This is a genomic window from Mycoplasma sp. AC1221, assembly GCF_054353815.1.
Map to the genome: position 1 here is coordinate 1 of NZ_JBTHHH010000006.1, position 54,380 is coordinate 54,380.

At 26.7% G+C, this 54,380-nt stretch carries 40 protein-coding genes and 1 tRNA gene; 27 read left to right on the forward strand and 14 right to left on the reverse strand.

All coding sequences use genetic code 4. The features are described from left to right. Positions 1–417: 417 nt before the first annotated feature. From ACXYRK_RS01455 to ACXYRK_RS01470, 4 genes are read left to right on the forward strand one after another with little or no spacing between them, the layout of a single operon-like run. Entirely contained in the window at positions 418–4,113 is a 3,696-nt protein-coding gene (locus tag ACXYRK_RS01455) for an AAA domain-containing protein (protein WP_458617720.1), read from the forward strand. Next, positions 4,052–6,007, forward strand: a complete 1,956-nt coding sequence (locus ACXYRK_RS01460; RefSeq protein ID WP_458617721.1) for a hypothetical protein — start codon at positions 4,052–4,054, stop codon at positions 6,005–6,007. Before ACXYRK_RS01455 ends, ACXYRK_RS01460 begins: the two co-directional genes overlap by 62 nt. Then, positions 6,007–7,011 (forward strand): hypothetical protein, encoded by a 1,005-nt coding sequence (locus ACXYRK_RS01465; RefSeq protein WP_458617723.1) that lies wholly within the window; start codon positions 6,007–6,009, stop codon positions 7,009–7,011. Before ACXYRK_RS01460 ends, ACXYRK_RS01465 begins: the two co-directional genes overlap by 1 nt. Next, positions 7,011–8,828 carry an AAA family ATPase gene (locus ACXYRK_RS01470; RefSeq protein WP_458617725.1) on the forward strand — a complete coding sequence of 606 codons (1,818 nt, stop codon included), beginning with the start codon at positions 7,011–7,013 and terminating at the stop codon, positions 8,826–8,828. The genes ACXYRK_RS01465 and ACXYRK_RS01470 overlap by 1 nt, the downstream gene beginning before the upstream one ends. Positions 8,829–8,864: 36 nt before the next feature. Here the strand turns inward: ACXYRK_RS01470 and ACXYRK_RS01475 are convergent, their stop codons facing one another. Both ACXYRK_RS01475 and ACXYRK_RS01480 read right to left on the reverse strand, forming a co-directional pair. Beyond that, the gene (locus ACXYRK_RS01475) at positions 8,865–10,094 is read right to left on the reverse strand and encodes an Eco57I restriction-modification methylase domain-containing protein (RefSeq protein WP_458617726.1); all 1,230 of its coding nucleotides are present in this window, start codon (positions 10,092–10,094) and stop codon (positions 8,865–8,867) included. Between the two features lies 1 nt (position 10,095). After that, positions 10,096–10,782, reverse strand: a complete 687-nt coding sequence (locus ACXYRK_RS01480) for a hypothetical protein (protein WP_458617728.1) — start codon at positions 10,780–10,782, stop codon at positions 10,096–10,098. A 172-nt stretch (positions 10,783–10,954) separates the two neighbouring features. Here ACXYRK_RS01480 and ACXYRK_RS01485 point away from each other — a divergent pair, with 172 nt between their 5' ends. From ACXYRK_RS01485 to ACXYRK_RS01530, 10 genes are read left to right on the forward strand one after another with little or no spacing between them, the layout of a single operon-like run. Continuing rightward, positions 10,955–11,659: a DNA-methyltransferase gene (locus ACXYRK_RS01485; protein ID WP_458598037.1), complete on the forward strand. Its 705-nt coding sequence runs from the start codon at positions 10,955–10,957 to the stop codon at positions 11,657–11,659. Further along, on the forward strand, positions 11,649–12,524 hold the full coding sequence (locus ACXYRK_RS01490; RefSeq protein ID WP_458614227.1) for a DNA adenine methylase: 876 nt from the start codon (positions 11,649–11,651) through the stop codon (positions 12,522–12,524). Before ACXYRK_RS01485 ends, ACXYRK_RS01490 begins: the two co-directional genes overlap by 11 nt. Next, positions 12,514–14,370, forward strand: coding sequence for a hypothetical protein (locus ACXYRK_RS01495; RefSeq protein ID WP_458617730.1), 1,857 nt, complete (start codon positions 12,514–12,516; stop codon positions 14,368–14,370). Before ACXYRK_RS01490 ends, ACXYRK_RS01495 begins: the two co-directional genes overlap by 11 nt. A gap of 8 nt (positions 14,371–14,378) precedes the next feature. Beyond that, positions 14,379–14,918 (forward strand): tRNA (cytidine(34)-2'-O)-methyltransferase, encoded by a 540-nt coding sequence (locus ACXYRK_RS01500; protein WP_435128789.1) that lies wholly within the window; start codon positions 14,379–14,381, stop codon positions 14,916–14,918. Beyond that, complete coding sequence (locus ACXYRK_RS01505) at positions 14,905–15,621, forward strand: TrmH family RNA methyltransferase (RefSeq protein WP_458598043.1); 717 nt, start codon at positions 14,905–14,907, stop codon at positions 15,619–15,621. The genes ACXYRK_RS01500 and ACXYRK_RS01505 overlap by 14 nt, the downstream gene beginning before the upstream one ends. Further along, positions 15,621–15,908, forward strand: coding sequence for a hypothetical protein (locus ACXYRK_RS01510; protein ID WP_435128783.1), 288 nt, complete (start codon positions 15,621–15,623; stop codon positions 15,906–15,908). Before ACXYRK_RS01505 ends, ACXYRK_RS01510 begins: the two co-directional genes overlap by 1 nt. After that, positions 15,895–16,746, forward strand: a complete 852-nt coding sequence (ylqF, locus tag ACXYRK_RS01515) for a ribosome biogenesis GTPase YlqF (RefSeq protein WP_458617731.1) — start codon at positions 15,895–15,897, stop codon at positions 16,744–16,746. The genes ACXYRK_RS01510 and ylqF overlap by 14 nt, the downstream gene beginning before the upstream one ends. After that, positions 16,739–17,119 (forward strand): YigZ family protein, encoded by a 381-nt coding sequence (locus ACXYRK_RS01520; protein WP_458617732.1) that lies wholly within the window; start codon positions 16,739–16,741, stop codon positions 17,117–17,119. The genes ylqF and ACXYRK_RS01520 overlap by 8 nt, the downstream gene beginning before the upstream one ends. Beyond that, the gene (locus ACXYRK_RS01525) at positions 17,112–18,476 is read left to right on the forward strand and encodes a M17 family metallopeptidase (RefSeq protein WP_458617734.1); all 1,365 of its coding nucleotides are present in this window, start codon (positions 17,112–17,114) and stop codon (positions 18,474–18,476) included. The genes ACXYRK_RS01520 and ACXYRK_RS01525 overlap by 8 nt, the downstream gene beginning before the upstream one ends. 6 nt (positions 18,477–18,482) lie before the next feature. After that, positions 18,483–20,093: a hypothetical protein gene (locus ACXYRK_RS01530; protein ID WP_458617736.1), complete on the forward strand. Its 1,611-nt coding sequence runs from the start codon at positions 18,483–18,485 to the stop codon at positions 20,091–20,093. Between the two features lies 1 nt (position 20,094). On the opposite strand, the gene ACXYRK_RS01535 is transcribed toward ACXYRK_RS01530, so the two are convergent. From ACXYRK_RS01535 to ACXYRK_RS01555, 5 genes are read right to left on the reverse strand one after another with little or no spacing between them, the layout of a single operon-like run. Further along, positions 20,095–21,087: a DNA cytosine methyltransferase gene (locus ACXYRK_RS01535; RefSeq protein ID WP_458598056.1), complete on the reverse strand. Its 993-nt coding sequence runs from the start codon at positions 21,085–21,087 to the stop codon at positions 20,095–20,097. A 4-nt stretch (positions 21,088–21,091) separates the two neighbouring features. Further along, on the reverse strand, positions 21,092–22,180 hold the full coding sequence (dcm, locus tag ACXYRK_RS01540) for a DNA (cytosine-5-)-methyltransferase (protein WP_458617738.1): 1,089 nt from the start codon (positions 22,178–22,180) through the stop codon (positions 21,092–21,094). Positions 22,181–22,196: 16 nt separating this feature from the next. Beyond that, complete coding sequence (locus tag ACXYRK_RS01545; protein ID WP_458607394.1) at positions 22,197–24,344, reverse strand: helix-hairpin-helix domain-containing protein; 2,148 nt, start codon at positions 24,342–24,344, stop codon at positions 22,197–22,199. Further along, positions 24,325–25,023: an NERD domain-containing protein gene (locus ACXYRK_RS01550; RefSeq protein ID WP_458598062.1), complete on the reverse strand. Its 699-nt coding sequence runs from the start codon at positions 25,021–25,023 to the stop codon at positions 24,325–24,327. Before ACXYRK_RS01550 ends, ACXYRK_RS01545 begins: the two co-directional genes overlap by 20 nt. A 23-nt stretch (positions 25,024–25,046) precedes the next feature. Further along, entirely contained in the window at positions 25,047–26,123 is a 1,077-nt protein-coding gene (locus ACXYRK_RS01555; protein ID WP_458617740.1) for an aquaporin, read from the reverse strand. A gap of 242 nt (positions 26,124–26,365) precedes the next feature. Between ACXYRK_RS01555 and ACXYRK_RS01560 the strand changes: the two genes are divergently transcribed. After that, on the forward strand, positions 26,366–27,103 hold the full coding sequence (locus ACXYRK_RS01560) for a DNA-processing protein DprA (RefSeq protein ID WP_458598066.1): 738 nt from the start codon (positions 26,366–26,368) through the stop codon (positions 27,101–27,103). Positions 27,104–27,128: 25 nt separating this feature from the next. Here ACXYRK_RS01560 and rpmA read toward each other — a convergent pair whose 3' ends face one another. The 4 genes from rpmA to ACXYRK_RS01580 form a co-directional block, all read right to left on the reverse strand. Continuing rightward, positions 27,129–27,392 carry a 50S ribosomal protein L27 gene (gene rpmA / locus ACXYRK_RS01565; RefSeq protein ID WP_458615159.1) on the reverse strand — a complete coding sequence of 88 codons (264 nt, stop codon included), beginning with the start codon at positions 27,390–27,392 and terminating at the stop codon, positions 27,129–27,131. Between the two features lie 6 nt (positions 27,393–27,398). Further along, entirely contained in the window at positions 27,399–27,698 is a 300-nt protein-coding gene (gene rplU / locus ACXYRK_RS01570) for a 50S ribosomal protein L21 (RefSeq protein WP_435129922.1), read from the reverse strand. Positions 27,699–27,810: 112 nt separating this feature from the next. Beyond that, positions 27,811–28,056: a hypothetical protein gene (locus tag ACXYRK_RS01575; RefSeq protein ID WP_458617742.1), complete on the reverse strand. Its 246-nt coding sequence runs from the start codon at positions 28,054–28,056 to the stop codon at positions 27,811–27,813. A gap of 58 nt (positions 28,057–28,114) precedes the next feature. After that, complete coding sequence (locus tag ACXYRK_RS01580) at positions 28,115–29,422, reverse strand: YitT family protein (RefSeq protein WP_458617744.1); 1,308 nt, start codon at positions 29,420–29,422, stop codon at positions 28,115–28,117. A 672-nt stretch (positions 29,423–30,094) separates the two neighbouring features. Between ACXYRK_RS01580 and ACXYRK_RS01585 the strand changes: the two genes are divergently transcribed. Continuing rightward, the gene (locus ACXYRK_RS01585) at positions 30,095–33,970 is read left to right on the forward strand and encodes a hypothetical protein (protein WP_458617746.1); all 3,876 of its coding nucleotides are present in this window, start codon (positions 30,095–30,097) and stop codon (positions 33,968–33,970) included. Positions 33,971–34,033: 63 nt separating this feature from the next. Here ACXYRK_RS01585 and ACXYRK_RS01590 read toward each other — a convergent pair whose 3' ends face one another. Together ACXYRK_RS01590 and ACXYRK_RS01595 are read right to left on the reverse strand one after the other, a co-directional pair. Further along, positions 34,034–36,193, reverse strand: coding sequence for an HsdM family class I SAM-dependent methyltransferase (locus tag ACXYRK_RS01590; protein WP_458617748.1), 2,160 nt, complete (start codon positions 36,191–36,193; stop codon positions 34,034–34,036). 68 nt (positions 36,194–36,261) lie between these two features. Continuing rightward, complete coding sequence (locus ACXYRK_RS01595; RefSeq protein WP_458617750.1) at positions 36,262–36,729, reverse strand: hypothetical protein; 468 nt, start codon at positions 36,727–36,729, stop codon at positions 36,262–36,264. Between the two features lie 616 nt (positions 36,730–37,345). Here ACXYRK_RS01595 and ACXYRK_RS01600 point away from each other — a divergent pair. From ACXYRK_RS01600 to ACXYRK_RS01640, 9 genes are all read left to right on the forward strand, one after another. Further along, positions 37,346–41,155, forward strand: coding sequence for an Ig-like domain-containing protein (locus ACXYRK_RS01600; protein WP_458617752.1), 3,810 nt, complete (start codon positions 37,346–37,348; stop codon positions 41,153–41,155). A gap of 288 nt (positions 41,156–41,443) precedes the next feature. Further along, complete coding sequence (locus ACXYRK_RS01605; protein WP_458617754.1) at positions 41,444–45,352, forward strand: Ig-like domain-containing protein; 3,909 nt, start codon at positions 41,444–41,446, stop codon at positions 45,350–45,352. A gap of 60 nt (positions 45,353–45,412) precedes the next feature. Continuing rightward, a complete protein-coding gene (locus ACXYRK_RS01610) occupies positions 45,413–46,150 on the forward strand; it encodes a hypothetical protein (RefSeq protein WP_458617756.1) in 738 nt (245 codons plus the stop codon). Positions 46,151–46,329: 179 nt separating this feature from the next. After that, positions 46,330–46,467, forward strand: coding sequence for a hypothetical protein (locus ACXYRK_RS01615; protein ID WP_435129896.1), 138 nt, complete (start codon positions 46,330–46,332; stop codon positions 46,465–46,467). A 44-nt stretch (positions 46,468–46,511) separates the two neighbouring features. Next, a complete protein-coding gene (locus ACXYRK_RS01620; protein ID WP_458617758.1) occupies positions 46,512–48,383 on the forward strand; it encodes a class III lanthionine synthetase LanKC N-terminal domain-containing protein in 1,872 nt (623 codons plus the stop codon). Then, a complete protein-coding gene (locus tag ACXYRK_RS01625; RefSeq protein ID WP_458617760.1) occupies positions 48,367–49,929 on the forward strand; it encodes an ATP-binding cassette domain-containing protein in 1,563 nt (520 codons plus the stop codon). Before ACXYRK_RS01620 ends, ACXYRK_RS01625 begins: the two co-directional genes overlap by 17 nt. Continuing rightward, a complete protein-coding gene (locus tag ACXYRK_RS01630; RefSeq protein WP_458617762.1) occupies positions 49,929–51,527 on the forward strand; it encodes an ATP-binding cassette domain-containing protein in 1,599 nt (532 codons plus the stop codon). The genes ACXYRK_RS01625 and ACXYRK_RS01630 overlap by 1 nt, the downstream gene beginning before the upstream one ends. Positions 51,528–51,680: 153 nt before the next feature. Continuing rightward, entirely contained in the window at positions 51,681–51,902 is a 222-nt protein-coding gene (locus ACXYRK_RS01635; RefSeq protein ID WP_458617764.1) for a TM2 domain-containing protein, read from the forward strand. A 579-nt stretch (positions 51,903–52,481) separates the two neighbouring features. Then, positions 52,482–52,793: a thioredoxin family protein gene (locus tag ACXYRK_RS01640; RefSeq protein ID WP_458607379.1), complete on the forward strand. Its 312-nt coding sequence runs from the start codon at positions 52,482–52,484 to the stop codon at positions 52,791–52,793. Between the two features lie 12 nt (positions 52,794–52,805). Here ACXYRK_RS01640 and ACXYRK_RS01645 read toward each other — a convergent pair. Further along, positions 52,806–52,881 (reverse strand) — tRNA-Thr (locus ACXYRK_RS01645). Positions 52,882–53,200: 319 nt separating this feature from the next. Between ACXYRK_RS01645 and ACXYRK_RS01650 the strand changes: the two genes are divergently transcribed. Then, a complete protein-coding gene (locus ACXYRK_RS01650) occupies positions 53,201–53,503 on the forward strand; it encodes a deoxynucleoside kinase (RefSeq protein ID WP_458617767.1) in 303 nt (100 codons plus the stop codon). Positions 53,504–53,659: 156 nt separating this feature from the next. Then, positions 53,660–54,380: restriction endonuclease subunit S (locus ACXYRK_RS01655; RefSeq protein WP_458617765.1), on the forward strand; the 721-nt coding region annotated here is incomplete at its 3' end.

Genomic DNA, 54,380 nt, shown 5'->3' on the forward strand with positions numbered 1-54,380 from the left:
AGCTGACCATTACTAATAAATTGATAGGTTTAAAAGTAAATGTATTCAAGACATTTTAATGAATTATAATTACTATTCAGTTTTCAAAGGACTATGCCTAAGGGGCATTTTTTTAACTTGTGTAAGAACACAACCTAAAAAATATCAGTAAAAAGCAATAAATTGCCTATTTTTATAGTAAAATTTATGAATAAATAATTCATAATAAGAGAAATTGTGAGGTAAATTAAATATGGTTGTGGATAACTTGCTACACACACACACACACACACATCTACTATTAATATAGCTGTTAATTTTAATAGTAAGCTTTCGTATGGCGATTTAAGAATTCAAGCAGGACATATTTCTGAAAAACAAAAAGAGAAAACCCTGGAGAAGTTTCTTCAAGAAACATTTCGAAGGAATTTAAATTACTTGAATTCTAATGATATAAATCAGTATATTAATTATCTTAATGGAGTATTTAAGAATATAGATAATTATAACTTGGAAGTAATAAATCTTGATTTGCTATCAAGCAAAAAGAAGTTAGAAAAGGTTTTGTTAAATAATGATTGGAATGATTTAAAAACAGGTGGACCGTTGGTTTCAACTGTAGTTTTTATTGTAAAACTAAAGGATTCCTATATTAAAGAAAATAAGATTGACAGATTTAATAGCATTTGTCTTTTTACTAAATTAAAGAAACTGGAGAGTATTAAAGATTTATATTTTGAATTAAGTAGAATAGAGTTTTTGGACTTATCATTAGAAAAAGAATATCAAAATATTTCTAATCTTTGCATTCAGCTTATAAATATTAAATACGAAGAAAATTATTTTAGAATATACAATACTCTAAAAGAGAATCATAAAATAAGAAACATAATTCTTGAAAAAAGTAGTGAATTAATGTGAACAAAAAATACAAAAACTGAAAATGGATTAAAACTAAGGAATTCATTGGATTTTTTAATTTCTTTCCATATCTTTAATAAAGAAAGTGATAAAAAGACATACTCATATCCTGTTTTAAAATTCAAAGACAGAAGAGTTGATAATATAAATACATATCATAAGTATTGATGCTTGGTGAGCAGAGATAATAAAAAAGAAAAACTTGTTTCCGGTAAGAATATCAGTATATTTGCTGAAAATGATTATGATGATAAATATGAATTTACAAACAAAAACGAAAATGATGTTGATAAAACCGAGTATATAAAAAGTAAGTTAAATTCATTTATAAAATCATCAAATGAATCAATAAATATGCTTACACATCAGAATCAAAATCTGACAAATGAAATTAATGAAAAAGAAAAAGAGAAGAAACAATCTGAAAAACATAAACAAGATTTACAACAACAAATAAGCAATTTTAATAATAAAATTAATGAAGTATCAAATCAAATAAAAGAAATTAAAAAAATTAAAGAACAATCATGAGAAGATGATTATGATGTTGATAATTATAAAGATAAAATAAATTACTTAAATAATGAAAAATTATTACTAGAGCAGAAGATAAAAAAGATCGATGTAGAACTCAAAAATATAAGTGAAAATATAAGGATATCAAACACCAAATTATCTGATATACGAACTTTAATTAAATCAAATAAAGAAAGTATAGAAAAAGAAGAAAAAAAAGTAAAATATATTGAAAAACTAATAGCAGATAAGTTTTTTAAGATATATAAAATTATAGAGACTGAACTGAAGATAAAAAAAGACACAAAATCTGAGTCAATAGAGAATATAAATATAAAATCAATTAATGATTCTGAACACTCTCTATTAAATATAAAAGATCTTTTTAATAGCAATCATTATTATTTGTCGGATAAAGATGAAGGTTTAGTAATTAAATATAGAAGATTTTATAATTCGTTAAAAAACTTTAGTGATGGGATGTACAGAAATCCTTATTTAGCAAAATCAGTAGAAGAACCAAATTTCTTTCAGGTGAACATACCAGCAAATTTTAAAATAAACAGTCAGATAGCATTGAATTTAAATCAAAAACAAGAAGAATCAGTTAAAAAAGCACTAAATTCATCAAGTATTTCATACATTCAAGGACCGCCTGGGACTGGAAAAACACAGACTATTTGTGCAATTATAGAGCATGTAGTAAATGAAAATAAAAAGAACTGTTTAATAATGTCATCAACACATGAAGCAATTAATAATGCACTTGATCGCTTGTATGAAATTAATAAAAAGAATCCCAATTTTATATATTTTAAGTTATTAAGACGAGAAGATATAGATTACAGTAATCCTGAAATTCTAGAAAATGAAAAATTCAGCGATAAAGCGATGTTAAAGAATTTTACAAGTTCTTTATTCAATAATTTAATTACTGAAAAAAAGAATTTTCAACCTTTTTTAAATTGGTATAAAGATAATAAAGAAGAAAATTTACTAAAATATATTGATATAAAATTAAGTGTTGAATATTTAGAATCAAATAAAGACAAAGCACCAGATTTATATTTAAAAATAACTCAACACACAAAAGATGAAGTTATGAAAATAACTTTATCCCCTTATAAAGAAACTATAGATTATGACATATTGCACCAGATATTAGATTTTACAATCAAAACTAACCATGAATATAAAGGATTTGAAGAAAATAAATATTTTCAACAATTTAAAAATGTAGCAAGTAAATCACAAATTAGATTAGTCGAATTTTGAAATCTTGATGATATTCTAAAGAAAACACAAACTCAAATCCAGGATAAATGAAGTATATATTTTGATAAAATGAAAAATTATTATGCTGATAAATCAAACAACAGTATTGATGATATTAAAAATTTTGCTAGGAAAGCATTTGATGCAGATTTAATCAATGTTATAGGAATGACTACATCAGCCAGACAAGAAATATCGATTTTTAATGATAGCGATAATTCTAAAAGGTTATTTATAGATTATCCTATATATTTTCAAATTCTTGATGAAGTATCAAAATCAACAACATTAGAAGTGATTAATAGTATTTTAATGGCTAATAAGGTAGCATTAGTTGGAGATTATCGGCAACTGCCACCTAATGTTGAATTAACTGAAAACCTAAATGACAAAAAACTTAATCAATATGGAGAATCAGATAAAGGAATTTTGGATAATTGATGAAATTGGTTGAAACTTCAAAATAGCTCAAAATGACCAGCAACAGAAGAGTTTTGAAATAATCTTAAAAAGGAACTGGAATTTCCTTTCTTTAAAGAACATGCATTGCAAATAAAAAGAAGATATAATAATCATTCACCATATTCATTTTTAAAAACTCAACACCGTTTTGCTACCGAGATAATGAATATAGTTAACTTTGTTTATGATCATAATGAAAAACTCGAGATGCCGAGCATTTATCAAAGTCACGAATTTATTAATTATAATTTAAAAACGAATCAGAATAATAATTTTAATCATCATTTTAACATAGTTGATTCCACACATTATTCGACAGATTTTATGAAATTTCTTTCTTTAAATTCAGAACATTCAGAAAAAAACAAAATAATTAATGCTCTTAGCAATCTTTCTTACACTGCTGATCAAAAATCTTCTATGTTTAAAAACAAAGAATACAACGGAAGAATCAATGAATATAATGCATATATTATTATAAAAATACTTCATAATTTATTTAAAAATAACAATATAAACTCCAACCAAATTGGTGTAATCTGTATGAACCGTGATCAGAGTAATGTTGTTAGAAGCTTCATCAAAGAATACTCGCATATAAAGGCACTAAAAAATATCAAAGTAGATACAGTAGATAACTTTCAAGGTCGCGAAAAAGATATTGTTATAGTAGATTTAATCAGAGCACAAAATAGTTTCGATGAGAACGGTTTCGTTAGTCTTAATACCAGAAATTATGATTTTTATAAAAAAATAGAACGTTTAAATGTTGCAGTTTCGCGCGCAAAGGATAAATTAATTTTAGTTGGTGCATTCCGAAAACCTCTTAATGATATTGTTTCAGAAATAGATCTACCTACAGGAAGTAAATTCGAAAGCATTATCAGAAAATGATATGATGAAGCATCAAGCAAAGGAGCAATTGTTAATTATGATGAAGAACAATTCAATGAAGATTAAGATTAATGTTCCATATTTAGAATTAAAAATATTTAAAAAATACAGAAAACTCATTGATATGGATGAACTAAGTGCGATTTTTGTAGGAATTATTAAGTATTTAGAAAACCCAGACTTTCGAAGTAATTACGAAATTAAATCTACTGATTTATTTAAAGATGTTATTACAAAAGTATTAAATATTTGACAAAGATCATTTGTTTTAATAGAAGAAAAAATAGATAATTTATTTATAAATAATGTTTTATATACACTCACTAATGAATATAATAAAGGAGATTGAAAGAATTTGAGATTTCATTCTATTAAGATAAATAAAAAAATATTAGAATATTTTGATAATGATGAGTATAAAACACTTGAAGAACAAGAAAAGATAGTAAAAAATATAATTTATGTTAATTTAATAAATAAAGAACGCAGAATAGCTGTAAAGAAAATAGATATTAATTGAAAACCTAACTTTTCTGATTCAAATGATTTAAATAACATAATTAAACTGCGCGAAAATATAAAAACAAACGATGATAATGTTTCGCAATGGAAAGAATATAAATCAGGTGGATATGATGATAATAAGGATTATGTCTTTATTTCACATCAATTAGAGAAAGTTAATGTTCTTATAGAAGAAAATTGTGAATTTGAAGTAGATAATAACAAAATTAAATGAAACAAGACAAATTTTATATATTCATATAATCAATATATTCCTTCATTTTCATATATACTTAGACAAAAACTTCAAGAAAAATTTAATGAAGTTTTTGATGGGAGTGATTTTCAAGGGAATTTTTATCAAAAGGATAAAGAAGATCTAAAATATTCATTAGAAGAAAATCAAAACTTGATAGATAAATGTAATGAACAAAAGAGTTGAATCTGACCCATTTCAATTAAAATTATATATGCTGAAAATAAGCATTGACAAGTCTTTAAAGCACCAATAAAACTGCAATATTACCTTAATAACAATTTGGGAAATCCAAAAACTGACTTTGTTAATACCTATCAGTTATATAAAGAAGAAATAGATTTAAAACATTGGATTAAAAGTGAGTTTTCAAAAGAAAACACACAGGATATAAATCATCAGATAAAAGATGCTAAGGTTCTGGAATATGTTATGGAAATTATTGATTATAATTTCACAGTTAATTATTTTTATAATTTCTTTGTTAAAAATAAAGAACAAATATTAAATCATAAAATAACAGATATAAATAAATTAATGTATTTATACACAGAAAAATTAATTGAATATGATGAATTAATTAAATATTTAAAGAAGCAAAAAAATAACATTTATAAGAATATAGATAACGGTGAATTTATAAAATTAGTATCATCAAAATATAAATATGATATAACAAATTCAACATTGCTAAACATTTTCTATGAGACATTTCCTTGGTTTTATGATAATGGCGAAGTGTATTTTGACAACTGAATACCTGAAATAAATATTAAAAAAGCATTTGAGATTCTTAATTTATTGCTACTAAAATACAAATCAATGACAAAGAGCGAATTAGAATCACAATTAAATAAATTAACTGCAATAAATTACAGTCCTTTAAAAAGTCCATATATATCAAATAATATAAATAAAATTAAAATTTATCTAAAAGATGCTCCAACAATGTCTGAAGAAACATTTTTAGGCAGAACAGCAAAACTAAGACAAAGTTTAGAAACCTTAGTAAATTCAACAAAAAATGTTTCTAAATTATTAAAAGAAAAAGGATATCCTAATTTTTCCAAAACATATGAATGAACTTCTGAGCAAATACATAACAAAGAAAAAGAAAATTTTAGTTTTAATTTAACAAAAGAGAAGCAATTGTTAAGATTTGAATCAGAATTTGATAACAGTAAAAAAGGAGAAAAATAATGTCACATGCTGCAGTAATTACTCATAGCATCTGCATTGATGCAGAAAAACAAGAGTTAAATAAAATTAATGATGAAGTTACAGAACTTTATAACAATGCTTCATCTGAATTATTTCAAGAACAATGTAAAGAAATTTTAGAATCAGTAGCTGCATGTTTAAATACGCTCGAGTCGTTTTCCGAGACAAGACAAATATATGAAAATCAAGTTACTGCTAGAGAAACAGAATTTCAATACCAAAAACACAGAATTTTTAAACAACTAGAAAATCTTAAATTAAATTTAAACTATATCGATGATATTTTTGCTCAAATTAAACAAGATGAAAGTGAAATAAATCGACTAATTTTAAAAGAAGGTTATATTGCAAACATCGCTATAGAAGAACTAAAAGAAACTGGTACAGTTATTACAACGAATGCACTGCAAGCCAAAATTTCTCAGATAAGAAATAAAGAGATTACTAAGCAAACATTGGATAAAACTAAAAGACATATTGAGAACTTAATTGATGAATCTACATTAGATATAAAGATAAAATTCAAATTACTTGATGAGCTAGATACAAAGACTTCTCCGCAAGAAATAAGTGATTTATTAGCAGTAATACAAGAGTTAAATTATCGTAATAATTTAACCCAAAGAAAAATAAATACCTATAAAGAAGTTTTAAAAGAAAACGGGTATCATTTAAAAGGTACACCAGATGTTATTACAATTACTGATGACAAAGGTGAATTGCGAGTTTCATTTGCATATGTTCTAAATTTTAAAAATAATAAAGATAATAGATTTAAAATTATTTTCAATCTAGATGACAGTGTACAATATGATATAGGGGATTATGAGAAACATATGTGTGTTACATTATCAGAAAAGATTCAGCAAGCAGTCTCTAAAAAAGGATATTTATACAAAGATATTAAAATACTTCGTAATATTATCAATGCAAAACCATTATTAAAAGCAATGCAGCAAACCATAAAATCTGGAGTAAAATAATGTATAATTCTTTAAAGAAATTAGCAATTAAACTGCAAGAAAAGAATCTTGTAGTTATCTCAGGTAATGTATATGATACATATTATTATAAAGATGAACATGATAATAAAAAAGAACATAATTTAGATCAACATATAATTAATTTGTTTGAATCGTTAGGTTATCTAAGGATAACTAAATTTAGTCCTGGATATGGTGAATTCCAATTATATCCAGAAGTTATCACTTCTGAATATGAAACAGATGAAGAAGAAAACAGTATCGATTTGTTGACATATATGAGAAGATTGCTTGAAAGCATTGTTGAATTTAACAAGAACAAAGTTTCTAAAAAAGCGAATCCAAATGTATATATTATTGATTTTTCAGATATATTAATTTCTAATACAGCAACGAATTCGCCTGAGTTAATTGAAGTTATTAGTGGAATATTATCAGTTATTTTAACTAACATTAAATCTGAAAAACTGATTAATAATGCAGATATTAATAAACAAAATAAAGTGATTTTTATAGCAAAAAATGAGCAAAATATCTTTAGTGAATTAGTTAAGGATAATCCTGAGACTGCAGTAGTTCACATCAATAAACCAAATCAATACGAGCGATCATATATAATAGAAAATACATCTGAAAATTTCATTGTTTCTGATGTAAGTAAATTACAAGAAATAAAAAGCAAAGAGCACTCGCAGGCAGTAGGATTAACATCACAAAAAACATGCCGTGAAATAATGCAAATTGGTCGAGTTTGATGAACAGGAAGTAATAAATTCACATATACTGAAAAATATAACCTTATTCATTATAATAAAAAAGAATCAGAGTGACAGAAAATTAATCCTGTAAACCTCAAAAACTTTGAAATTGAGATAAGAAAAAGAGTATTAGGTCAAGATGGAGCAATTGCTAAAATAAAGCAAACATTAATTTCATCATTTATTGGTTTAAATGGTATCTTGCAATCGCAAAAGTTATCCAAACCAAAAGGAATTTTATTTTTTGCCGGACCCACAGGGACAGGTAAAACCGAAATATCAAAAGCATTAGCAGAATTTGTTTTTCACGATGAAAATAAATTGCTTCGTTTTGATATGTCAGAATATAATCATGAACATTCTGATCAAAGATTAATTGGTGCTCCACCAGGATATGTAGGATATGATTCAGGTGGAGAGTTAACTAATAAAGTGAAGGAAAATCCATTTTCTATTTTACTTTTCGATGAAATTGAAAAAGCACACCCGAAAATACTAGATAAATTCTTACAAATCTTAGAAGATGGTAGATTGACATCTTCTAAGGGAGAGTTAATAGACTTCTCGGAAACTTTTATTATTTTTACGTCCAACATTGGTGCAAATAAAGTATCTCCAGATGATTCAGTTATAAATGTTGAAAAGAATTTTAGAAAAGAAGTTGTAAATTATTTTAATAATCAACTACAAAGACCAGAATTATTAAATCGTATCGGCCATAGAAATATCATAGCATTTAACTTTATAACTGATGATAATATCATAAAACAAATAATTAAAATTAACCTTGTTAAACTACAAAAACAATTGAAGTCATTATATGAGTTAGAAATGAGAATAGCAGACTATGAAAATGTAATAAATGGTTTGTTAACCAAAACAAAAACAAAAATTGATAAAAAATTAGGGGCACGTGGAATTATTACAGGTTTAGATGAAATTTTAATTGATAAAGTTAGCGATTTTATTTTTGAAAACTTTACAAACATTCGAACAAGCAAACAAACAACATTAAATATAGAGTATAAAGAAGGTGAAATCTTTTTAAATTTGGAATAAATTTATTTTTTAACTGTGTCACAGTTAAAAAAGTTTTTAATATTTTATTAATTTGACTAATTGAGCAACTTTAGAAGTTATTTTATGATCAAAAGTATTAATATTATATTTGAGATGTTTAAGAACTTTTATATTATTGAAATTACCAAATCTGCTAATATGTACCAAAACTTTATATATATCTTGCTTTAGAATTTTTAAAAAATATTCTGCTTCTTTTTTATCATCAAATTGATAAAAACCCACAGATTGTGTAACATTAAAATTTGTAGTTATAAAAGGAAGGAAATAAGTAGAAAGCGGAACTATAATAAGATATTTATCAAAGATATCTTGTTTAATTTTTGCATATCTTATTTGTTTAATAGTATGAATTGTCGGATATTTAAATTCTTGATCTTGGTTATCACTAAGAAATATACTTTTAGTAAAGTTGTGTAAATCACAGCGATATTTAAATCCTGTAGGGTCATTATTGATTAATAATTGAACTAAATCTAATGTTTCTTGTGATATGTATAAAGGTATAAATGGTAAACTTGGATAAATTACTACATTTTCTTGAATGTCTTTTTTAAGAAAACTATTATATATGGTGGTTTTATGATCAAAAATACCTTTTTGTCATACAAAAACACAAAAAGAAGAACCGACTTTATTAAAATATCTTTTTACATCATTGTCAATCACAATAAAACTCCCATTTTTAAGAAGTTTTTTCAATGTAGTATTATGGTTGTTGAAAGACATTCAATTGTTCGGAGTTATAAAACATAAATATCCATTATCCTTTAATAAATCAATAGAATATTCAATAAATTTATTTGATAAACTTCTATTTTTGTTTCCACCACCTGAATATGGTGGATTTGCTAATATTAAATCATATTTTATATTAAATTCATCATTTAAATCAAAAGCATCACCACATCTTAGATGTGGTGGATTCAATAATTCCTTGCAATTATCAACTCTTAACTCGCTTATTTCATTAAAATAAATATTATTAAGTTGTGTTTTTGTAGCACAATATGCACCAAAATTACCATTTCCAGAGCACGGATCAAGAATTTTTAAGTCTTTCCTGCTTCATAACTCATTTGGGATATAATTTATCATTTTTTCAACACATTCCATTGGAGTACATATATCATCCCGAGATTTCATATGATTTTGATCTTCATTTAGTTTATTTAAGAACTCTTTTATTTTCTGGTATTCAAATTGATTGTTTACCTCTGTATTATTAATATTATTTTTTTTCATACTATTTCTTTCTAGTCATTTTGGATTGAATATTTGCTATTGGTTTTTGATGAAATTGATTTAAATATATGTTTAATAACCTATCTTCTACGAAAATGCTTGCAGGATAAGCAACAAAAGCGAATTCACCATAATATTCTACTTGCAGTGGTTTTTGAGGTTGATATAGATATAATTTGAATTCTAACCTTGTGCTTACAAAGGATTGTAAAATCTTTATATTAGTTGTAGATGCAGTTCTTCAGTTAACAACAGTACCACAATTATAAGATTGCAATCTATATATAAATGGTGTTCTAGTTTGACCAAACTTAATAATATATTCATTATTATCTATATATGCTGTTATCATATAAACAACACCCACTTCGTTTTCGAAAATTTCTTTTGCTTTTTCATTATGAAAATCAAAAGCTACTATTTTTTCATTATATCGTTTGTCATCCTTAATTATTAACGGTTTTGCTTTTAATTTACAAATAAATTGAAAATCTTTAATTCCTTCAAACTTGAAATCTGACAATTTAGGTTGAGTTATGACATCTTGATATAAAAACGGGGTGTCATTTTTGTTTTTCAAAGAAAACAAATTTTTCAATGCATTTATATAATCAACACCAATTTTTGATTCATATGTTGATTCATCTATTTTATTACAAAGTTGTTTTAGTTGCTCAATATCTCTCATTCATTATCCTTATATATAATATTCTATTATAAATTTTTAAAATAACTGATAAAAATTTTGGTTGTGAATTACCTTGTGACTAAAAATAAATTACAATATTAAACGAGACAAACATAAAGAATTCAGGAAGTTTTACATCCAATATGATAAAATTTTAATAAAAGGAAATAAAATGCAAATTAATAAAATTTACCACCTAGACTGTATCAATTTGTTCAAGCAAATGAAACAAAATCATATTAGTGTTGACTGCATTATTGCAGATCCACCTTATAATATAAGTCGTAAAAATAATTTTCATACTATTAATCGACAAGGAATTGACTTTGGTAATTGAGATAAAGATTTTGATCAAACTACCTGAATTAAAGAAGTTAAAGTGCTTTTAAAACCTGGTGGTAGTATTTTGATATTTAATGATTGAAAAAACCTTGGAGCAATTGCTGAAGCACTAAATCAAAGCGGTTTAATTGTTAAGGATTTAATTCGTTGAATTAAACCTAATCCGATGCCCCGAAATATTAATAGAAGGTATATAACAGACTTTGAATTTATTATTTGAGCCGTTAAACCTGGAAAAAAATGAATTTTTAATTTTGATAATAACAAAGATTATCCATATAAAAAACCTGAATATAATTTTGCAGTTGAAAATTCTAAAACCGTAAGGATTCATCCGACTCAAAAACCAGAAAAACTAATTATGGAATTAATTAAAACACATACGAATAAAGGTGATTTGATTCTTGATCCTTTTATGGGTAGTGGAAGCACAGCAATAGCAGCAATAAAATTAGGAAGAAATTTTATTGGTAGTGAAATAAGCGATGACTATTTTAAAAAATCACAGAAAAGAATATTAAAAAATGCAAAATAAACATATACGTTCTCCGCTTAATCATTTAGGTAATAAATATCGTATTTTAGACATTATTTTTACTAATTTACCTAGTATGCAGGCAAGTACGAAATTTGTTGATGTTTTTGGTGGTAGTTTTAATGTTGGTATAAATAGCCCATTTAAAAATGTTATTTATAATGAATATGATAAAGCACTTTTTGAAATATTAACATCTTTTTTATATACAGAATTTGACATAATAGATAAAAAAATCAACGAAAAACTAGAAGAATATCAACTAAGTTATAAAAAAAATTATAAAGAAAATAAAGAGAAGTATTTAGTTATAAGAAATGACTATAATGAAACTAAGGATATAATATTATTAATAATATTAGTATTTTTTAGTTTTAATTCAGAATTGCGCTTCAATAAAAAAGGTTTTTTTAATGTTCCAATAGGAAAAAGTGGTTATACCAAATATAGAAGAAGTAATTTAATAAAATTTATAGAATTATCCAAAACTAAATTAATTCAAACATATAATTTAGATTTTGAAGATTTAGTGCTTGATTTAATTTCAAAGTATAAAACAGATCAAATTATATTTTATTTTGATCCCCCATACCTTATTTCAAATGCTACATATAATAATAATTGAAGCATTGATGATGAAAAAAGGTTGATAAAAATCTTGCAAAAATTAAATGATAAAAAATATAAATTTATTTTATCTAACTTTATAAAAAATGGAGATGTTGAAAATAATATATTAAAAGAATTTTTAGAAAAAAATAAAAATTTTGTTATAAAAGAAGTTCCCACAAATTATAAAAGTAGCAATTATCAAAGAACCTCAAAAAATACAACGGAGATATTAGTAAAAAATTATGAAGCATAATGTCAAATTATGAAAGATAGGTGATACATCCTGGAGAAAAAATAATCAAATTGCTTTGTATAATTTTGTCATAGATTATATATATAAACAAAATATAATTTCTGATTTATTAGGCGAATATCAAAACTTTTGAAATGTTTGTGTAAAAGAAGGATTTAAACAAAAAAATACAAGTTATTTAGAAAAAGATATAAATTTACTGTTTAAGACTTTAAGAAACTTTAGCTTAATAAAAAAGAATGAAAAAAAAGAAAAAAATATAACACTTTTGAAAAATCGGGATGGTAGTTTTTTTTACAATATTCTTAGGGGAGCTAATGAAGATAGCGAAATTTTTAGATTATTAGATTTATTTGGACAATATTTTGGTATTTCATCAGACACCTTTATTTGAATCTGCTTATTTTTAAAATTTAATACAAAGGATATAAATGATAAATTTCAAAGTAAATACCCATTTCAAGAACTCTTTACTTCATTATGCAAAGAAAAATTTATGTCTAAATATGACTTAATAAATTTACATTTTGCTATTGAAGAACATCAAAGTGAAAAATGAAAGGAATTTAATTTTAGAAAGAAGATAAAAAATTGAAAATTTTATAATATTTTAAGTGAAAAAATTAAAGATAAAAATTATGATAAAGAATGAGAAATTAATTTTGAGAGAATTTTTTCATTAAAAAACTCAGAAAAAATTATAAAAATTTTAACTTTAATAGTAAAAAAAAGATTGCATCTTGAATGAAAAGTTCAAAATCAAAAACAAATTATTGATTTTTTTAAGAATATACCTTTTAATGAATTTAATGAACAAGTTAGTTATTATTCTGATATATTAACAGCAAAGGAAGAATATTTAAACCTAACTTTATATTGATTAAAAAACCTTGAAATTTTTACAATAGATTATAATGATAACGAAAAATATTTAACTTTTAGAAATGATGAGATAAGAAATTTTTTTAAATTTCTTATTCTTGAAGATAAACAAATACTTTTAAATAATTTGACTACAACATCGCTAGAAAACTTTGTTGAACAAATTTTAAAAATATTTAAAAACTATATTAATCAAACAAATATTCAAAAATATCAAAAAGCACTTATACCACCTTTTGATTTAGAAGAAGTAGTTAGCTTTATTAAAAATGGTATAAATATAAATACTTATCTACATAAGATAAAATTAGACCAATCTAAAGAAAAATGAGAACATTTAAATGGTATTTCTCGAGCAATTTTAACTGAATATTTTATTAATTTATATGTTTGATATATAACAAAAGAAAAATATTGATATGTTAATTTTCCAGAATTTCAAGACTTTGCTAACACATTACTAGATTATAATCTATATCCTAAAATGACAGCACCTGGTGGACAACCAGATGCATCTTTTGTTTCAAAAGAACTAAATATTATTGTAGAAACTACAATTTTAAATAACAAAAGTCAATTAATAAAAAATGAAATTGAACCTAATAAACGACATGCATTTGAAATATGGAAAAATAATAAAGTTAAAACAATAGTATTATTATTTAGCGAAACAATTTTCAAGAGTTTTTTGCAATATTTATATTTTGCTTTCGATGAAAGCAAAGATTTAATAAAAGAAAATAATACAAATTTATGGGTAAATACATCCAAAATGATTACTATAAAACCAATATTAATTCAAGAATATTTTCAAAACGTTAATAATTTCACTGACCATATAATAGAACTTTTAGAAAATATAGAAAAAACTAATAATCTTATTAAAGAACAAATTGTTAATAATGATAATTTTAATGATGATAATGTAACAGAATTAATGTTTATAGAAGCAATTACAAAATAAGGAGAAAAATGTTAAATATTGTTTTATACCAACCGGAAATATGTCCTAATACAGGAAATATTATCAGAACTTGTTATGCTATCGGGGCTAAATTGCATATTATTAAGCCGATATCCTTTGATTTGCACCCAAAATGACTCAGACGTTATGGTGCTGGTAGAATGCTTTCTGATATACCTCATGAAGTTCATTTTAGCTATAAAGATTTTGCTAAAAAATACACAGATAAAAAAATTTTTTATGTAACTAGATATGGTTTAAAAAGTTATACAGACATTGATTATAAAAGAGTTTATGATGAAGAAAATGAAGTTTGATTAATGTTTGGAAGAGAATCGACAGGCATTGATAAACATATTTTAGCATCCCATTTAGATGACTGCATACGTATTCCGATGGTTTCAGCAATGCGTTCGATAAATTTAGCAAATAGTGTTTGTATTTTAGGTTTTGAAGTAATGCGACAACTTAATTTTCAAAATTTATCAAGATACGAAGTAGAAAAGGGAAAGGATTTTTTATTACAATTTCAAGATGTTAACAAGTAGGGCAAACGAGAAAATCAAGTTCTTAAAGAAATTACAGTTAAAAAAGTATCGTGAGAAAGAACAGAAATTTCTTATATATGGACAACATTTAATAGAAGAAGCATTAAAAAAAGATATAGTAATTGAAATATTTGAAACACCATCACAACAACTTTATCCCAAATCTACATTAATATCCGAATCCTTAATAGAATATTTATCAGAAACAAAATCCCCATCAAAATGCCTTGCATTATGTGATAAAAGTAAACTTAAAAATCAAAGATCAAATAAAATAGTGGCATTAAATAACTTACAAGACCCTGGAAATGTAGGAACAATAATAAGACTCGCTAAGTCATTTGATTTTGATACAGTTATTGTTGAAAATCTAGATGTATATTCGGATAAAGTAATTCGTTCAAGTCAGGGTGCAATATTTGATGTTAATGTTATCACTACAAATAATTTGTATCAATATTTAATAAGCATAAAAAATAACTTTTTTATCTATACTACAGCATTAAATAACAAAGCAGTGTCACTAAATAATGTTAATTTTAGAGAGAAAAACATTATAATAGTTTTTGGTAACGAAGGGCAAGGTATTTCAAATGAAATTCTGAAATTATCAAATCACAATATTTATATACCGATTTCTTTTGAAAGTTTAAATGTTGCAACTGCAGCAGCAATAATAATGAATAAAGTAAGGAACGGATAATGAAAATAAATGATATATTAAAAAAAATTTATGAAAAAATTGATGGTTCAACCGTAAATATCACCTTAGAAGGATATAGTCCTGAACAAGTAAATAAAATTTTTTCAGAAATTATTGACGAACTATTAATTGCAAGTAGTAAAATAGAGCAAAAAGATCAAGAAATAAATACATTAAATGATGAAATAAAAAAACTACAAAAGCAATTAAGCGAAAGTGATTATGAAAAGAATAGACTAACAAATAAGCTGAGTTTATATAAAAAGGACGAAAATGATCGAAAATAAAAATGAATTTGAACAACTAATCCAATGATATCCTGGACATATGGCAAAGGGTTTTAGACAAATAAAAGAAAATTCAAAATTGGTAGATATATTTATTGTTGTTTTAGATGCAAGATGTCCAATAAGTTCATATAATGAAGATTTTGATCAAATTTCACCACAAAAACCAAGACTTTTTATTATCACAAAAAGCGACTTAATGGATGTAAGCAAAAAACAACAAATACAAAAAAGATTTGCTAATGAACAACTTTTATGACTTGATTTGAGGAATAAGAGATCAAAAAATATAATTTTAAATAAACTAAAACTGATGAACAAGGAACGGATGGCAAAAGATAAAACCAAAGGAATTATTCAAACAAAAATTAAGTCTTTTGTTGTGGGAATACCTAATTGTGGAAAGAGTACATTGATTAATTTAGTTTCATCAAAAGCGACATTAAAAGTTGCTAATTTCCCCGGAGTTACCAGAGAACAAAAATGAGTAGTAAATAATGAATTTTTGTTTTTAGATACACCAGGGATATTATTACCAAGGTTTAATGATCAAGAAACAGCTGTTAAATTACTCACTATAGGTTCAATAAAATTAGAAAATTTCCCCATAGCGAGCGTTGCTAACAAAATATGAGCACTATTATCTAAATATTATCCACAAAAATTAATCGAAATAGGTATGCAACCACAAGAAGATGTTAGCAAAATTTATAATCTGTTTTATGATTATGCTCAAAAATTTAATATCTATAAAGAAAAAGGTAAAATTGATTTACTAAAAGCACAAAATCATTTTGTACAATGGGTAAAAAAATTAAAAGGTGTTACATTTGATTAATTTTGTCAAAGAATCATATTTTATAAAAAAATCTGAATTTATAGGATATGTATTTTCGATAAAATCTAAAAGACAAATACCAGAATATTTAGATTTTGTTAAAAACCAACACAAAAAAGCTCGTCATACAGTATATGCTTATATAACTTCGCAAAACGGTGTTCAATCAGCAGGTTATAACGATGATGGAGAACCAAAAAATACTGCTGGAAAACCTATTTATCAACTGTTACAGCTTATGAAGCTTGAAAATATTTTAGTTGTCGTTGTAAGATATTTTGGTGGAATAAAATTAGGTGCAGGTGGTTTAATTCGTGCATATAGACAAGCAAGCTTATTAGCAATAGATAAATTTAAGGAGAAAAATGATTAAATTAACCAAACAAAGAGATGAATCATTATTATTAAAACCAGCATTCGAAGGGATGGATTTTCCTGATTATGTAGGCAAAAAAGAGTTTTATGTAACTAACAATCATGTCACAAAAGAAGCATATGTATATATTAAAAAAGAAGATCAAAATATTTTTTCTCTAAAAGAGTGAATTAAAAACTTTGCAAGTGATTTAAATTTTGATTATCAAATTGATTTAGTAGCATTTGCATCTCTTTTTAACAAAGAACAGTTACTTCGTTTATTTGTTTTTGGGATATATTTTGCAAAAGCAAAATTATTCCAAAAACACTATGAGCAAGAAGAAAAAGTTGAAAAAAACATCGTGATTTTAGATGTAGATTTAGATGAGAAAACATTTGAAATATTTAATAACTTCAAAATAGTTGCTAAAGCAGTTTCAGATGTCCGAAATCTACAAATTACACCAGAAAACTTCCTAAATTCTGAACAATTAGCCGCACATATTGCAAGTGACTTTAGCGGAATAGAAAATTTAGAAGTCAAAATTTTAACTAAAAAAGAAATACAAGAACTAAATATGGGACTTATTTTATCCGTAAATCAAGGAAGCACCCACGAACCAAGAGTTGTTATTGTTAAATATTTAGCAAATCCAGAAAGCCGGGAAATCACATCTGTTGTAGGTAAAGGAATCACATTTGATACAGGTGGAGTTAATACAAAAGGATATCATATGAATGGAATGAAATATGATATGTCAGGTTCTGTTATAGCGGCATATGCTGTTAAAGCACTCGCTCAATTGAAAGCTAAAGTTAATGCATATGCTGTTATGTGTATTACAGACAACAGACTTGATGGTGATGCATCTCTACCAGAAAATGTTTATCAATCGATGTCTGGTAAATGGGTTGAAGTTGTAGACACTGATGCAGAAGGTCGTTTAGTGCTTGCTGATGGGATTTTTTATGCAGCTGAAAAATTAAATTCTACTACTGTTATCGATGTAGCAACATTAACCGGAACAATTTTAACAGCATTATCAAATGTTTATACAGGGATATGATCTACATGTGATAAAAAATGAGATGTATTTAGTGAATCAGCAAAAATAGCACAAGAAAAAGTATGAAGAATGCCGTTTCATAAAGACTTTGATAAAGGAAATAAAGGTTCAAAAGTTGCTGATCTAGCAAATTGATCAAGCAAGGTTCGTTCTGATTCAAATCAAGCTGCATTATTTCTAAAAGAGTTTACAAAAGGAGTGGATTTTATTCATTGTGATGTTGCTGGAACAGCAGATAAAAATGGTATTCCACAAGGAGAATTGGTAGCAACATTGGTTGAAGCAATATTAAGGTTGCAGAAGTAGGAAATTTTGGTTGATAATTCACATGGATATAAAAGTGAATCGTTAATTGTTGAATTAATAAACGGTAAGAGAATAAAAGAGCTTAGTATTGTATTTAAACACTTTATAGATGATATTTGTTTGGATAATAATTTAAAATGCGATTCAAATACAAAGGTTTTTGCTAGTCTCGCTGAAAAAGAAAAAGACAATCAATCGGGTAAAAAAGTAAATACAAAAACTGATATATTTATATATATTGATAGCAGAAAATTTTCTATAAGCACAAAAATAGGTTCGGGCAATAGTGTACATCAAGAATCAGTTGATAGTTTTGTGAAATGAATCCAAACATCTTCTTTAAAAATTATTTCAGGTTTTTCTGTTAATGACATTAAATTGTTAATATGAGGTGATGGAACATTGGATGGTTCATCAAAGATTGAATATGACTCACACGGAAATGTTAAGGGAAGATTCACAACAAAGGAATTTAAGAAATTATTCCCTGAAAAACATCTGTTTATATGCAAGTTTTTCAACAATAATAAATCAACGCTCATAAATAGAGCATTATTTACAGGGAAGACAAACACACAGGTAGATTATGTATATCATGGTAATTTTATGTCAGGTTATTGAGCAAGTAGAGATGACATTTTAAAATACAATCTTAATAATCCATTATATACAAGTACATTTAATATAGGCCGTTTATCTTTTCAAACCTATAATGCTGATAAGAAAGGAACAATATCCGGGTCAAAAAAGAGAGGACAAATACAATTTAAGTATTCAACGATGCTTTCTGATATACAGGACATTATGTTGCAGCGAAAAAACAGTATTGGAAAACTTGGTGGTGATATAGAAGAATTTAATTTTGTAAAATATATGAATCATCAAAAAGAAAATTCCTATTGAAAAATTCTTAGATTTCATCTGAATCTTCGTGATGATAAGGAATATTATATTATTAATATCCTAGAGAATAAGTACTCAAATTTAGAGAACAAAAAAGTAAAATGTAAGAGTGATTGCTATATTATAGAAACCCAAAAAACATTAGATAGAGACTTTTTGTTATTAAATCAATATATCTTGACCGAAAAGAATCTCAAATATGTAAGTGATTATAAAATAGTCCAAAATTCTGGTATATCAATTAAGAAGAAAACATCTAAAAATTTTACATATTCAAAATTAAGTATCAAGACTTTTATAAAAACATTTTCCGATTATATTGAAAATGCTACTTTTTATGCAACTATACTTCTACTTTACACAACCGAAAAAGAAAAACAAAGAAACAGTAAAATTTTAAACGATCTAATAGTTGATAGAACAGAATTTGATTTGTTTATATTGAAAAGATATAATATTAAAAGTATAAACGATGTGAATCAGTTAGTTAAGTTAAAAAATGAAGCAAAGAAAGAAATTAATAACATTATCTTGAATAATAAAAAAATATATGATGGAATTTTTTATGGTAAGGGATGATTCGAGGAACCTTTTTGTAGTAGTTTCACATTTATAGATAGTAAGTTGCTACCTATAGATATTTATCCATACAGAATAGATAATGGTTCAGGAAGAAGTAGAGGGATTTACACAATAATATTTAGACCCCATTAACTTATTTATTTGTCTTATCTATAAATAAGTTTTTTTGAATATTTCTTTGCAAAGTTAAGATTAAATTTCTAGCTATTAATTCAACTACGGGAATTACAATAGAATTCCCAATTTGCATATAACTTCTATTATAGTTTTCTCGTATTATATAACCATCAGGAAAACCCATTAATTTTAAACACTCTCTAATAGAAAATTTTCTCATATATTTATATATAACAGGAACATTATTACCCCCCGTCCCCATTTTTGCAGTTAAACAAGGAGAGATACCATTTCTACTTAAAGAAACTTTTGATGGACGAATGTTATTTGCTATTATTGGTTCATCATTCAATGTGGAGTTTTTAAATTTAAATTCTTCTATATGTTTATTTATGTTGTTTATTGCAATTTTACTTATGTTTTTTTTTGTATTTTTAGTTTCAATTATATCTTTGAGTGTATTTTTTAATTTCTGTTTATTCGGAAATATAGAATCAAATGTGTCTATATTTATACTTTTATGAATTCCGACACAATATCATCTGTTTCGGTTTTGCGGAATATTATAATCTTTTGCATTCAATAACTTTCAACTTACATTATACCCCAATTCATTAAGAGTTTCTAGTATTACTTTTAGTGTATTACCGTTGTCATGATTTACTAAACCAGGAACATTTTCTAATATAAAAGAAATGGGTTGTTTATCCCTTAAAATCCTTGCAATTTGAAAAAACAGTATACCTCTGTCATCATCAAAGCCCAATCTCTTACCTGCTGTAGAAAAAGGTTGACAAGGAAAACCGGCACATAATATTTGGTGTTCCGGTATATCATTAGAATTTATTTTAAATATATCACCAGCAGGAAATTCGCCAAAATTATTTTGATAAGTATCAGAAGCATATTTATCAATTTCTGATGAAAACACACATTTTGCACCTACATTTTCTAGTGCTATTCGAAAACCACCTATACCAGCAAATAAATCAATAAATTTAAACTCCATAAAATTATTTTATCATATCTTTTATAAGGTTAAATATTGATGTTATAACAGGTGGGGAAACTGCATTTCCAGATTGTTTATAAAGTTGTGTATCACTAATGTTAATAGATTTTATGTTATCAACAAAAGGTTTGTTAAATCCTTGTGCATAGAAGTTTTCAGAAGGTGTAAGTTTTCTAATATAATATTTATTTTTTTTCTTTATTAATATTTTTGTTGTATCTGATCTTGCTAATAATGTAGGTGAAATACCATTTGGATGATGTATTCTTCTTTGTCTTTCATGATCATTATAAATATCCTTTGGCAGTTGAAAAAGTCTTATGATTTTTTGTTCTTTGGAAACATCACAATAATCGATTCTTAGGCTATTTAAAAATTTATCTAATTTTTCTGATTTAATGAAATATTTTTCATCTACATCTCTTTCTAGAACATCTGATAAGGATATAAACTTATCAGATGTCTTGATATTATTAAAAAAATTAAAACTTTTAAACTTATTATTCTTGTTTAGTTCTTGCTTGATAAAATCAACTTTTTTATCTTTATCATTTATATATTTTTGGCTTTTATAATCTAATATTCCAATAATGTAAGTTCTATTGCGATTCTGTGGGACTTGAAAATTTGCTGAATTTAAAATGCTAAAATCAATCGTATATCCAATTTCGTTAAGAATTTGTAGAATTGATAATATAGTTTGTCCGTGATTGTGCGAAACTATATTCTCGACATTTTCTAACAAAATAACTTTAGGTAGTTTTTTCTTGATTATTCTTACTACTTCAAAAAATAGAGTTCCCCTTTTAGTATTAAATCCTTGTCTTTTTCCAGCAATACTAAAAGATTGACAAGGAAAACCAGCAATTAAAATATCGTGATTAGGGACATCTTCTTCATTTATTTTTGTAATATCTCCTACAATATTAGCCTCTATAAAATTTGATAGGTAAGACTTTGTTGCAAATTTATCTATTTCTGAAGCAAAAACAAACTCTGCATTTATTTCAGAGTTCAAAATACCAACTTCAAAACCACCTATGCCAGAGAACAAACTAGCAATTTTATAAGTCTTATCTTTATGCTTCATATTATCCTTGATATAGTTATTTATCTATAATCTTTCCACTAATACGATGTCTTTTTTCATCTATTTCGACTATTTCTGTGTCTACTATCATTCCTACATAAAATTGCTCATAGATTGAGCTACCTAGTAAATTAGCATCTTTTTTTGGAACAAAAAGATGTTTTTTAAGTCCAATATAAATAAATAAACCAAAATCAGTTACATTTTCAACTGTACCTTTTAATTTATTACCTGGGTTCAATTCTCATTCATCTAGATAAAAATCTTTTACCAAAAAACCAGTTTTATCTTTATCAAAATTCTTTATCGGATTAGATAAAGCATCCAGAATCAGTTTAATATCATATTCGTTTGAATTAAATTCATCAATAAGTTGTTCAATATTTAAATGTGAAACATCTATTCCTTTTTCGTTTGGTATTAGATTGTATTTGTTAATAATTTTATTTGCTAAATCATATGATTCAGGGTGGATGAAGGTTTTGTCTAAAAAGTTATCTGAATTAAAGATTCTCAAAAAACCTATACACTGTTGATAAGTTTTTTCACCCAATCCTTTGATAGATAGCAGTTGCTTGCGATTTGTAAATACACCATTATTTCTACGATGTTCAAGTATTTTTTCAACATTTGCTTTGTTTAAGCCTGAAACATAAGACAAAATTGATTTTGTTGCTGAGTTTAAGTCCACTCCAGTTTCATTTACTACCTTATTTACCTTGTGATTTAGTGATTCTTCGAGTTCTTTTTGGTTTACATCATGTTGATATTGCCCCACACCAATTGATTTAGGATCGATTTTTACTAGTTCATTTAGTGGGTCTAAGAATTTACGTCCGATATTGATCGCACTACGCTCTTCAACGGATAAGTTAGGAAATTCTTCTTGGGCTACTTTTGATGCAGAATAAACACTAGCTCCAACCTCTGAAACCACAGTTCATTTAACTTTAATTTTTCTTTTTTTGATAAATTCAGCGATAAATCTCTCTGTTTCTTGTGAAGCTGTTCCGTTTCCTATAACGACTATATCTATTTGTGGAAACTGAGCAAATAATTCTTTTAATTTACCAGTAGCACTCGGTTGATTATTGTTTTCTTTACTATAAAACCTTGTAAAAGAAGGAAAAATTTTATCTACTTTTAAAACATCTCCGTTTGGATTTAAAACAGCAATTTTGCAACCATTTTTATAACCAGGATCGATTGATAAAACTGTATGTCCGTATGTTGCAGGAGCAGTTAGAAGTTTTTCAACTGAGTTAGCAAAAATCTGAATTGCTTTATGTTGTGCTATTTCAAAAAGTTCATTAAATATTTCTGTTTCAATCGAAGTTAAAATAAGTCGTTTTAAAGCATCCTGTAATGGTAAAAGTAGTTTTTTTTCGTTAATTTTATGTTTATCAACTATCCTTAAAATACCATTTATAATAGGTTCTTTTTTATATTCAAAGTTTTTAGTTATGATTTTTAGCTTGCTTGCTCGATTAATTGCAAGTATGTTATAGTTTTTAACATCTCTAATGTGCCGATCAAATTTATAATAACTTAAAAACTTATTTTCAGGGTCTTCTACACTTTTGTTTCGTTTAGTTTTTAAATGAGCATTCTTAATGATATATTTTTTAACAAAATCTCTAACTTTAACATCTTGAGATATATTTTGAGCAATAATGAAATTAGCCTGTTCAATAGCAAAATCTATTGATGTAATCTTATCATTTAAATATTTTGAGGCCTCATTGTGAATGTTAAATTTAGGATTTTTATTATTTAAAATACTATCTGCAAGTGGTTTTAAACCCAATGAAATAGCTTGACTGGCTTTTGTAATTTTACCAACTTTAAAGGGTTCATAGATTGCTTCTAACTCGCTTTTTGTTTGTGCTTTAAAAATCGCATTTTTGATTTCATTTGTTAGCAAATCTTTTTCTTTAAGTATTTCAATGATACTTTCTTTGCGTATTTCAAGTTCAACATTATACTTATATTCTTTTTCTATTTCAAAAATTTGTTCTTCATTTAAACCCTTTGTTTCATCTTGACGGTATCTAGAAATAAAAGGGATTGTATTTCCTTCTTGCAGCATCGATAAAACTTTGTTTACTTGAAATGTTGTGATTCTTAGTTTTTCTGATAATAAATTAATTACTTTTTGATTCATATGCTTCCTTTTGAATAAGTTTCTTAAAGTCCTTTTTTTCTTTATTTGTTTTTGCTTTCATCGCATTTAATTGTGTTTTAACATCATCTTTATTTATAATTGGTATTTGTTTTTTAGCAAAATCATCAAGCATTGAAATTGTTTCATTAATTTTATCATCCGTTATAAATATAATATGAGATTCTAAATCATTTATCTGTATATCCGAAATATACGGAACAATAATTAAATATGCATATGGAACATTTTTACCAATAATCTTGAAGGTATGATTAAGATTTCTTTGTGCTTGTAAGATAGGGTTATTTACAAAATTTGGTTTTTTGTGATTTTTGTTATATATTTTAAGTTTATCATCAGTTCATGAACCTACTATTTCTCCTTGATATAACTTAATTTCGCATATGACTAAAAAAGAATCAGAAATTAAATATCCATCTGTTTCGAATGCTTTTTGTTGATAATAAAAAATTCCACCATTTACATATTCAAAACTCTTTTTAACTAATGCTTTTTTGATTGCTTGCGAAATTTTTTGTTCATATATATGTCCTTTTTTATTGCTTTTGTAATCGTATTTGTATTTTCATATCAAATATCAAATCACAAGGGTTATAAAAAGTAAAGTAAAAAAACTAATAAAAAAGATGGTTAAAATTAAGTGTGTTTTTCAATCCATATTACTCCGATTAAAAAATTGAACTATTTATGTTCAATTTTACCATTTTGGTTTGATTCTTCACATTTTTCCATACATTCTGCTTTTTTATTTTTAAAACCAATAATTTTTAGCACACAAGGATTAAATCATCGAGCAGTCAATCCTTGCATAAACATATAGAATGCAGGAGCAAATAAACCACCTAACATCATTGAAATTGTTGCAGAAATTACTGAATTTCGATAAACAGATACTACTGCAGCAGAAACAGAATTTGTTGCATCTTTGATAACATCATAGCCTTGCAAGGTGTTTTTAATTTGTAAGTATCCATCTGAAGCGATGTTGTTTTCAAAAGCAAGAACAGGTAATTGTTGTGCTAAACCACGAAACGGATTAATTGCTACCGACCCACCTAAAAGCCCCATTCATACAGCAAGCGAAATAATAAACATTATTAAGATATCACGGTATTTATCATTTATATTAGGTGAAAAAATAGGGAAAAGCAAGATTGCAGTCATAATCAGTTCAATGAAAAATATTCATATCGAACCACTTAGCATTGCATAATTAGGTGTTCAGTCTCCACGGAAAAAGTAATATGCTTTTTTGGTAGCAGTTATTGTATTTCAAGGTTGATTAGATAAATAACCAATATGATGTTCTGTGGTTGCTTTACCAACAGCAAAAATAATAGCACCAGCAACTATTGCTGCAAGCATTTGCATAAATATTTTATATGATACATATCAACCTGTTTGACTACCACACAGATATCGATACATTGACACAGCAGGATTTAGGTCACTACTTCATCTGTTGAAAATAAATAAAACTAAACCAACGGCTATAAACCCCACATAAAAACCGACTACAATTGGATGTAATAAAAAGTTTTCTATTGTTAAAGGAGAACCTTGTCCTTTTACAACAGTTATATTAGTAGATAAACCCGCAAGCAGTAATGTTAATAATAATGTTCCAAAAAACTCTGAAAAACCATGAATAATTCAAGATTTTATATCTTTGGGACGCTCTGCAGATGTTCTGTTTTTTCTTCTTAGTTTAAAAAAACTAAAAACACTTGGTTTGGGTGAATTACAAGTTTTATCCATTATGTTTCCGTTCTTAATTTTGATTTAGTTTTTATTTCAAACATTATTTTATTTCTATTAATTATATAAATAATATAAATGGTGATTAAACATAAATAATAATGTTATTTATTTAATGATTATTATATACCTTTTTATACAAAAATAATATAAAATAATGTGTAGTCATATGAATTCATTTCCTTTTTTGGTTCATTTACAGTTTATTTTGTAAAAAAATAAATAATAAAAACGGAGAAATGATGAAAGATGTAATTTTATATTTTAGTACAAAATTTAAAGGCGACCAATATCAAATTTATAAACACATTCAAAATGGTAGTCAGATTCCTAATAAAGAAATAGAAAATATTAAAAACAACCTAAGAAATTTAGGTATCGAATATAAAACAATTATCGAAAACAACTATCCTAAGGAGTTATATGAAATAAATGAATGTGTTTTTGCTATTTATTATCGTGGTAATTATGATTTAGTTGCTGCAAAAGAAAAATTTTATATTATTAATGAACTTTGAGACACTTATAATTGGAGTATAATAAACAAAAACCTTGATGTACTAGTAAAAGAAGTTGTATTGATAACCAATGATTACAAAAAGACCGAAAGTGAATTTGTAAATTTATTTCGATCTAAAGGAGGTAAAATCATACATTTAGCCAAGGAAGGTCTTGATAGTTATGATTATCGTGGAATGAATTTAGATAATGAACTTGTTATAAGTCAATATCCACCTGATACACATCCACAGATTAAATACTTTAAACAAAGTAATTTTATTGCAGCAACACTAGCAAAATGTTTGTTATCCTTGTCACTAAAAAAAGAATCTAAGTCAAATAATTTAATATCAGCATTTTTAAACTTAGGCAAAGAAATATTTTGCTTTCCAGGTTCTGATATTGATGATGGTAATAACCAACTTATTGCATCGGGTGCTAATCTGATTTGATCAATATCAAAGGTACTGAATATTTAAAAGAAGAGCGAATGCCCTTCTTTTGTTAATTTGATTTTCTTTCAGGGTATACTGAAACAAATTTTCTGTTTCTTCTGCTTTCGTATTTTATATAACCATCAATTAAAGTAAATAAAGTATCATCGCCACCACGCCCCACATTATTACCTGCATGGATTTTGGTTCCACGTTGTCTATAAATAATTGATCCAGCAGTAGCGAATTGTCCGTCACCTAATTTAGCACCTAAACGTTTTGAGTGTGAATCACGACCATTACGTGTAGATCCACCTGCTTTTGTCTTTGCCATTTCTTATTATCCTTGAATAGACACTATCTTAACACGTGTATATGGTTGACGGTGTCCAAGCTTTCTTTTGTGTGTTGATTTTGCATTGTGACGATATACTATAATTTTCTTTGCTTTACCTTGTTTTTCAATTGTTCCGGTTACAAAAGCATCTTTTAAATAAGGAGTACCAATCTTGGTATCTACAAGTAAAACCTTATCAAATTTTACTTCACTACCTTCTTCTCCATCGATTTTTTCGATAAAAATGGTTTGTCCTTCTTTAACTAAAATTTGTTTTCCACCTGTTTCAATAATTGCTAACATGCAATCCTCCAAAAAGTGGCTCGTCTTTGAGGTGAGCTATGCTACTTAAACCTTTTCAGAACGGTTACTCATGGTAACTGACATATTATACCAAAAAGAGTTTATATCCAAATTAAAAGATAATATAGTTTGTTTTAGAATTTGTTGTTGAACTTTTCTCATTATGACTTCATTTGTAAGTTGTTGTTTTATTTTTTATTTCACCATTTGCTGAAAATGCTGTTCTAAACAAACCAACTATTGAAGCAAGTGATGAAGCTAACAAAGGAATACCAGTGAGTAAACTTAAAAAAGCAAAACCTGGTTTAATCTTGTTAAGTTGTCTTCCTTTAATTTCTTGTAGTTGATTAAGTTTCATTTATACCTCCACTTTTATTATTAATAAAAATAAAATTAGCACTAAAATAGCACTAATTTTAATGTTCGACAAATTCGGTATTAAAGTTTCCGACAACTTGTTTTACCCTTGAAATTGATATTCAAATGTTTGGATCAATTAATTTTAAATCAGAAATTATGTTAGGTGTTTCTAAAATAAGCATAACTGTTGAAATTTTTGTTGCTTGTTTACCTGTATATCCTGATTTATAAGACTCAATTCGATATGAATGTCAGTAGTTTATTAGACGAAAGTAAGCTAATACTTTTTCAGGATTACAACTGATAATAGTGACATCAACTTTTTTATATTTTGGATAAAGAATATCAATAAAAACATTAACAATTAAAATATATAAAAATGTTGTTAATTCACGGATACCAAAATAAATTCGATGTGGACCACTCCCATTAACACTATTTTTATTGTTAAAAATTTCTTTGAGTTTATTTATATCTCAACTACCATTTATAAATGCATTATCCTTGTATACAGGCATATTTGCAATATTTGTAATAACCCTCCCTTCGTTATCTAATGGATTGGGATATAAATAGTTAGGTTTTAAAAAAGCAAAGATGATTAAAAATGTAATAGCAGTAGCAACTCCGATAATTGATAACACATGGCCTACATTTTTCTTTGATTTAACCGAAAAATAATAAGCAATAATATCAGTTCCACCGGTCGATCCACCCGATCTTCAAGAAATCGAGATACCTAAAGCAATAAATAATGCACCAATAAAAGAATAAACGATATTACTTCAGTTGCTTGTAGGTTCATTTCTTTCGGTAAATGTAATGAATTCCTGTAAGCCGACAGATATTACAGGGGTAGTAAAGAAAAGGTTAGTTAATATCTGAAATAACATAAACGTTAGGGTTAAAAAGATAAAGCTTTTTTTAATCCGTCATCCAAAAATTAAAAATAACGGGATATTGAATGCTAAATATAACAAAGCAAAATAAGGTTCTACAGCAGGTACTGCATATTGAATTAATGTAGGTATTCCAGTAACACCAGATGGGATAGTTTCTGCACGTTTTAAGAAGATTTGAATTCCTGCATTAAACAATAAAGAAGCAATAAATATAAAGATTACCTTATTTCAGTATCTTTTGAACAATCTTTTAAAATTTAATCCATGATCTTTAGAATTTAAAAGATATACACCCATCTTGTATTTAAGATGATGTGTGTTATTTTCGATGTTTTCTAAATCGATATTATTGTTTATTTTTTTGTCTACTATATTAGCAACTTTATGCTCATCTAATGCTTTATTTATGTGAAACTCACAGCAATTATTATCATTTGAATTAGTATTATCTAATGAAGTCATATTGATATAATTTTATTCTTTTTTAATAAAAAAGAAATTTATTGTATTTTCAAAAATAACTATGTAACGGGAAAATAAAGTTATATTTCCACAAAAACTTTATCATTTATGAATCAAAATATAAAAAAAGGGAGAGTGTTGTCCGACACTCCCGAGCTGCAGATAATCACTTTTATTCTGGCACAGCATGAACTTAGCTAAGGTTCATTTTAAATACTGGGTTTTCACCAAGCACCTTGACTTTGGTCAATATACTCTTTTCGGATTCTGGGTGCTACTAACACACGGAGTTTTTATACTGCTATTCACATAGCGATCAACCGAAAACCTATGTTTGGTAACGTTTGATTGCAACCACCACAGTTGTCAACAAACACACAGGCAAACTTGTGTTATCCGTTAAAGTAATTAAAAACAGTTTCAACCACCTACTTTTGTTAATACGATAACTCAGACGGTGTTCCAACCGTAAGTAGGTGTGCATTAAATCCAAGCAAGATTCACTCTGCCACCTTTTTTAATATTTTATCACTTTGTGTACGAGAAGTAAGAAAATAATTTCATTTTTATTTAAAAAAATAACACAGGAAATTCTCAAAATTTGATACAATTATTCTACATTAAAAAAATTAATATTAATACAATCATATATATATATATATGGAGGACCTTATGAAAGACAAGAAAAAGAAAAATAAATTAGCAATGTTTTTAGTTTCTTCAGCAGTTTTTGCATCTGCAGTTACTGTTGCAGTTATTGCTGCTGTGTATGCACCTAGATCATCTGAACTAACTTCAGAAGAGAAAGCAAAGGAAACTCAAATAAATCCCAAACCACCTAAACAAGAAAAACCAATTGATGTTGTTCCTGTTGCGCCGGTAGAAAGAAAAGAACAATATTTAAAAGATATCAATGCTATTAAAAATACTGTAAATACCAAGAGATTTTCAAAAACATCTTATTTTGACTATAAAAGCAATGAATTGTTAGACGACTTACGTAGTTTAAATACGGTTAATAAGAAAGCAAACCCAAGCGAAATGGATGCTAACAAGATGTCAATTCTTTTTGAAAAAGCAAGATCATTAATCAAAGTTTCTGATGCGATTGAATCGTTATTTAACAAGGTTGCAAAATCTAACTTCATTGATGAAATTAAAAAAACTTTTTATTTAGATGAATATCAAAATTTATTATGAAAAGTTCAAAAACAACAAACAGATGAAGCAAAAATAAATGATGACCACTTTAAGCAAAATGAAGCATATGCTGCATCTATTGATGATTCAGATAAACCGAATAGTTTAGTTAAACAACTTCAATCATTAAAGGTTAGATCAGATTATCAAAAGAATTTTGAAACTATAGATTATTTACAAAGATTAATATCACTTATAAAAGATAAAAAAGAAGCAAATGCAGATTCTCAGCCACAATTACAAAAAGAGTTAAATGCTATTAAAATCTCATTAGAAACTGCACTATTAGATAACCCTGATGCAAATGTAAATGATAAACTTGAAAGTCTAAAAACAAAAGTATTAGGTAAATTAAAAACTGAGAATACAGATGAAAATCAAAGAGGTCAGTTACTTTTAGATGCTCAAAAGGATTCATTAATTCAATTAACTAAACAGTCAGAAGATTTAGATAAGTTTGATAATCAAATTAAAAATGCAAAAACACAAGCAGAGTTAGATAAAGTAAAAAATGATCTTGATAAAGCACTTGATTTATTGTGAGTTAATACACATACACTTGCTATTTCACAAAGATTAGATAATTTTAAAGTTAAATTTGACCAAGCAGGTGAAAAAATCATTACTATAGAAAATAAACGTTTATTTAACGGAAACTATTTAGATCAAAGGGTTACTCAGATTCAATATGATTCAATAATGAATGAAAATCCAGAACTTCAAAAAGAATCATTTATCAAATCTGTTAAAATGTTCCGTAATAAAGTTGCTGAATTAAAAGCGTTGATTGCGAAAATAGATTCAAGCAATGCAGTGCAAAAAACATATTCTGATAATTTAAGTCAAATAATAAGCGATGAAAGTAAAACACTTTATGATATTAATTTGCTTGAAGAACAAGTTAATGCAACACTAAAAAAACAAGACTTTGTTAAGCAAGAAGTTGATTTATTAAATAAAAATACAGAAGTTCCATCAAATGTTAAAAGTGCATTCATTGATTTATTGAATGCTTCTGTAAATGATTCATTATTAAAATTAGATCAAATTAAATGACTTTTTGAATTATATATATCTACTTTAAATATTAAAAAGGCCGCATTAGATGAAATAAATAAAATCGCTGATGATGCTAAAAAGCAAGAACTTTTAAAAGCATTTAATGAAATAATTTCACCTATTTTAGATAAAACCGATGCAACTTCTGCAGATATTAGTAAGTCTGTTACTGATATACTTGAGAAAATTGCGATAAAAGCAAAAGAATATAGTGAAACAATAGAAAAAGTACAAAAAGACAAAAATGAAGATGAACTCAAGAATTTTAAATTTGACCAAATCGATAATCGTGCTAAATTTTTACAATTATTAACTAAGACACAAACTGCAAATAATGCTGTTGCAAAAAGAAAAGCAATTAACGAGGTTGAATTAGGTTATGTAAAGAGTATTCAAGATATAATCAATGAAGCACAAAAGCAAAAACAAACTAATTTCAATAATGTAACCAAAGATGGTGATAAAGAAACAACTGATATTAATACTATTTATGCAAACCTTAAAACAGTTGAATCAAGCATTGTTGAAGATACCACAACTGAAAAAATAATTAAAGTTTTAGAAGATGCTAATGCAGCAGATATCGCTACCTTAAAAGCAACCGATGGAGCTTTAACAAGTGATCAATCAACTAATTTTGATAAAGAACTTGAAGAAGCCAAAAAAGTCACATCAAATACAGATAAACTTAAAAAATTACAAGAGTTGAAAACAAAATTATTTGAAGCGAAAAATAAAGCAGTGGATGCAGATCAAAGTCTGATTCCAGATTTAATTGAAAAATTAACCGTTCAAAAAACCAGGGACACATTTAAAGAATATTATCAAAAAAATAAAGCAACAATGACTAGTGCTCAATTGGTTAATGATTTTCTATATGGTAATCCAACAAACGAATCTGATAATACTAAACAAGGTATATTAACACAATTAAATTCAGAGTTAAATTCCGAATTAGTTATTCAGTATAAAAATAAATCTGATTTAGATAAAATGTTAGTTGATTCAAATCCACAGAAAAAAGAATCATTTGATACAGTTTCAACCGAATTTTCTAAGGCATTAACAAATAATGTTATTGATTTATCAAGGGCAGTAGATACTGTTAAAGCAGCAAAAACTTTTGTTGGTAAATTAATAGCTGATGCATATGATTTATGAACAAAAACATTGTTTATTAGTCAAGAAGATGGGGTTAATGGAATTGGAACTACTAAATTTAGACAAATTATTCGCGATGCTGAGGGTTCAGAGGAAAAACTTAAAAAAGCAATTGGTATCGGTAATCAATTGCTAGAAAAATTTAGATTTGCAGTTGTAATGGATTTAAGAAAACTTTCTGATGTAGATCAAAGAAAAGTTCATTTAATTGAATTTCTTCAAGGAAAAGGTTCGGATCATGTTCCAAATTCTGTAAGAACTTATAAAGAACTATCAATATTTATTAATGCAATTGTAGATACACAGAAATTAATAGATCAAATTAAAGACCAAAATAATAAATCTCAATTGCAAGAAGAATTACGTATTGCAACAGTAGTCTCAAAAGTAAATGATGTAAAAGTTAAAGTTCAAAAAGCATTAGATGAACAAAATAAACAAGATGCTGAAATTGATAAAAGAGATTTTGATGCTAAAAAACCTAAAATTGCTTCATTAGCAGCAACAATAACAAATACTGATGCAAAAACTAAGCTAACCAAACAAGTTAATGATTCTACTAATCTGCAAGAGTTGAATATCGCGGAAAAAGCAGTTAATGATCAACTTGCTAATGAAAAGACAGCGAAAGATTTAGCTGATTTAAAAGCAGAAGTTCAAACATTAATTAATAAGCTTTCAGAAGCAGACAAACCAACATATCAAGCAAAATTAGATAAACCAGAAAATAATAATACCAAAGCACTTACTGCTTTAAAAAACGAAGTAGAAGTAAAACTTGATCAAAAAAATAAACCGACTCAATCAAAACCAACAGATTCACAAATAACTTCTGAGCAAAAACAAACTCCACAACCACAAGAAGAAACAAAAAATCCAAATAACCAACAAGCAAACACAGAGCAAAACCCTCAAACAAAAGCAAACGATCAATCAAAACAAGATAAACCAAAAACAAATGAAAGCACAACAACTAATACAGAAACTAAAACACCTACAAATTCTAGGAATAGCAAATCAAAAACAACAGCCGCAATAATAGCAGCAGTAGTTTCTTCTGTAATCGCACTTATAACTCTACTTTCATTTGGTTGATATTTAAAGAAAAAGAAAAATAATAAAGCATAAAATATAGCACCAATGGTGCTATATTTTATTCTATATACTAATTATAGTGTTGACAAACCGATCCTACTTCTTAAAAATCAAATCCTTTTGCATAAATACATTATTTTTGAAATTATACTCACTGATTTTTGCATATGTAATTTTGAAACCATCTAATAAAACATTCATATCATAGATAATATTGTTAGTATTATTATAAATATAGTTATAAAAATTATCTCTGATTTTCTTATCTGTAATTCTTATTACATATATAGCAGCGGACACAAAATAATTATCATCTGCGATAGCTATTTTTTTAGCATTCGGTAGACTTGAAAAGACAATATCACCTTTTAAAGCAACTTTTGATGATTTTTTATTTTTATTATTTTTATGTTTAATTTTACCATTTTGGATATCTGATATTTCTAAGTATTTATAATTTACATTTTTATCATAAACAGGATTAATTGCATCAGCGATATCGTTGATACTGATATAACCAGTTTTCGGTTTGTTAAATCTTGGATAAATAATACGTTTTTGATCTTTATCTAACAACAACATCTGATTAATATTTTTAATAAAAGTAAACTTATTCAACTTACTTACAGTGTTTTTAGTCAAAAATTCTTTAACAATTGGAGCATAATTTTGCTTTAAATTATCATTTAGTAGGGTTATTCCTAGTTTATTTCGATTAGTGCTAAATTCATAACCTAAAAATTCTTTTTCGGCATTATTGCTACCAAACAAAGTTTTAGGCGAGTTAATAACTAATATATTATAATTTAACTCTACCTTTTCTTGTTTTTGCATAAACAAGATAATTGGAGATGTTGTAGTACCACTAAAAGTTATATCAGCTGATTCAAAAATTGCTCTAATCTTAAAGTGTGTTAAAACAAATTCGCGTGCTGTTGCATATTGTGCGGCTGTTAAAAAAGATCTAGGTAGAATTATAGCTGCATAAGCATCATCTTTAAGCAACTGATAAGTTCTTTCAATGAATAATACTTCTATTTCACTACTTTTAGCATCCAAGGTTTTCAGTAAACTAAAATCTTCACTAGATACATTGTTTTTTAAAACATTTTTTAAAAAACCGGCAACAGAAAAAGGAGGATTTGCGATAACAAAATCAAAAATAGGATTGAAAGTTTTCTCGGTGTATAAAGGACTATTAATAAATTCAATAGAATTAAATTTATTAATTCCATCCGCATTAATAATTTGTGCTTCACCATCCCCATTTAAAAATGTAGATATTTTAGATGTCTTTGCCAATCGATAATCTTTTTCTATCCCAATAACATGCTCATTTGCTCAACTAAACGGGTTAACTTGATAACTTTGAATCAGTTTATTTATAGCAGATGTATAATTTGGTTGAAGTTTTTGGATAACATTTTCGATATAATCCATATACGAAACCAAAAAGTGTCCACTTCCACTAGCGTAATCAATCATTTTAGGAATAAAATCTATATTTCTTTGTTCTAACTTAGATTTAATAATTGTTTCAATAGGTAGGGAGTTAACCATAAATTCTACTATCGGCATTGGAGTAAAGAATTGTCCAGATTCTTGTTTTCAAGATGTGTTAAGAAGTTCTTCGAAAAAGTCCCCTAAGAATTGGTGTTTGTTGTTGTATTTAAATTTATATGATTGCAGTAATAAAACCATTTCTTTTAAAACACCGTTGTTTTCGATAAATGTTTTATCATCAAAAACTTCAATGAAGGAAAAAGCATTATTTTTCTTTAATCGCAAATCATCTATAACTTGACGGAGTTTTTGTTTATTATCATTATTTTCAATGATTGATTCAATTTCCGAATCAGAGTAGTCAATAATTTGTTTTTTCATACAATAATTCATACCATTTTTGTATAAATCATTTAATCTTTTAAGAAAACTTAAATCATTATCAATATTATTGATGAATTGAAATTGCATCCCATTAATTTTTTGTCCATCTATTTCAAAATTACTATCTTCTAAAATTTCATCATATACTTTTGTAATAAAAATATTAATCATCTTATCAAATGCATTAGATTTATCAGAAACACTATTTTGTCTAAGAATGCTTAAAAACTGGTTAAAAATAAGTTTCATCGCATCAGAATCTATTTTTTTTAATTGATGATATTTAATTACTTGAAATTCTGCTTCAAAGAGATTGTTATTGAAAACAAAATTACTTATATCTCATTGTTTGTTTCATATTTCATACATTGATTCAGTTGATTCTGCTTTTGTTAAAATATCGTTTATAAAAATATTAAAAAATTGGTGGCTTTGATTTATAAAGTTATAGGTATAGTAACTGCCAACTCTGATGTTTTTATCTTGAAAAGATAACTAAATATTTGCATAGTATGCTTAGCAGATTTATGATTGATATATTTATGGATTGAGTTTATATCTTTAACTTCAAAAATATAATAAGGTTTTGCATCTTTTAATACAACTACATCTGCAAAACCGGATGTATTGTGTCCAAGTTTTCAACTTTTTTCTAAATATATTTGTGATTTTTTATAACCTTTTTCTAACAGTGAAGCAACTAACATCAAAACGGATCAATTTTCATTTTTGCTTAAATCAAAAATCCTTTGGTGTCCAAAGTTTTTAAAGTTTTCTATACTTCATTTTTGATTATTCAAATCTATTTTAATAACGGCATTCTTAATTTTAATTGTTACAACACCATCTTCTTTTGAAAACAAAGGAAAAGTATTTAATAAAGTGTTTAAGTATATTACATCCATAAGTATCTTTCTAATTATATATGATTTTGATATAACGGTTTAAAAAGGTAAAAAAAGAGACTTATGTCTCTGAATTATTATGTGAAAGGAGGGTTATCTCAAGCAGTAAGACTTATTAGTCTTTCATTCTTGTCTTAAACAAGGTTCTTTAATATAATATCATAGTTTTTTAAAAAACCAAAGAAAAATATAATCTTGCTTTTAAATACCAAATATAAGATAAGAAAAAGAATTTGACCGTTTCTTTTAGTGAGTTGGTGCGGCCGAAAAAATGTAGCCTTAATCACAAATAAAATAGTTTACTAAACTACTAAGATTTAAATATTTTCGTTTCTTTATATTGAATATTATCTCTATTGTTCTTTAATAATAAATATAAGCAAATATAAATTTTATATATGTTAAACAACCTAATAATGAAAAGAAAATAAAAATTTCCAGTTTTATTCTCAAAAATAATATAAAAACAAAAAAAAAAAAAAAAAAACAATTCAAAAATTTAAATAAAATTAAAAGTGTTTTATTTGATTATTTTAAATATAAAACATATTTTCTAGTAAATAGTATATTTAGATGATTTGATAAATCATCTAACTTTATAATAAGAAAGGGAAAAATGAGAAAAAGAAATAAATTACTTACATCTCTTTTATTTATATCTGCTTCTACAACAGCGATAGCAGTAAGTTGTGGCAGTCAAACACCTGCTGCTAAACCGGAAACACCAGGAAAAGAAACACCACCAAGTGAGCAAACTAAACCAGGTAATCAAATCCCACCTGATGAAGGAAGCAAACCTAGCGATGGAACACCAAAACCAGGTGGTGAAACAACCAATCCTGGAGAAGAAACTAAACCAGGACAAGGAAATGGTTCACAAACACAAAATCCAGGTGGTTCTGGCGAAAGAGGTAATAAACCTAGTGATGGTTCAGGGACAGGTACTACAACACCAGAAGACGGAACAAAGTCTGGCTCAGGAAACCCAGATGGTTCAGGAACAAATCGAACACAGGAACCAGTTGTTCCTAAAAAAGAAGCTGCTAGTGTTGTAGCAATCGATGCAAACAATTTATACAGTCAAGTGAACAAAGAACTTTCATTACCATATACAGTGCAAGCATACTATAGTGATGGAACAACTAAGGAAGTTCCTGTTTCATGAGAAATATCAAAAATTAAAAAGGAAACTCCTGCTGTTTATCAAATTACTGGAACAGTTGCAGGTAAGCAATTTGTAAAAGAATATGAAGTATATAATGAAAGTGCTTTTCAGATAGAAAATCCTTATATTACAGTATATGAGAATGATAAAGTAACCTTACCTGAAACAGTTAAAGTCATCTCTAAATTTGGTACATTTAATGAACCTGTTGTATGAAATGAGCATTCATCAGTTTCAACAGCAAAAGGTACACAGCAAGATATCACAATCCAAGGACATCTAAAAGACTATACTAATAGACCCGTAACAGCATACTTAAAAGTTGTAGATAATAACTATACAACTAATACATCTACTAACATTGTAGATACTAATGCATCTGATGTCAATCATGCAACAGCGACTGTTAAACCTGCTAAAACTGGTTCTGGCGATGCTATTACCAATATAGTTGATGGAACTTGAAATAGTAGTGAAAATAGATTTACCAACTATGCAGGAGATCGTCAAGCAGATGCTAAGACAGGACAAATAACAATTGATTTAAAAACCAAACAAGATATTGCAGGTGTTAAGTTATTTATGTTTGCTGATTTTAATACAGGTAATAACGGACCAAAATACTTATATATTTCCACATCAGAAGATGGACAAACATTCCATCGGGTATTTAATCAAAGTAAAAGTGATAACTTCGCATTAAATACATCTGCTAATATACAAGATGCTAATAATAGCAACAACTATGTAATAACTTTTGAAAAAGTTAATGCACAATATATTCGTTTTGATTATGAAAACTATCCACGCGATGATACCCATAATTATGTTTTTGGTTTAAGAGAAGTGTTTGTATATGGTGCTACCAAAGCACAAGGACACAGAGAAAAGGATAGTAGTAACTCACTTGATTCTATTGTTGTTAAAGGACATGGTATAACAACAGATACATCCACATTATTTTCACCTGACAAACTTGATTATAACGGAACCAGTAGTCCTAGTGATAATTTCCCAACCAAAGTAGATTTTAACTTACCACAACCAAGTCGTGCAAGGGTGCAAACCTTTAGCATCCAAATTGATGCAAATACCAAAAAATGATATGCATTAGTTTGATCAGAAACAGGACAAGTTAAAACATATACTTATACTCATAGATTACTTACCAATACCAAAAAACTTACCACTGTTGCTTTCTCAGTTCCAGACATTACCATTGGACAAGCACAACCTGTTATATTTAATTTAATCGCAAATGATAACACTAAGATAGAGCCAAAAGACCTAGATAAAAATGGAATTGAATTTCACTTAGTAAATAATCAAAATCCAAATATATACTTTAGTTATCAAAGTGGTAATTTTATCGGTCGTCACTTTACTAATGCTCAACAAGTCGTGATGAAAGTAACATATCAAGGAATTTCATATACATCTGCACCTGTAAGTATCAATGTCTTAGAATCACCTACTTCTCCTTTCTCATTTAGAATGGATGAATTAGCAGTTGCTAAAACTCAAACCTTAGATGTTTTAAAAGGTGATAATATAACATTACCTAAATACATCGAAGCAATTTATCCAGGAGATAAATATGCTAGATATGTTGATGTAACATGAAATAATATTCCAACAACAGCAAATAATGTTGGATTCTTTACTTATAGTGGAACCGCAACATATCGAAACTTAACTAGAACTGTAACAGCAGCAGTAACTGTGCATAATATTAAAAGTGTTTCAGATATTCATATTTCAACTTTAAGTGGATATGCACCTGATTTACCTAATACTGTTACTGTATTTGATGATTTAGGTAGAGCATATACAAGGGCTGTTATATTCCCTACATTATCTGATGATGAACTTAATTCAACTGATGTTGTGATGAAAGAAGCAAGTGTTGCTGGAACAAACTTAAAAGCAAAATTATATGTTGCTAAGGTAGCTAGAAGTGCAAACACCACAGCTTCTGTTGTTTCTCAAAAATCAGCAACTACACAAGAACAAACTTCTGCATTATTCCCTGCTGCATTCGCATCATCTACTATGACTGCAAGTACATCACAAGATAGTAGTGCTGTCACATATTCTGTAGATTCATTAAACGATGGGAATGCTGCAACAAATACCACAACTCCTGTTTGAAGCAATAAATATACTGAAGCAGAAAGTACACCAAAAACACAAGTTGCTAGTTCAGGGGGTTCAGAATCTGGTTCTGATAAGTCCAATACAGAACATACAGCATCACAAACAGGAACTGGCGCTACAGATAATCAAGAAGGAAAAGGACAAGATGGACATTCAAGTGGTTTAACAGTAGCATCTGTTGCAAAAACAGAAGAATCTAAAACAGTAAAGCAAAGCGAAACACATACAGATACAATAAATACTGCTAATGATAACTATGTTGGAGTTGCTTTTGGGGATTCTACATCTAAGTCTGTTAAAGTAGATCGAGTTAAAGTGTGATTTGCAGCAGCTGATGATGCTAAGAAAGTAGATATTCCTACAACTGTTAGTGTCGAATATTTATCATCAGCAGTCACTGGATTAACCAATTCTACAAAAACTCAATTATCTAATCTAAATGATAGTTCATCAACTGCAACAAACTTAAAAACTGGTACCTGAACCCACATAACCTTGAAAAACCAAAGCACTACTATTAAGTCAAATGATTATACTGAGTTAATCTTTGCTAAACCAGTTGATGCATATGCAGTAAGAATTAAATTTAGCATCCCAACCAATAAAAATTCAGTGCAAATTAAAGAGTTTCAAGTTCTTGCTCCAAATACAAATGTTTCAAAACAAAGTAGTTTTGAAACAACTGTAAAATATGATCAAAATAACTATCCAGGATTTAATGAAAAAGCAGATATTACAACTTATACTTTAGGACCAGATCAAAGTTTGGATAAATTACATATTTCTGCTACAAATAATGCTAATATCTTTACAACCTTACAAGATGAAACTTTAACAGTTACTGTTTCATCAGAAGATGCAAGTAATTTTAAAACATATGTATTTAAAACTACATCTGCTGATGCACTAGCAGAACGAAGATCAAAAGTAGTTGATAAAGTTTGATACTTACTAAACAACTTTATTAGCAAAAACTACACCCTTACCAAAGGAAGTGCAGTATATGCACAAGCGTATAAGGTTTGAGGCATGACTAAAACAGCATCAGTTACTGATTTAGAAAAAGCTTGAAATGAATTAGAAACATTAATGAAACAAGATTAATTATTAATATTTACATCGCATTGTAAACAATGCGATGTTTTTGTATATTTTTGTTGATATATTATATCTATATTTACTGTTAAAAAGTAGGATAATGAAAAATAAAGAAAATTTTGCAGTTTTATCTTTTAAAATTACCTAAAAACAAAAAAAAAAAAAAAAAAAACAATTCAAAAATTTAAATAAAATAGAAAGTGTTTTATTTTTAAAAACATTGTTTTTATAATAAAACAAATTTACTAGAAAATAAAATTTTATAAATATTCAAATAATGTAAAAGGAATAATTATGAGGAAAAAGAATAAATTACTTACATCACTTTTATTTATATCTGCTTCTACCACAGCGATAGCAGCTAGTTGTGGAAGTCAAAGTTCAACTACTAAACCTAAAACACCTGAAGAAGGAAAAACACCAGGTGAACAACCCAAACCAGGAGATCAAACCCCGCCTGACGAAGGAAGCAAACCAGGTTCTGAGACACCAAAACCAGGCAATGGTGAAACAACCAATCCAGGTGAAGCAACTAACCCAGGACAAGGAAGTGGTTCACAAACACAAAATCCAGGTGGTTCTAACGAAAGCGGTGATAAACCAAGTGATGGTTCAGGGACAGGTTCACAAACTACACCACCAGAAAATGGTGGACAAAATTCAGGTAGTGGCCAAGGAAATGTTGAAACAAAACCTGGTAATGGTAGTGAAAACCAAACCACACCCCCTGGTAATGCTAATGAACAAAATCCTAGTGATACAGATGATTTAGATGAAGAACAAACTTCTAAACAACCTGCAAGTATTTTAGATATAGATGCAAATAATTTACATAGTGAAATAAATAAACAACTTGTTTTACCTTCTAAAGTCAATGCTCTTTATAGTGATGGAAGTAAAAAGGATGTTGATGTTACATGAGATAGTGCTAAGGTTGATAAAACCAGAGCCGCAGTCTACCAAATAACTGCGACAGTTGATGGTAAATCATTTGTAAAAGAATATGAAGTATATACCTTTGAAAATGCATATCAAGTTGAAAATCCTTATATTACAGTATATGAAAATGATTCAATTAGTTTGCCTGCAACAGTAAATGTGTTTTCTAAATATGATAGTAAACCAGAAGCTGTAACTTGAAATTCAACAACTAATGTTTCAACTGCAAACGGAACATCAAGTGATATTCAAATCAAAGGACATTTAAATGCTTATGCTGATAAAGAAGTTACTGCTTATTTAAAGGTTATTGATAGTAATTACACTACAGGAACACAAAATATTGTAGATACAACCTCATCTGATCCTAATCATGCAACTGCAACGGCTGTCCCAGCACAAACTGGTATAGAAAAAATAGTTGATGGAACTTGAAATAACAGAGATAATAATTTTAATAACTGAGTAGGTGATCGTCAAGCGAATGCTCAGACAGGTCAAATTACAATAGATTTAAAGACTGCGCAAGATATAGGTGGTGTTAAGTTATTTATGTTTGCTGATTATAATACTGGAACAAATGGGCCAAAAAGTCTATATATTTCAACTTCAGAAGATGGAGTTAATTTCCATCGGGTATTTAATCAATCAAAATATTCTGATTTTACATTAGTAAATTCATCTACTGTCGGAGTTACTAATGAAAATAATTCTAATAATTATAAGATTACTTTTGAAAAAGTACATGCTAGATATGTTCGTTTTGATTATGTTAATTATCCAAGAACCGATGTACCGACAAAATCATATGTATTTGGATTACTTGAAGTATTTGTTTATGGTGCCACAAAAACTACTGGACATCGAACAAAGGATGCCAGCGATTCATTAGAATCGATAGTTGTAAAAGGTAATAGAGTTACATCTGATACATCAACATCGTTTGCTGCTGATAAATTAGATTATCAAGGAAGTAGTAGTTTTACAGATGGATTCCCAACAGAAGTTGATTTTAACCTACCAAATCCATCAAGAGCTAGAATGCAAACTTTTAGCATTCAAATCGATAAGTTTACTAAAAAATATTATGCTTTTGTATGATCGGAAACTGGAGTTACAAAAACATATATATATACTCATAAATTAATTAATAAATTAAAAACAGTAGCATTTTCAGTTCCAGATATTACCATTGGACAAGCACAAGCAGTTGATGTTTCATTAGTTTTAGAAGACGGAAGTAAAATAACACCTGAGTGATTAGATAAGGATGGATTTAAATTTGAATTAGTTAATTCAAATTTACCTAATATTTTCTTTGATTATCAGGATGGGCACTTTATCGGTAGACACTTTACCATTAGTCAACCTGTGGTATTAAAAGTAAAATACCAAGGAGTTGATTATACATCTGCACCAGTAAATATTAATGTTAATGAAACACCTGGTTCAAATGCTTTTTATATGGATAATTTATCCGTTGCTAAGACACAGACTATTGATGTTTTAAAAGGTGATAATATAACATTACCTAAATACATCGAAGCAATTTATCCAGGTGATAAATATCCTAGATGAATTGATGTAACATGAGATAATGTTCCAGAAAAAGCAGATAAAGTAGGTTTTTATACATATAAAGGAACTGCATCATATCGTGGATTTACTCGTGATGTAACTGCTGCTGTTTCCGTACATGATTTGGTCAAAGTTGCAGATACACATATTGCAACATTATCTGGATATGCTCCTACCTTACCTACATCAGTTACTGTTTATGATGATTTAGGTAATTCATATACTAAATCTGTTACATTTGAAAATTTAACAGATGATGAATTAAATTCTGATCATATTGTTGAAAAAACAGCAACAGTTACAGGAATAAATTTAACAGCAAAATTATTTGTACGTAAAGTTCCGAGAACTGCTACCACAAAAACAACTGTTGTTTCACAAAAAACATCAGGAAGTTCCGACTTATTCCCTGCTGCATTTGCTTCATCTACTATGAGTGCAAGTACATCAAGTGACAATTCTACTACTGTAACATATAATGTAGATTCATTAAATGATGGAACTGCTGATGCATCAACAACAACTCCTATTTGAAGCAATAATCATAATGTAACTGCACAAAATAAAAATCAAGAAGAAAGTAAAAATACACAAGAAAATTCAGGAGCAACAGGAGAAGGTGATTCTGCTTCACCGGTGAAACCTAATGAAGGACAAACAACTGAAGAGTCTTTGAAAAGTGAAACACAGAAAGCTTCACCAGATAGTAGTGCTGAAGGTTCATCAGTTTCAGAACCTAAGACTCAATCAATGGAAGTATCAACTGTTGCAGAACCACAAGATGGAGAAACTGTAAAACAAACACAAGATACACCAGCAAAAGTAAATGAAAATTATGTTGGTATAGCTTTTGGTTCAACCACATCAGCATCAGTTAAAATAGATCGAGTTAAAGTGTGATTTGCAGCAGCTGATGATGCTAAGAAAGTAGGTATTCCTACAACTGTTAGTGTCGAATATTTATCATCAGCAGTCACAGGATTAACCGATTCTACAAAAACTCAATTATCTAATCTGAATGATAATTCATCAACTGCAACAAACTTAAAAACTGGTACCTGAACCCACATCACCTTACAAAACCAAAACCCTACTATTAAACCAAATGATTATACTGAGTTAATCTTTGCTAAACCAGTTGATGCATATGCAGTAAGAATAAAATTTACTTTACCGAACGGATCAGATGCAGTAGTTATTAAAGAACTGCAAGCGTTATCACCTGATACAGATGTAACAAAAGAAAGCACCTTTACATTAAATGTAAAATATGCAAACAATAATTATCCAAGATTTAATGAACATCAAGAAATTACTGATTATACATTAGGTGTTGATCAAAGTCTTAACTTATTAACATTTTCTGCAACAAATAACGCTAATATTTTTACATCTTATCAAGATGAAACCTTGACAGTTGTTGTAACATCAGAAGATGGAAGTATGTCAAAAACTTATAAGTTTAACACTAACACAGCAGATGCTTTGATCAAACAACGCAGTGATATTAGTAAAAAAGTCAGAAGATTGCTAAGAAAATTTGCTGATCGTGAATATACTTTAACTAAAGGAACTGAAATTTATGCAAAGGCATATAAAGTATATGGAATGAGCAAAACAGCAAAACTTACTGAATTACAAAAAGCCTGAGATGATTTACAAAAATTAATGAATTCAAATAAGTAGTAAATGCTACTTTTTTGAATCAAATTTATATGGTTTGTGTAGATTTGATAAAATTGTTTTATGGAAATTTTATTATTGGTAATTACAGAACCTTTTAAATATTTATGAGGGTTTCTGCAAAACCTTTTTGATATACAAAGTTGAAAAGGCTCAACAGAAAAAATTGAATCAATAGAAATTTTTGTTTATTTACCAATAATAAATATTGTTTTCTTAGTTATTAGCATACTTAATGCGTTAAGAATCATCCTGAATCCTACAATATGGTTATTTTCATATAAGGTGAGTTTACTGACTTTAATTGCTATCTATATCGCAGCTGAGACAGCATTTATAGTTATTTATATTATATATTTAGGAAATAACATCGAAGAAAATGGATGGTTATGAATTTTATTTTCTTGCATACTGATGGTATTTTTCTTAATTGTCAGCATTTGATCATTATATGATTTTTATTGGTTTGTAATTGATGTAATAAAAAACTTTTCTGTATGATTTGCGTTTATTACAGGTTTTGTACAATTTTTAATTGAATTATTGTATACTTTAATGATTGCATCAGCGTTCTTTATGTTTGCATCTCATATTTTAATGGCTGCATCAATGTTTGAAAATCATAAGTTCTATGGACCTTGAAAACCGATACAAAGTTTATCAATGTTTTCTATAATGATTATTCCGATAATAGCAATTGTTTCATTTATTTTGCTTGTTGTGCTTATTGTGCTTTCAATCATTTTATTTTTTACATTATTATACTGAGGTTTAAAACTACTAGCAAACATTGCTAAATAAATTTCAAAATGTATTTAACTATAAAGATAGTATGTGATATAATACATCTGAGTTATATGAAAATTTGAATTAAAACTATAAGTTTTATTGTAATACTTTTGTATTAAATTTCATTACAATATTTAAAACCTTAATATTGTAATTTTATATAACTTATAAAATGAAAGGGGATTAAAAAAATGGAACTCTTTAACTTTGATTTAGTACAGCCACATACTATGGAAAAGATTTTACTTGCTGAATCTTCATCTGAAGTTGCTACATTAGAATCAAAAAGAATTATTACAATCATCTGTCCAATATTTCCTAGATGATAAATTTATCATATTGATTTATAAAATAAGGAGTCAAAATTAGAAGTTTGATTAAAATAAAAAGACTTTATAGTAAATTTGATAACAACTGAGATATTTATAATGATGAAACTTTTGCATATTATAAATATCTTAAAGCAAAACTACCTGATAAAGGTTGAAAAATACATATTTCGACTGATATAAAATCTTATAATGATATTCTGCATCGAGTAGTTACATTTTGTAAAATTCATAACATAAGTTTTAAATATATCCAAAATTACAAGGTTTTATATCAGAGTTTATTTGAAAAACAATTAAACAATTTGACTGGTAAATTTATTACTATCTATCCTACAAGTGCAAAAGAAGCAAAAGAAATAATTATTAATCTATATCCAATTTTAAAAGAATTTAAAGCACCTTTAACATATTCAGATAAGCAATATAAAAAGAGTATTATTCATTATCGATATGGCAGCATTAGTAAAAAAGATGAAAATGAATATAAAAAAATTGTAAAAATGTATAAACCTGCTGATATCAAAGATTTATTTTACAGTAAACCAATTTCTAAAATAATTAATGGTTATAACTTAATAGGTTTAATAACATTTGATTCCTTTTCTAATATATGATTAGCAACAAAGGATAACCAAAAATATGTGATAAAAGAAAGTAAAAAATACTTTTTAAACGGTGAAAACCTTAAAGCAAGAGAGCATGAGTCAATAATTGCATCTATATCTGAAATACCAAATTTTCCAGTATATATTGAGAAATTCTGAAATTCGCAAAGTATTTTTTATGTATATAAATATTGCGAAGGAAAACAACTAGATCTATATAAATATGATTATAATTTACTTTATGATGTTAGTGAAGCAAAACAAAATAAAGTTATTGATTTAATTGATTCATTTAGATATTTCTTTAATACATTAAAAAACAGTCCAGTTGTTTTAAACGATGTGAAAATGGATAATTTTCTTTATAATGAAGATAAAAAGATGCTCTATTTTGTTGATTTAGAACATTCACAAAATCATAAAAGTTCATCACCAATGAATGTTAAAAATCCTTATTGTATTACTAATAATTTAACACACTCTACAGATAAAATGAAGATTTTCTATATGTTATTAGATTTTCTATTTGATTATAAAAAAGATTCTTCCTTAGATCCATCAGATTATTTATCACTCATTTTTTATTTGAACAACTCGTATGAACTCTTAAACATTGCAATTTTTTTATTTAAAGTATTTAATAGAAAACTAACTATTAAACATTTTGATTCGTTGTATAACCTTGAAATAATAAATGAAATCTTTGGCAATAAAAATGATTTATTACCAGCGATTTCAAGTATAACTGATATATTTAATTACCTAAATTTAAGATTAATTTATAGCAATTTTGCTTTCCAAAGTATTTTACAAGTTCTTATTGATATAAAAACAAGTTATGAAGCAAAATTAGTCCTTGAAAAATGATATAAATCTATAAAAGAAAAGTTAGATTATAATCTGTTTTATGATACAGGAAATTATCATTCACCATATTTAATAAACGGAAGTGCAGGTATTTTATATATTTTGCTTTTTGCTAAATATAAGTTTAATATCCATGACTTTGATGAAGAAATTATGTTAATTTCTAATAAGTTATTCAAATCATTTACAAGAAAAATAAGTTTAGCAAACGGTTATGCAGGTATTTTATTAGTGCATTATCTTTATGTTGAATTATATAACATTAATAATGATAAAATCAATAAGCATATAGCATTTATAAACATTTGTTTAAGGGATCAAAAGATCATTGATTATGACAAAAGAGAAATAGATGCAAGTTTTTGAAATGGGTATCAAGGATTGCATCTGCTTTATAAAGTCTTTAAATATAGAAAGGAGAAAGTTGAAAAGACTATTTAATAATAAACCTTTGTTGTTTTATATCTTTATTTTTAGTATTATTTCAGTTGCTGCATCATCGATAGTTGTTTATTTTATTGCTTCAATGATTGATAGTGTCAAAAGTGGTGATAAAGCATTATTTCAAACAAATTTAATAGTTGTTATATCTTTAACTGTTATATTCTTAGTTGCCACATTGATGCAACTACTTCTGAAGAATAAATTAAAACAATATGTTAGCACATTGTTAACTAAAGGAGCAGTTTCGAAAATTTCTACTTTGTCATCGCGTGAAGTCACTGAAAACAAAGAAGGTAGATACCTAGTTTGAATAAACAAACGTGTACCCGAGCTACAAGAATTTTTATTTACAAGCCTTTTTGATACAGTAATAGGTGTCTTTGTGCAAGTTGCAACATTGATTGTTATGTTTGTGATAAGTTGAAAATTTGCTTTAATCGGACTTGCAATATTGTTAATTTCATTTATTTTTCCCTTCTTTTTATCAACAATTGCTGGGAGAATGCATAAGAAATTTATGTTTTCAATGGAATCTCATGTTGCAACATTACAAAACATCTTTAATGGATTTAAGTTCTTATGATATTTAAATAAACCTGAAAAATTATTTGATTTTATCGATGTGACATTAAAAAAATGATTAAAAGATTTGGATAAAACACAAAGTACCGTTATTAAATTAGAAGTAATTAACAGCGGTTTTCAATATATCTCATATATATTAATGATGTTTATTATTGGTTACTTTATTTTCTATCAACATGAACCACTTGGTGCAATATTCGCAGTTCCCGGCTACTTTTACACCCTTTCAATTCAACTGCGTTATACAATTTATGTAAATCAAAATTACATTGCTTATAAAAGTTATTTAAAGGATTTTAGTAGTGAATTTGTTGCTTCAAACAAAGATAATGCAATGATAAATGTAGAAAAAATTCAAATAACTAATTTGAATTTTGCTTATGAAGAAAATGTAATTTTTAAAGACTTTAATTTTACCTTTTATAAAGGTAAAAAGTATGCAATAGTAGGTAAATCTGGATCTGGTAAGTCTACATTATTGAATTTAATTTTAAAGCAACTTCATGGATACAATGGAAGCATTAAAGTAAACGATCAAGAAATCAAAGATATAGATGTAAGTGTATGAAATAATTCATTTACATATTTAAATAGCAAAGAGAATGTATTTTATGATAGCATATATAATAATGTCACTTTATGAAGAGAAAATATGCAAGATCAAGTTAAATTAGCTCTAAAACATGCTAATTTAACCGAATTTAACCTAGATTATGTTATAGAAAGTGACACAGCCTTATCTACAGGACAAAAACAAAGATTAAATTTTGCTCGTCATTTCTATCGAAACAAAAATCTTTTAATTTTAGATGAAGCAGCATCAAATCTTGACAAAGAAAATACAAAGCATTTATTTCATAAATTAATGCAAAATCCAGATTTATTATTAATTAACTGTACACATCATCTTGATGATGCTAGTTTATATGATGCAGTAATTAATTTAGAGGTAGCATAATGAGAAATGTTATAGCAAAAATAAAAACACCATTTTTGTTTTTTGTTTTGGTTGCTATCATAGTTAATAGTTTTCAATTTGTTTTATCTATCTTAGAAGGTTATGCAGTTAATGCTGTTATCAGGCAATACACATTTGTTAAAAATGATGCATTTTTAAGTTTTGGCATTTTATTAATTGTAATTGTTGCTGCATATATTATGTCATCGATAAGCACTTATTTTTATTATATGCTTTCAAATAAATTTGGTATATATACAGCAAAATCAGTTTCTAGAATCTTTTACAACCAATTATTTCAAGCGGATTCGAAAACAAAATCAAATTATTCATCGCAACAAGCCTTTGAACAAGTTTTTAATAATGCAAATGCAATCGCATATAATTCACTGCTTCCACTTGTAAACTTTTTATCTACTGCGATAAATTTAGCTGTAATATTGATTTTCTTTGGATTATCCAACATCATCGCATTTGCTTTTGTAATAGGAATTTTACTTTTATCAGCATTACCTAACATTATCTTTTATAAAAAAATTAGTTGATATGTTGAACAAAATCAACTTGTATTAAATGAATTAACATCAAAATTGACTTACTACTTAGAAAGATATTCATTATTATATTTTTCGAATAATCAAGAACTCTTATATAAGTTTATTGAAAAAGAAGTAAAAGAATATTATCGAAAAGTTTATCATTTTGATAATATTAATGTTTGAAATAACAATTTATCAAATGCTATTACTGAAATAGGTGTGATTGTAGGTTTAATTGTGTTAGGATTTTTATATATAAAAAATCCATTATCAATTTCGATTGGTTTAATATATACCTTTAAAAAAGGAATGGATGATAGTAAAGACAACTTTTCAAAAATGGTTGATGGAATAAAATATGTATTGGCTTCAAAAGTTTTATATAAAATGCTAGACCTTAACTTTGATAAAGATCGTGGAAATGTAAAAATGCAACCTGTTGAAAGCATACAAGTTAAGAATTTAACTTTTGGATATGAAAATAAGCTTTTATTTAATAATTTCAATTATACCTTTAAAAAAGGCAAAAAATATGCTATTATTGGGCCATCTGGTTGTGGAAAATCTACTTTATTAAATTTACTTATTAATAATATCAATGATTATCAAGGACAAATATTAGTTAATAATGCTGATGTAAAAACTTATACTGATGCATCGATTAAAGATAATTTAAGTTATTTGAATGCAGAAAACTTTGTTTTTGATGTTAATCCATTTAATAATGTTTCGTTACTTGAAAATAACGAAGAAAAGGTTCTAAAAGCACTTAAACAAGCATATATGGATGAAGAAGTAATACAGAAGTTTAAGGATAAAGATTTTGATTCATATAATAATTTATCATTAGGACAAAAACAAAGATTAACTCTTGCAAGAAGTTTTTATCAAGAAAAGGATGTGATGCTATTAGATGAAACATTATCTAATTTAAATAAAGATTTATCAGATAAGATTTTAAATACTTTATTAGAATCATCAAAAACAATTTTGCTAGTTTCACATCATTTAAATACAGAGCAATTGGAAAAATTTGATGAAGTTATAAAGTTAGGTTAATAAATTAATTTCGGTTCATGTGAACCGAATTTTATTTACTTTTCATATATTTTCCATATTTAGCTTCTTAAATATAGCAGATTTTGACCAATCTGTTTTTTTTTTTTTTTTTTTTTGTTTAAAATTAAAAAAAACACAAAAAAGAAAGGAAAAATGACAATACAGTCTCCAAAAAGCAATTTAGTTGCATTAATCCTATGTATTTTTCTTGGTGTCATAGGAGTACATCGTTTCTATGTAGGTAAAGCAGGAACAGGAGTTTTATTTTTCTTAACTCTTGGTGCAGGTTTTGTATGATGAATAATAGATATCATCATGATAATTACAGAAAGTTTTACTGATAAATCTGGTGCTTTCTTAAAATGAAGCAAATAAATAAAACCAGTCCATTAATATGGACTGATTTTTTATAAAACAAAATAACAATAATAAATTTTACGAATAATTGAAAACGAGAAATAAAAAATTGAATAATATAAAAATCTTTACAAAGGAGGTAAAAAAATGATATTTTGGATCCAAGCAAGTCGAAAGACGAAAGATATGCGATTATAAAAAGGGTCAAAAATCAATAAGGATATCGCAAATATTAAGAAAGGAGCGATAATATTATGAATATAAACTTCAAGGATATCTATACATTAAACAAACAATGGTTGAAAACGAGTGAACTAAATTATTAATTTTTGCTTGCATCCATAATAATTATTTCACATTTTGTTATAATAATTAGAATTTGATATTTTTAAGCAAGTTTTTATTTATATTTTGTGAAAAAATATCATAATTTTTATTTTGGATAATATGATATGTATAGATAAAGATTGTGTAAAGTTCTTAAAAATAAATTTAATTTTATAAAAAGTTAATTTTTAGCTAAAAAAATACGAAAAAATTAACTTTTTATAAAATTAGTATATAATAAATATATAAATTAGAAAGGAAACAAAAAATATGTTAAGAGAATCAAACAAAGAAGAAGTTTTATCAGAACTTCAAAAACCAGGAGACAGATTAGTAGTTTTCTATGCCGACTGATGTGGGCCATGTAGAATGTATAAGGGTTCTTTACAAGAGTTAGCAGATAAAGACAATTTTGAAGTTTTAAGAGTTAATATTGATACTCATAGAGCTTTTGCTAAGGAATCAGGAACTGAATCTATACCTTATTCAAAATTATACAGAAACGGAAAACTTGTAAAAGAATTTACTGGTTTTAAACCATATGATGTATTAAAAAATGATATTCAAGAATATTTAAAATAAAGGTATAAAAAATGGTGCCGACAACTGGACTTGAACCAGCGACCCCGTCCTTACCATGGACGTGCTCTGCCTGCTGAGCTATGACGGCAACTTCTGATATTATACCATTTTTAGATATAAAATAAAAGATTAATTTTGGACTTTTATGTCTGTATATTATCTTTTTTACAACTTTTAAAACAGTTAAGAAATGAAATAAATTCTTAACTGTTTTTTGTTAAAGATTTGGTTAATATGACTCAGAAGTAAAATAAATTTCTTGCATCTTTGATTTTGAAACGAATTTTCATTTCTCATAAAGTTTTTTGAGCATTGCATCTATGAATATATCTTTATTTATATCAACTTACTGGTAAAGAAACGATGAGAGTTTAAAAAATCATAATCATAAATGACACCACATCTTCTTAGATCGCTTTAATGTTGAACATCATATTTTTGCAACCGTTACACTTGAGCAAAAACCAACAAAGTATCTAAATGCATTTAATGCTTTGTTCGATTATATTATAGATTTAAAAGATAACCCTGATTTAGCAATTTTTTTAGATGCTGATTTTGATGTAATTAAAAATCGCATCCTAAAAAGAGGTAGAGATGTTGAAATTGAAAACTTCGATTTGAATATAGATTATTTTAAAAGATTACATCAGTTATATCGTCCTTTGTTTGAGAAATTGGTGAAAAATATAATATTCCTTATAAAATAATTAACACAAATGATTTAGATGACCATCAAGTGTTAAAAGAAGCAACAAAAATTATAGATCGATTTGTTTACGAAAAATAGATATCAGATGATATCTAATTTTTGTCTATTTAAAAATTGATATTTTTAAATATAATTATAAAAAGAAAGGATAGAAATGGACAAAAAAGTACCTAGTTTGAGGTTTAATGGATTTGAAGATGAGTGAGAACAACAACTTTTTAAAGATATTTATGTTTTAGGTAAATCTGGTGGGACTCCTTTAACAACAAATAAAAAATATTATTCAGGAAATATACCTTTTTTAACTATTAAAGATATAACAAATTCAGAAAAACTTATAAAAAATACAGAAAAAAGAATTTCTGAAGAAGGTTTAAATAACTCTAACGCTTGATTGGTTCCAAGAAATTCATTAAATATGTCTATTTATGCTTCTATAGGAAAAATAGCGATTAATAAAGAAAATTTAGCAACAAGTCAAGCTATTTTTAGTTTTATTTTAAAAAATAATAAATTGCTTGATTTTTATTTCTATAATTTATTTTTTAAAAATTTTAAAAGACACTGAAATAAAGTATTATCAACAGGAACTCAACCTAATTTAAGTAGCGAGATGGTTAATAAAGCAAAAATTTGAAAATCATCAAATGAAAGAGAAAATATTTTAATAGGAAGCATATTTTCTTCTTTAGATTCTCTCCTTTTGCTTCATCAGCAAAAATATGACTTTTTAATGAACATTAAGTCAACTTTGCTATCTAAAATGTTTCCTAATCAAAACTCAAAATTTCCTAATATTCGTTTCTCTGGATTTACTCACGCTTGAGAACAGGATCTTTTGGGAGAGTTAGGAAAATTTTATAGTGGTTTGAGTG